Consider the following 57,442-nt stretch of genomic DNA (forward strand, 5'->3'; position numbering starts at 1 on the left):
CTCCCCCACCTGGGGCATCTACTCCGGCTACGAACTCTGCGAGAACACCCCGCTGCGGGACGGCAGCGAGGAATACCTCGACTCGGAGAAATACCAGATAAAACACCGCGACTGGGAGACCGGCGACACCATCGCCCCCCTCATCACCCGCCTCAACACCATCAGGCGGCAGCACCCCGCCCTCCAGCAGCTCAGGAACATCCGCTTCCACCCCACCGACAACGACGCGCTCATCGCGTACAGCAAGCGCACGGGCCCGGACACGGTTCTGGTGGTCGTCAACCTCGACCCTCACCACACCCAGGAGGCCACGGTCTCGTTGGACATGCCGCAACTCGGCCTGGAAGGGCACGAGTCCCTGTCCGTGCACGACGAACTGACGGGTGAGACCTACCGCTGGGGCAGGAACAACTATGTGCGCCTCGAGCCCGGCCGGGCACCCGCGCACGTGTTCCACGCCCAGCGGTGGACACCGCAGATCGGAGGGTCCAGAGCGTGACTGTCAACGAGCCTGTCCACGACACCTTCGAGGACACCCCCGCCAAGGACCGGGACCCCGACTGGTTCAAACGCGCGGTCTTCTACGAGGTACTGGTCCGCACCGCCGTGCTGCCCGAGTTCGGCGACCTCGCCGACTTCGTGGAATTCGTCGACGCCGCCCACCAGCGCGGCATGCGCGTCATCATCGACTTCGTCATGAACCACACCAGCGACCAGCACCCGTGGTTCCAGGAATCCCGCAAGAACCCGGACGGCCCCTACGGCGACTACTACATGTGGGCCGACGACGACAAGCAGTACCAGGACGCCCGGATCATCTTCGTCGACACCGAGGCCTCCAACTGGACCCACGACCCGGTGCGAGGGCAGTACTACTTCCACCGTTTCTTCTCCCACCAGCCGGACCTCAACTACGAGAACCCGGCCGTCCAGGAAGAAATCCTGGCCGCCCTCCGCTTCTGGCTGGACCTCGGCATCGACGGCTTCCGCCTCGACGCCGTGCCCTACCTGTACGCGCAGGAGGGCACCAACTGCGAGAACCTCCCCGCCTCCCACGAGTTCCTGAAGCGCGTCCGCCGCGAGATCGACGCGATGTATCCGGACACGGTGCTGCTGGCGGAGGCGAACCAGTGGCCGGAGGACGTCGTCGACTACTTCGGCGACTACTCCAGCGGCGGCGACGAATGCCACATGGCCTTCCACTTCCCGGTCATGCCGCGCATCTTCATGGCCGTGCGCCGCGAATCGCGCTATCCGGTCTCGGAAATCCTCGCCAAGACCCCGGCCATCCCGTCGAGTTGCCAGTGGGGCATCTTCCTGCGGAACCACGACGAGCTGACCCTCGAAATGGTCACCGACGAGGAACGCGACTACATGTGGGCGGAATACGCCACTCCCCGGCTCGCCGATCCTCTACTACGGCGACGAGATCGGCATGGGCGACAACATCTGGCTCGGCGACACGGCCGACCCCGGTCGCCTCTTCCTGCCGACCATCATGGACCCGGTCTACGGCCACCAGGTCACCAACGTCGAGGCTTCCATGGCGTCGCCCTCGTCGCTGCTGCACTGGACCCGCCGCATGATCGAGATCCGCAAGCAGAACCCCGCCTTCGGCCTTGGCACGTTCACCGAGCTGCAGTCCTCGAATCCGGCGGTGCTGGCCTTCCTGCGGGAGTACGAGGACGACCTGGTGCTGTGTGTGAACAACTTCGCCCGGTTCGCGCAGCCCACCGAGCTCGATCTGCGTGAGTTCGCCGGGAGGCACCCGGTCGAGCTGTTCGGCGGGGTGCGGTTCCCGGCCATCGGCGAGCTGCCGTATCTGCTGACGCTCGGCGGGCACGGCTTCTACTGGTTCCGGCTCTCCCGAGTCGCATCCCGCATCGGTCGACGACTTTGAGCGTGTGCCTCTGAGCGTGTGCCGACGAAAGGACGCGTCACCATGCCGAAGACCGCATCCGTCCGCCCCAGACGGACGCTCCTGGCCGATCCCCTGGCCTCGCTCGGCGAGCTGCTACGCCAGTGGCTGCCACGCCAGCGCTGGTTCGCGGGCAAGGACCGGCCGGTCACGGAGCTCAGCCTGCTGTCGATGACCGAGCTGTATCCGGGCTGTCTGCATCTGCTGGTCCACACCGGCCACGGCGGCGTGCCCGCGCCCGGCGGCGCCACCCCAGCCGGCGACTGCTACCAGCTGCTGCTCGGCGTACGGGAGCATCTGTCGCCGCGGCTCGGCCGGGCGCTCATCGGCCGTGCGGAGGAGGGCCCGCTCGCCGGTCTGACGGTCTACGACGCGCTGCACGACCCGCGGTCCGCCCAGCTGCTCCTGGAGCGGCTGCGGCATCCCGGCGCGGCCGGTCCGCTGCGCTTCGAGGGCGACCGGTCCCTGCCGGTGCCCGCCGGGCTTCCGCCGCGGCTGCTGGAAGCCGAGCAGTCCAACTCCTCGCTGGTGTACGGCGACGAGTTGATCCTGAAGGTCTTCCGCCGCATCCAGCCCGGCGTCAATCCCGATCTGGAGGTGCCGGTCGCGCTGGCGAGGCAGGGCTGCCACCGTGTCCCCGCGCCCGTGGCCTGGTTCCGGACCACGCATCCGCAGGAGGCGACGCTCGGCGTGCTGCAGCCGTACCTGCGCGACGCGTCCGACGGCTGGGCACTGGCTCTACGCGCCCTCGAGACCGGCGACGACTTCACGGCGCAGGCGCACGAGCTGGGACAGGCCACGGCGGAGGTGCACCTCGCGCTGGCCTCGGCCTTCCCCACCGGGGCGCCGGGCGAGAACGAGTTCACGGCGGCGGCGATGACCGAGCGGCTGGACTCCGCCGCGTGCTGCGTACCGGCGCTCAAGCCGTTCGTCCCGGGTCTGCGGGCCGCGTTCGGCGCGCTGGCCACCTGCGACGCCGGGCCGCCGGCCCAGCGCGTCCACGGCGATCTGCACCTCGGCCAGGTGCTGCGGGCCGGTCGCGAGTGGTTCGTCATCGACTTCGAGGGCGAGCCCTCCCGCCCGCTCGCCGAGCGGCGCACCGCCCAGTCCCCGGTGCGGGACATCGCGGGCATGCTGCGCTCCTTCGACTACGCCGCCCGCCAGCGCCGCCCCTGGCGTCCGGAGTGGGCCCGCCGCTGCCGGGAGGCCTTCTGCGCGGGCTACGCCGCCCGCGCCGGCTGGGACCCGCGCAAGAAACACGGACTGCTGCGCGCATACGAAACGGACCGGGCGGTTTACGAGGTCCTCTACGAGGCCAGGCACCGCCCCGACTGGCTCCCCGTACCGATGGCGGCGATCGAACGCCTCGCCGTGAGAGGAGACTGACGCCGTGGCCCTGCACGACACCTCGCTGCCCGAGCCCTCCGGACCGACCCACTGCGGTGCGGCTCCCCCACTGGTCCCTGCCCACCGTGAGCGCCTGCTGTCCGGGGCCCACCACGATCCGCACGCGCTGCTCGGTGCCCATCCGGTCCCGGGTGGGACCGTCTTCCGGGCGCTGCGCCCGTTCGCCCGCTCGGTGAGCGTCGTGGTCGACGGCGAGCGCAGACGGCTCGCGTCGGAGGGGGACGGCCTCTTCTCCGGCGTACTCCCCCTCGACGCGATTCCGGAGTACACGCTGCTGGTGTCGTACGCGGACGGGGAGCAGGAGGCGCACGACCCGTACCGCTTTCTGCCCGCCCTCGGCGAGACCGATCTCCATCTCATCGGCGAAGGCCGGCACGAGCAACTGTGGACGGCGCTCGGCGCCGAGCCGATGACCCACCAGGGCGTGACCGGAACCCGCTTCACGGTGTGGGCGCCGAACGCCCAGGGCGTCCGGGTCGCCGGGGACTTCACCTTCTGGGACGGACAGGCCTTCCCGATGCGCTCCCTCGGCTCGTCGGGCGTCTGGGAACTCTTCCTGCCGGGTGTCGGTGAGGGCGCACGGTACAAGTTCGAGATCACCTCCCGGTACGGCAGCCGCTTCCTCAAGGCCGACCCGATGGCGCGTGCCACGGAGGTGCCGCCCGCGACCGCCTCCGTGGTGACCTCCTCTCACCACGAGTGGGGCGACCAGGACTGGATGTCACGGCGCGGGGAGGTCCCGGTGCACGAGGCCCCGCTCTCGGTGTACGAGGTCCATCTGCCGTCCTGGCGACAGGGACTGACGTATCGTCAACTCGCTGATGTGCTCCCGGAGTACGTGAAGGACCTGGGCTTCACCCACATCGAGCTGATGCCGGTCGCCGAGCACCCCTTCGGCGGTTCGTGGGGCTACCAGGTCACCGGCTTCTACGCGCCGACCTCCCGGCTCGGTACTCCCGACGACTTCAAGTACCTCGTCGACGCCCTGCACCGGGCCGGGATCGGCGTGATCATGGACTGGGTCCCCGCGCACTTCCCCAAGGACGACTGGGCGCTGGCCCGGTTCGACGGGGACCCGCTGTACGAGCCGGGAGACTGGCGGCGGGCGGAGCATCCGGACTGGGGGACGTACGAGTTCGACTTCGGACGGGTCGAGGTGCGCAACTTCCTGGTCGCCAACGCCGTGTACTGGTGCGAGGAGTTCCACATCGACGGGCTGCGCGTGGACGCCGTCGCCTCCATGCTCTACCTCGACTACTCGCGGGACTCCGGCCAGTGGACGCCCAATGTGCACGGCGGCCGGGAGGACCTGGACGCGGTCGCCTTCCTGCAGGAGATGAACGCGACGGTCTACCGGCGGGCGCCCGGTGTGGTGACGATCGCCGAGGAGTCCACGGCCTGGGACGGGGTGACCCGGCCCACCGACAGCGGCGGACTGGGCTTCGGTCTGAAGTGGAACATGGGGTGGATGCACGACTCGCTCGGCTACATCGCCCACGAGCCCGTCCACCGCAAGTACCACCACAACGAGATGACCTTCTCGATGGTGTACGCGTACAGCGAGAACTACGTGCTCCCGATCTCGCACGACGAGGTCGTCCACGGCAAGCAGTCCCTCGTGTCGAAGATGCCGGGCGACTGGTGGCAGCAACGCGCCAACGCCCGTGCGTACCTGGGCTTCATGTGGGCGCACCCCGGCAAGCAGCTCCTCTTCATGGGCCAGGAGTTCGCGCAGGGCGCCGAGTGGTCGGAGGCACACGGCCCGGACTGGTGGCTTCTCGACCCGGCCTACGGCGCGGAGCCGGACCACCGGGGCGTGCGCGACCTGGTCCGCGAGCTCAACATCGTCTACCGCCGCACCCCGGCCCTGTGGCAGCGCGACACCGACCCCGCCGGCTTCCAGTGGGTGGTCGGCGACGCGGCCGAGGACAACGTCTTCGCGTTCTTCAGGTACGACACGGACGGCACCCCCCTCCTCGCGGTCTCCAACCTCTCCCCCGTCGTCCGCCACGACTACCGTCTCGCCGTCCCCGAGGGCGTCCCCGCCTGGCAGGAGACCCTGAACACCGACGCGGCACGCTATGGCGGCAGCGACGTGACCAACCCCGACCCGGTCAAGCCGGAGAACGGTGCGGTCCGGCTCACGCTGCCTCCCCTCGCGACGGTCTGGTTCACGTCAGTGTGAGGGGCCGCCCCCTGGGCAGTCGGGTCGTACGACATCGTCGTCGTGGCAGAAGGGCGGCATCACGTGCGCACCGTCGGAGTGGAGGAGGAACTCCTGCTGGTCGACCCGGAGACCGGTGAACCGCAGGCGCTGTCCGCCGCGGTACTGGCCCGGGCCGTACAGGACGACGCCGAGCAGGACGTCTTCGAGACGGAGCTGCACAACCAGATGCTCGAGTTCGCGACGCACCCGCAGTCGGGCATGGACCAGCTCCACGCCGAGATCGTGCGCTGCCGCAAGGAGGCCGCCCGGCACGCCGGGGAGATCGGCTGCACCGTCGCCGCACTGGCCACCTCACCGCTGCCCGTCAGCCCGTCCGTCAGCGTCGGGCGCCGCTACCGGTGGATGGCCGAGCAGTACGGCATCGCCACCCAGGAACAGCTCGTGATGGGCTGCCACGTCCATGTGTCCGTCGAGTCCGACGAAGAGGGCATCGCCGTCATCGACCGGATGCAGCCGTGGCTGTACGTGCTGTCCGCGCTGAGCGCCAACTCGCCCTTCTGGCAGGGCAAGGACACGTGCTACAGCAGCTACCGCAGCCGGGTGTGGCACCGGTGGCCGTCGGCCGGTCCGACCGAGCCCTTCGGTTCGGCCGAGCGCTATCACCGGCGGGTCGCGGCCATGGTGGCGACCGGCGTGATCCTCGACGAGGGGATGATCTACTTCGACGCGCGGCTGTCCCGGCAGTACCCGACGGTGGAGATCCGGGTCGCGGACGTCTGTCTGCACGCGGACACCGCCGTACTCGTGGCCACCCTCGCCCGCGGCCTGGTGGAGACCGCCGCGCGTGAGTGGCGGGCGGGCCGGGAGCCTGCGGAGCACAGCGTGAGCCTGCTCCGGCTGGCCGCCTGGCGGGCCGCGCGGTCCGGGCTGACCGACGAGCTGCTCCACCCGGCGACGCTGCGGCGCATGCCCGCGGAGACGGTGGTGCGGGCGCTGCTCGAGCACGTCGGGGACGCGCTCGCCGACAGCGGCGACCTCGACCGCGCCCAGGACGTCTGCGCCGGGCTCCTGCGGCACGGCAACGGCGCCCGGGTGCAACGCGAGTTGATGGAGCGCACCGGGAGCCTGCGGGACGTGGTCACCGAGTGCGTGCGCCACACCCAGGCGTGAAGCCGCCTCGACAGCACACGACCAGGTCGAGATCAACTAGAGCGGGGATACTTCTCCAATTCGGTTACCCTCCGCTCCCACCTCGACTACATTCGAGCACCGCAGATGACCGTGCTCGACGGCGGCGTCACACCCCGCACACGTCAGGACCAGCACATGCGCGACTTCGTCCTCGCTCCTCCGTCCGCCTCGCACTCGACCGGCGGTCTCGCCGACAGCGTCTTCGACATGGCCGCCCGGAACCCCACCCTCCCGATGATCGCGCGCCGTACCGAGACCTCCGGCTGGGAGGAGGTCACGGCCGTGGAGCTGCGGGACGAGGTCATGGACCTGGCAAAGGGGCTGATCGCGTCCGGGATCTCGCCGGGCCACCGCGTGGCGATCATGGCGCGCACCCGTTACGAGTGGACGGTCCTGAGCTACGCCCTGTGGGCGGTGGGCGCCGAGGTCGTGCCGATCTATCCGACGTCGTCGCGCGACCAGGTCGAGTGGATCCTGCGGGACGCCGGCTGTGTGGCCGTGGTGGTCGAGGACGAGCAGGCGGTGATGACGGTCGGCTCCGTGTGCGCGCATCTGCCGCGGCTGCGCCATGTCTGGCAGCTGGACGCGGGGTCGCTCCAGGAGCTGGTGGAGCGGGGCGAGTTCATCCCGCTGGCCACGGTCGAGTCGTTGCGCCGCATCGTGCTGCCGGACTCCACCGCGGTCGTCGCCTACACCTCCGGCACGTCGGGACACCCCATGGGCTGCGCGCTGAGTCACCGCGGCCTGGCCAGCCCCTGCGACACACTGCTCGCGGGCTGGGGCCACACGGCGGCGCCGCCGGGGCAGCAGCCCTCCGTCCTCGCCTTTCTGCCCTTCTCGCACGTGTACGGCCTGATGATCCAGGGTCTGTGCGTGCGCGGCGGCCTGCTGATGGCCCACGAGCCCGACCTGAGCGCGGAGGCGCTGGCGGAGTCCCTGCGCTCCTTCCGCCCCACGTACTTCTACGCCGTACCGTCGGTGTTCGAGAAGATCTACAAGAACTTCCTGCGGACCGCCCAGCAGACGGGCCGCGGCGCCCTCTTCGAGCGGGCCGCCGGCACGGCACGGGACTTCGCCGCGGCCTGCGAGCGGCAGCGGCTGGGCGAGGGCCCGGGGCCCGGCTTCGACCTGCGGCTCCAACACGCCCTGTACGAACGGACGGTGTACCGCAGGCTGCGAAGCGCACTGGGCGGCCGGGCGCGCCGCGCGACCTCGGGCGGCTCGACCCTGAACCGTGAACTCTCCCTGTTCTACGAGGGCATCGGCATCTATGTGCACGACGGATACGGGCTCACGGAGACCTGCGCCGGGATCACGATGCAGCCGCTGGGCCGGGAGAAGTCCGGGACCGTCGGTCAGGCCCTGCCGGGCACGGACGTCCGGGTGGCCGACGACGGGGAGATCCTGGTGCGCGGGCCGTCGGTGTTCCAGGGCTATGTCAACGACGAGGCCGCGACACGGGGCGCTCTGTACGGCGGCTGGCTGGCCACCGGGGACCTCGGGCGGCTGGACTCCGACGGCTATCTGACGATCACCGGCCGCAAGAAGGACATCATCGTCACGAGCAGCGGCAAGAGCGTGGCCCCGGCCGCCCTGGAGCAGCGGCTGAGGATGCATCCGCTCGTCCACCAGGCGGTGGTGGTGGGCGACAACCGGCCCTGCGTGGGGGCCCTGATCACCCTGGACCCGGAGTTCCTGGCGCACTGGCGCGGGCTGGCAACCCAGCACGACCCCTCGGGCCGGGACGCGCGCGAGGCCCGTGAGGAGAACGCGCTGCGGGAGGAGATCGCACGCGCCGTGGCCGCCGCCAACAGCACGGTGTCGCGCTCGGAGTCCATCCGGGTGTTCCGGGTGCTCGCGGAACCCTTCGACCTGGCCAACGGACTGCTGACGCCGTCGATGAAGCTGCGCCGGGACGAGATCGCCCGCCGGTACGCGTTCGAGATCGACGCGATGTACCAGGCACGCTCGGGTACCGCTCGGCGGAGTGCGCCGGACGAGCTGCTGAGCTGGGACGATTCGGACAACGTGTTCCGGTGAGCGGCCGCCCGGTACCGGGCCGCAAGGACGATTGGGCTCCGTGGGCTCGGGAACACGGCACAGTGGCGACGCGAGAGAACACACGACAGCACCGCTGACACCGAGCCGCGTTGGGACGAGACACTGACTTCCGAGGCAATACCGAGCCAGACCACACGTTTTGTGGGAGAGCCACAGAACGTGACGGGTGCACGGCTTGCCGCGGAGGATTTCCTGTGCGGACTCGCGCGGGACGCACCCCCCGCCAGCCCGGAACACTGGGACGACATCCTGCTGGTCGTCACGGAGCTAGCCGCCAACGCCGTCCAGTACGCCCCCGGCCCCTTCACGCTGCGCATGCGCCGGACCTTCGACGGCGTCCATGTGACGCTGCGCGACACCAGCACCACGCCGCCCGCGCCCCGTTCCTTCGATCCGCGGCACGGCGGCGGGGGCATCGGCTGGCACCTGGTCCACGCGTTGTGCGACCAGGTCAGCGTGGTGACGGACGACCGCGGCAAGGACGTCCACGCGTTCCTGCCCTGGTGACCGTCTCAGGCCGTGGTCACGAGCCGTAGGAAGTAGGCGCCGACGGCCGCCAGGTACTCCCGGTCCCTGGTCTCGCTGTCGGTCTGGAAGCGGGGCGCCGCCTTCACCTCTGCCCCGGTGCAGGCCAGTGTGAGCCGGTGGCCCCCCGGGTCGATGCCGGTGACGACACCCACCGGTACGAGCACGCTCCTGCCGAACACCCAGACACCCGTGTCGACGACCAGATGCCCCATTCCGAACGGGTCGGCCTGCCGGTCCACCCGCCCGAGCGTGCCGTCGCTCGCGACGACGGTGAACCCCGTCAGGTCCTGCCCCTCGACGTGCCCGCTGTCGGACGCGTACGACCAGATTCTGTCTATGGCCACGCTGTTCCTTCCTCCCGAGCCCCGCACGGGTCCCGAGCCGTCGGCCGGACGGTCCGTGCCGACCGGGCTCACAGCACCCAATACCCTCCTCACGCACGCACATTCGGCGCCCGGGCCCTCACAAACGGTGCCGTCCCGTCCGGTCCCCGCACGGCCTTCACCACTCCCCCCGGTGCGCTCGCGGGCCCGGGCGGACATGATGATGCTCGACGCGTTCGTCTGACTGCCGCGCCCCGCTCGCGGAACGGCACAGGGCACGGTGGGATCGATGAGGTGCGAAGCAGCGATCCACGGGCAGATGAATGGCGTTCGAGGCAGACCGCCTGGAGCCGCAGAAAGGGATGAAACACCGTGACACGACCCAGGATCCTGGTGGTTGGCGCAGGCTTCGCCGGCGTGGAGTGCGTTCGCCGCCTGGAGCGGAAACTCTCCCCGGACGAAGCAGACGTCACCCTGGTGACGCCGTTCGCCTACCAGCTCTATCTCCCCCTGCTGCCCCAGGTCGCCTCGGGTGTGCTGACGCCCCAGTCGATCGCCGTCTCCCTGCGCCGCAGCAAGAAGTACCGCACCCGGATCATCCCGGGCGGCGCCATCGGCGTGGACCTGAAGTCCAAGGTCTGCGTCATCCGCACCATCACCGACCAGATCGTCAACGAGCCGTACGACTACATCGTGCTGGCCCCCGGAAGCATCACCCGCACCTTCGACATCCCCGGCCTCACGGACCACGCGTTCGGCATGAAGACCCTTGCCGAGGCCGCCTACGTCCGCGACCACGTCATCTCGCAGCTCGACCTCGCCGACGCCAGCCAGGACGAGGCCGAACGCGCGTCCCGGCTGCAGTTCGTGGTCGTCGGCGGCGGCTACGCGGGCACCGAGACCGCGGCGTGTCTGCAGAAGCTCACCCACGCCGCCGTCAAGCGTTACCCCCGTATCGACCCGGGGCTCATCAAGTGGCATCTCATCGACATCGCGCCGAAGCTGATGCCGGAACTGGGCGACAAGCTGGGCAGCAGCGCGCAGCAGATCCTGACCCGGCGGGGCATCGACATCTCCCTGGGCGTCTCCATCGAGAAGGCGGGGCCCGAGGAGGTCACCTTCACCGATGGCCGGGTGATCCCGACCCGCACCCTTATCTGGACCGCCGGTGTGGTCGCGAGCCCCCTCATCGCCACGCTCGGCGCGGAGACGGTCCGGGGACGGCTCGCGGTCACCGCCGAGATGAACGTGCCGGGCCAGGACGGTGTCTTCGCGCTCGGCGACGCCGCCGCGGTGCCCGACGAGGCCAAGGGCCAGGAGGGCGCGGTCTGCCCGCCCACCGCGCAGCACGCCATGCGGCAGGGCCCGCTCGTCGCCGACAACGTCATCGCCACGCTGCGGGGCCGGCCGCTGAAGCCGTACGTCCACAAGGACCTCGGCCTGGTCGTCGACCTCGGCGGCAAGGACGCCGTCTCCAAGCCGCTCGGCATCGAACTGCGCGGTCTGCCCGCCCAGGCCGTCGCCCGTGGCTACCACTGGTCGGCGCTGCGGACCAACGTCGCCAAGACCCGGGTGATGACGAACTGGGTTCTCAACGCGCTCGCGGGCGACGATTTCGTCCGCACCGGTTTCCAGTCCCGCAAGGCCGCCAAGCTGAGGGACTTCGAGTACACCGACTCGTACCTGACGCCGGAACAGGTGCGGGCCCAAGTCGAGGGCGCGGACCGCGAGGAGTAGCGCGGCACACGTCGTGACATGCTGAGTCAAGGATCATGACGTGACACGGGAGTGAGTACGGCGGCGTGAAGGCAGCGGGACGGTCGGTGCGGGCACGGCTCAGGGACCGCGGCGCGGCGTCCGACCCGGGGCTGCTGCGGCTGACCGCCGGTCTGCGGACGGTGGGTGCCATAGCGCTCACGCTGGCCGTGCTCACTCTCCTGCGGGCCGACGTCACACATCTGGTGGCGGGGGCCATGGCGGCGATGGTCTCGACCTTCGCCATCCGCGAGAAACAGCGCGGCCCGCAGGCCGTCACGCTCGCGCTGGGCCTGCCCGTGGCGCTGGCCTCCGTGTCGCTCGGCGCGCTGCTGAGCTCCCGGGTGGTGGCCGGTGACCTCTTCTTCGTCGCCCTCATCTTCTGCGCCGTCTACGGCCGCCGGTTCGGCGACCGGGGCACCGCGCTGGGGCTGATCGGCTTCCAGATCTACTTCCTGTCCTTGTTCGTCAGCGCCACGGTGTCCGGCCTGCCCCGGCTGTACGGCGTCATCGTCGTCGCCTTCCTGTGCAGCGCAGCGGTGCGTTTCGTGCTCGTACCGGAGACTCCCGAGGGCATTCTCGAACGCCTCCGGGAGGCCTTCCGGGCCCGCCTCGCCCAGCTGGTGTCCGCGCAGCTGGAGCTGCTCGACGCCGGACCGGACGACGTGGACGAGGCGTTGGAGAACGTGCGCGAGGGCACGGCGCGGCTGCACGAGACGGCCCTGATGATCCAGGGCCGGCTAGAGGAGGGGACCTCCGACGAAGGCGTGGCGCGGCTCGTGCAGCGGCGTATCGCGGACGCCGAGATCGCCGCCGAGCGCCTCGGCCTGTTGCTGCTGACGGCCCGCAGCGCCGAACGGGCGGACACGCTGACCCTGCACCTGCCGGGTGCGCCAGCTCCGGCGGCGGGCCGGCTGCCCGGGCGGGACGAAGCGCTCGCCACGCTCCGCCGCGACCTGCAGGCACTGCGCGCACTCGTTCTGCGTCCCGTCGCCGGGAGCTCCGGAACCGCGCTGTCCCACGTCCGCAACCGGCTTCTGGGGTACCGGGACGAGGAGAACCTGCCGCCCGCCCCACCCGCCGTCCAGGACGCGTTCCGGGGCATCGGCGAGGCCGCCCGCGCGGTCCTGGGGCTGCGGATCGCCCTGGACGGGCCGCAGGACGACTCGGACGACTCCCCCGCGACGGCCCGTTCGCGCGAGGAGCTGGACGCCGAGGACGCGGTCCTCGACGCCGAGGAGGAGGGGGAGCCGACCGGCCTACAACGGCCCACCACGCGGGCCGCCGTGCAGGTCGCCGTAGGATCGTCGCTCGCCATGGTCGGCGGCGAGTTCCTCTCCAGTCAGCGCTGGTACTGGGCGGTGCTGACCTGCTGGATCGTGTTCATCAACACCGCCTCCACCGGCGAGATCCTGGTCAAGGGCTACCGCCGGCTGCTCGGAACCGTACTCGGTGTGGTCGCCGGAATCGTCCTGGCGGGGCTGGTGGGGCAGCACACCTGGACGGCGTTCGCGCTGGTCCTGGTGTTCGTCTTCGCGATGTTCTACACCGCACCGCTCTCCTACACGCTGATGTCCTTCTTCGTCACCGCGGCGCTGGGGCTGCTCTACACCCTGCTGCACACCTACAGCCTCTCGGTGCTCGTCCTGCGCGTGGAGGAGACGGCGCTCGGCGCCGCCTGCGGGGTCGTCGCGGCGGCGTTGGTGCTGCCGGTGCGCACGGACCGCCGTACGAACGAACTCCTCGTCACCGTGCTGGACCGGCTCGCCGACGTCACCGAGACCGCCGTGGACCAGCTCAGCGGCGGCACCCCGGCCGAACTGCTCGACAAGGCGCGCGACCTGGACCAGGCGCTGGCCGACCTGCGCGCCGCGACCCAGCCGCTCACCCACCCGATCACACCCCTGCGGGCCCGGCGCGACACCGCCCGCTACGTCGTCGCCCTTCTGGAGACGTGCGCGTACCACGCGCGTTCGCTGGCCGCGACGGCCGAACTCCTGCCCACCCACCCTTCGATCGCGGCGGACCCGCGGCTGCGCCGGGCCTGGCGGCGGACCGGGCACAACATCGCGGCGATCTCCGCACGCGTCGCCGACGAGCACGCGGAGGTCGCGATCGAGAGAGGGCCGAGCATCGCCTCGCTCCTCGAGTCCGACGTGCCCGGCACGCCGCGGTTCGGCCGGGTCACCGACCGGGTGCTGCGGCATCTGCAGCGGCTGGACGAGTCGGTGACCGGTCTGGCCCGGCCGCTGGGCGTTCCCGTCGCGGCGCCGAAGAACTGACCCCGTCCCCGCGGTCAGAGGTCCGTGGGCAGGCCGCTCGCCTCGGCGATGCCGCGCAACTCCTCGTTGAGCCGATGGCGTTCGCGGATGTAGGCGGCGATCTTGCCCAGGCGCTCCGGGTCGGCGGCGGTGTCCGCGTCGGTGACCACCCGGACCGGGCCGGTGTCGTCCACCTGGAGTTCGATCACCTTGTTGTCCAGCCTGCCCGTGACGGCCGTGGCGATGACCAGGGCGGCCTCGTCGCGGACTTCCTGGGGCAGTCCGTCGGAGTGGGAGTCGTCGAGCGCGAAGTCGAGTGCGTGCAGGTGCTGTTCGTCGATGGCCCGCAGGACCGGTTCGACCACACTGAGCAGGAGTTGGTAGTCCTCCGAGGCCATGCGGATGCGGAGGAGGTCGAGGTAGACGTCCACGGGCCGGCCGTCGGGCGGAAGCTCGGGTTCGTTCATCCGGTTCGGGTGCCCAGCCTGGCGCGCCTCAGACCCGGCGCCAGCGGGCCATCGCGAACGACAGCACCCCGAACAGCACGAGACCGACGGCGACGCAGGCCAGCAGCCACGGCCCGAGCGGGGTGTCGGCGAACGAGCGGAGGGTGTCGTCCACCCCCTTCGCCCGCTTGGGCTCATAGTCGACCGCGGCACGTACGGCAAAGGCTCCCGCGGCGGCGAACACCGCTCCGCGCGCCACCCCGCCGGCCACACCCGCCACATCCACCAGCCCTCGTACCCGCGGGCCCATCTCGCCGAGCTTGAGCTTGTCGCGGTACTTCCGGCGCACCGCCTGCACGCACATCCACACGCCGGCCACGACGATCCCGGCCCCGGCCGCGCCCACCAGCCACTGCCCGGCGGGCACCTCCAGGGCCCGGGCGGTGACGTCCTTGGACTGCTTGTCGCTGGAGCGGCCGCCGCCCGAACCGACGGCGAAGGACAGCACGGAGTAGGCGACGAACGCGTAGAAGACACAGCGGACCGCCGCCAGGAGCCGTTTCCTCGCCGTACGGCCGTCCTGTCCGACCGAGCCGAAGAGGACCTCGGACAGCCGCCACAGGGCCATGCAGACGAGCCCGATGCCCAGCGCCCACAGCAGGACGGCGCCGAACGGCTTGTCCGAGAGTTCGGCGAGGGCGCCGGTGCGGTCGGCCTGCCGTGTGCCGTCGCCGAACGCTATCTGCAGGGCCAGGACACCGACCAGCAGGTAGATCACGCCGCGCGCGGTGAAGCCCGCCCGCGCGGCACCTTCTGTCGCCGGGCCGCTCGCCGCGCGCCTGGCTTCGCGGCGGCCGGTCCGTGACAGGGAGCCCGTGTTCATGTCGACCTCCTGGAGTCCGACTGCCCTGCCCGCGGGTAGGCACACGCGGTCCGTGGGATGGAGCGGCTGTTCTCACTCCGCCAGAGGCGCGCGCCGGGGCGCGGCCGCGAGCATGCGGCGGGCGGCTTCCAGAGCCAGTCTCACGTCACGCGTGCCCGTCGACACGCACAGCGTGTAGGCGAGGTCCAGCGTCCGCGGGCTCGGTTCGGCCGCGGCCGCGACTTCCTGGGCCCGGATCGCCTCGTACTCCTCCACCAGTCGCCGCAGGAAGGCGGGGTGAGGGATCAGCATCGCCTCGTACCTCCTCGCTCAGGCCGCCGACGGTCCCCCGGCCCCGCGGCGGCGGGCCTGCTCGCCGAGCGCCTCGTTGCGCACCCGGGCGCAGCTGCGGCTGATGAGCCGCGAGACGTGCATCTGGGAGATGCCCAGCTGATCGGCGATACGGCTCTGTGTCATGTCCTCGAAGAAGCGCATGTAGAGGATGGCGCGCTCGCGTTCGGGCAGCCGGCGCAGGCCTTCCTTGGCGGACTCGCGGTCGACGACGACGTCGTACGAGGCGTCCGGAGCACCCAGGCTGTCCGCGAGGCTGTAGCCGTCCTCGCGGGCCGAGAGCTCGGCGTCCAGGGACAGGGTGCTGAAGCTTTCGAGAGCCTCCATGCCCGTGCCGACCTCGTCCTCGGTCAGCCCGGTGTGGGCGGCGATGTCGGCGGGCGACGGTTCGGCGGCACCGGGGCTCTGGGCCAGCTCCCGCCGCGCCACGCGTACCTTGTTGCGCAGTTCCTGTACCCGGCGGGGCACCCTGAGGGCCCACATCCGGTCCCGGAAGTGGCGCTTGACCTCGCCGGTGATGGTCGGCACCGCGTAGCTCTCGAAGGCGCCCCGGTCCGGTTCGAACCGGTCGATCGCCTTGACCAGCCCCAGTGCGGCCACCTGTCGCAGGTCCTCGATCGACTCCCCGCGGTCTCGGAAGCGGCCGGCGATGCGGTGGGCCATCGGCAGCCAGGCGGTGACGAGTTCGTCGCGGACGGCGTCGCGTTCGGGGCCGTCGTCCAGCGTGGCCAGACGGGTGAAGAGGGCTGCGGTGTCGGGGGCGTCGTCGTGCCGCCGCCTGTTCGCGGCGGACGGACGGTCGTGGGTGCCGGGACGGATTGTCGACATGTCGATGAGCATGCGGAATCGCTCCTGAACGGTCGTGTCAGGTATGAACCGCGGGAGGGTCGCCGTCAGGACCCGGAGAGCCCCGGAGCAGCCGTACCGCTCCCGCTGGCGCGCCTCCGGTCCGAAGCACGAAACTGCGACTGCCCTGCTGTCGTGGGCCCAAACTCCGCTGCCCGCACTCCGTTTCGCACACGAGAGGCGTTCAGGGCAGGGGCACCACGGCGGTGATGCGCTTTCCGCCCGAGGGCAGGTCCGTCACGCGGATGTCGCGTGCCAGCCGGCAGACGATGGGCCAGCCGTGGCCGCCGGGCCGCCACCTCCCGTGCGGGTCGACCCGTGTCCTGGCCACCGGCAGTGCGTTGCTGCGGTCGCTCACCGAGACCCGCACGTCCGGGCCCTCGACGTCGACGTGGAAGTCGGTGATGCCGCCGCCGTGCAGAATCGCGTTGGTGGCGAGTTCCGAGGCGACGAGCAGCGCGTCCGCGAGCGCCTCGGCGTCGCAGGGGGTGTGGGTGGCGCGGCAGCGTTCGGTCACGGCCTGCTCCACGGCCCTGCGCGCCTCGGCAGGCCTGCACGGACAGGGCGGACCGCGCCGGTCCGCGGCGGAGGGGTCGAGGGCGGATTCGGTCCTGTGCTCCTCGCACATTGCCTTGGCTTCCTGATCGGTGAAACGGATGGCTCCGTGATCGGTGGGAACAGAAGCCGGGCCCGGCCACGCCCGCGGCGGCCGTGTCGCGCACGGCGGCTGCCCCATCCCACCGCAGCGACGGTGCCGTACGCTGCGCGGATTCCGCGGGTCTCTCTCTTCGGCTGACCTCTCCGGGCGCTGCCAAACATTCCGTCGCGGGACGTTCCGGGCGGGCTGCCGGGCCATTCGATCGCGTTGTGGGGGTAGGCGGACCTTATGACCGATGTCGTGGACTCAGACGAACTGTTGCGGCGCATCCGGCGCGCCAGAACCTGTGCGGTGGAGGAGGAGCGGGTCTGGCGGGCACGGAGTGACGAACTGCGGCCGGCCGATCCCGACGGTGCCCGTGACGCTGCCGTACGGACCCTGGCCTACGAGGCCGTGCTGAGGGTGCTGGACGAGATCCTGACCCCCGGGAGCCGCGCCGCCCAAGGGTGACCGGAACGCGGGCGACGAGTGAAACGGGTCACGTGACCCGGATTTGGTTACGCAGAACCGCCATGAGTGGTTTACGGTTCATTCATACGTGGCGACGGGGTGGATCCACTCGTCCTCCGACGCCACCGCTTACTGCCCTGGCTGGCCTCCCCCGTCCAGCCAGGGCTTTTTCATGCCGCGAAGAGTCAGCCCGTCCGCCGAGGTGCCCCGGACGGCGGCAGCCGCTGAAATGGGCGTAGGCACAACACCGGAATCCATCGCCGGCGAGGAGCCCCGCGTCATGACCAAAGCGATAAAACTGCTGATCGCCCTTCCTCCACCCCAGCGTCAGCGTCTGATGACGCTGGCCCGGGAGGTCTCCTTCCCCGAGGACTCCCACATCTTCGAGGCGGGAGGGACGGCCGACCGCTTCTGGGTCATCCGCTCCGGCGCCGTCTCCCTCACCCAGCAGGTGACGTCCCACCAGAAGGTGACCGTCGCCAGTCTCGGCGCCGGCGACCTGCTCGGCTGGTCCTGGCTGTTCCCGCCGTACCAGTGGGACTTCGGCGCGGAGGCCTTCAGCCCCGTACGCGCCTACGAGTTCGACGCGGCGGCGGTGCTCGGACTGTGCGAGGAGGACCAGCAGCTGGGGATGATCCTGGTCCGCAGCGTCGCCGAGATCCTCGCCCACCGGCTGGAGAAGACCCGGGGCAAGCTCATGGAGCAGTACGGGACGCATCGGCGCGGCGTCCTGTAACGCGCGGGGCTTCAGACGCGGTAACGGCGCAGGGCCGGCACCGCGAAGGCCAGGCTCAGCATCACGGCGACGACCAGGAGCCCGCCGCCGACGACCGCGGTGCGCGCGCCGAAGGCCGAGCCCGCCGTGCCGTGCAGGACGTCGGCGAGGCGCGGGCCGCCCGCGACGACGACGGTGAAGACGCCCTGCATACGGCCGCGCATCTCGTCGGTCGCGGCGGACAGCAGGATCGCCCCGCGGAAGACCATCGAGACCATGTCGGCGACGCCTGCCACCGCCAGGAAGACCACAGCCAGCCACAGACTGCCGCTCAGTCCGAAGCCGGTGATGGCGACGCCCCAGGCGACGACCGCGCCGATGACCATCCAGCCGTGGCGGCGGGCCCGGGAGAACGTGCCGGAGAGCAGCCCGCCGAGCACCGCGCCGATGGGGATCGCCGCGAAGAGGAGACCGAGCGCCAGTCCCTCGCCGTAGGGGGCGTACGTCTCGGAGGCGAGTTGCGGGAACAGGGCGCGGGGCATGCCGAAGACCATCGCGATGATGTCGGCGAGGAAGGACAGCAGCAGCACCTTGTGCGCGGAGATGTAGCGGAAGCCGGCGACGATCTCCCGTACACCCGCCCGGCGCGCCGCCGCGGCCGCGAGCGGCGGCAGCGAGGGCAGTTTGTACACCGCCCACACCGTGACGCACAGCGCGAGGGCGTCGATGAGATACAGCTCGGGCAGGCCGATGACCGGGATGAGGACGCCGGCGAGCAGGGGGCCGACCACCTGACCGGTCTGCATGACGGTCGAGCCGAGGGCGTTGGCGGCGGGCAGCTGCTCCTCGGGGACCAGCCGGGCGATGGAGGCGTTGCGGGCCGGGGCGTTCAGACCCCAGAACGCCTGCTGCACCGCGAGCAGCACCATCAGGACCGCCACCGAGGCCAGTCCGGTGACGGCCTGGAGCCAGAACAGCACCGAGGTGACGGCTATGCCGCTGTTGGTGATCAGAAGGAGCTTGCGGCGGTCCATGCTGTCGGCGATCGCCCCGCCCCACAGCGCGAACACGATCAGCGGCAGCAGGCCCGCCATGCTCGCGGCGCCGACCCAGGCCGAGGAGCCGGTGATGTCGTAGACCTGCTTGGGCACGGCGACGGCGGTGAGCTGGCTGCCGACGGCCGTGACGATGGTCGAGGTCCACAGGCGGCGGTAGGCCGGGATGCGCAGCGGGCGGGTGTCCATCGCGAAGCGGCGCCATCCGCGCCGGGCCGGTTGCGCCGTCTCCTTCGCGGGCGGCTGCGAATCGGTGCCGGTGCTGCTCTCACTCGTGTCCACGGGCTTCCTGGGTGCTCGTTACATCTTTCGGGTCCGGGGTTCACTATCGCAGCACCGTCCAAGCATGCGGGATCCGCAATCTCAGCTTGTGGACTGCGCGTTGTGGACTTCACGCCCCGGCCACAAGCGCGACCCCGAGGACGACCATCGTCGCGGCCACCAGTCCGTCCAGCACCCGCCAGGCGGCCGGCCTGGCCAGGAAGCGACCCAGCAGCCGCGCACCGAAGCCGAGTGCGGCGAACCAGCACACACTGGCGAGTGCGGCCCCCAGCCCGAAGGTCCAGCGCAGCTCGCCCCGGTCGGCCGCGATGGAGCCGAGCAGGAACACGGTGTCGAGGTAGACGTGCGGGTTGAGCCAGGTCATCGCCAGACAGGTCAGCACCGCCCGCCGACGGGAGCCCGCCGCCTCACCCTCGGCCCGCAGGGCGGCCCCCGGCCGGAACACCCGACGGGCGGCGAGAGCGCCGTAGCAGAGCAGGAACGCGCCACCGATCCAGCCGACCGCGTTCAGCGCCCCGGGCCACGCGACCACGACGGCGCCGACACCGCCGACACCGAGGGCGATGAGCAGGGCGTCGGACAGGGCGCAGATGCCGACCACGGCGAGAACCGCGTCGCGGCGGATCCCCTGGCGCAGGACGAAGGCGTTCTGGGCGCCGATGGCGACGATGAGCGAGAGGCCGGTGCCGAATCCGGCGGCCGCGGCGGCGAGAGAAGCGGACATGGCATCGACGCTAGGGAATCGATCACTGCGCGTACAGCTAAAGATTCTTACGTACCATTAGCCGTCGTGATGACGACCGAGCTTCCCCTGGACCAGGTACGCACACTGCTCGCCGTGGTCGACGAGGGCACGTTCGACGCGGCGGCGGCCGCCCTGCATGTGACGCCCTCCGCGGTGAGCCAGCGGGTGAAGGCCCTGGAACAGCGCACCGGCCGGGTGCTGCTGGTGCGCACGAAACCCGTGCGGCCGACCGAGTCGGGCGAGGTGGTCGTGCGGTTCGCCCGGCAGCTGGCCCGGCTGGAACGGGACACACGTGCCGAGCTCGGCATGCGCGGCGAGACGGAGCCGACACGGGTCTCGATCGCGGTGAACTCGGACTCCCTGGCGACGTGGTTCCTGAGTGCCTTGACGCGTGTGCCGGAGCAACCACGGCTCTGTTTCGAGCTGCGCCACGAGGACGAGACCCGCACGGCGGAACTGCTGCGGGAGGGCCTGGTGATGGCCGCGGTCACCTCGTCGCCGGATCCCGTGGCCGGCTGTTCGGTCCGCGCCCTGGGCCGGTTGCGCTACCTCGCGGCGGCGAGCCCGGCCTTCGTCGAGAAGCATCTCGACGGGCCGCTGCGCGAGGCGCTCCCGGACGCTCCGGTGATGACCTTCGACCGGAGCGACGAGCTCCAGGACGCTTTTGTCCGCCGGTTGCGCAGGGGCCGGGGCGGGGCGAGTGCGGTACGGCACTCCGTGCCCACGTCGGAGGGCTTCGTCGAGGCCGTCGCGGCGGGCCTGGGCTGGGGACTGGTCCCCGAGGTACAGGCCGACCCGCTGCTCCGCGCCGGCCGCCTCGTCCCCTTGGCGCCGGATCGCTTTGTCGACGTACCGCTGTACTGGCAGCAGTGGAAGCTGGACTCACCGGCGCTGGCCGCCGTGGCCGAGGCGGTGGTGGCGGCTGCCGCCGAGGCGCTGCGCGCCCAGGGGACGTTTTGAGAGTCCCACACAGCACCCACGGGCGTTAACGGTCGCCCGCCCAAGCACGGCCCGGGACCGGCCAGCGCCGACCGCGCACCCCTCGTCGCTCACCGAAGCCGACCGTCACGAGTTCTGCGTTTGACGACAGCCCGGCACGGGGCTGCACTGGATTCATGGACGCTGCGGCGATTCCGTCCTAGGGAGAGCAGCGATGACAACCCTGGAGAGTTTCAACCTTCTGCAGCCGTACAAGATCGCCGAGGAGACGTTCGTCATCCCGTGGGCCCTCGAGGCCCCGCCGGTCGGCCACTTCCCGATGAACTCGATGGTGATCCGGGGAACCGAACCGGTCCTCGTGGACACCGGGGCGCCCGCAGTGCGCTCCCAGTGGCTGGAGGCAGCCTGGTCCATCGTGGATCCCCTGGACGTACGGTGGATCTTCCTCACCCACGACGACCGCGACCACGCCGGCAACCTCCTGGCGGTCCTCGCGGAATGCCCGAACGCGACCCTGCTGACGACATGGTTCTCCATCGGACGCATGGCCGACGAGTGGGAGACCCCCATCAACCGGTGCCGCTTCATGACCGACGGCGACACGATCGACGCGGGCGATCGCACCCTGGTCGCCAAGCGACCACCCCTGTACGACAACCCCACAACCCGCGCCCTCTTCGACCCGAAGGCCAACGTCCTGTGGGCCGTAGACACCTTCGCCACGAACGTGCCGACCCCTATGCCCGAAATGGCGGCGCTGTCGCCAGACGAATTCCGCGACGGCCAGTTCTTCGGCGGAAGCCTGGTCTCCCCCTGGGTCACCCTGGTGGACGCCCAAAAGTTCGGGACGGTCGTCACCGACTTCCAACACCTGAACGCCGAGGTCATCGCCGGCTGCCACTGCCCGGTCCTCCGCGGAGCCCAGATCCCCGAGGCCTACGACCTCCTCCGCCAGCTCCCCGGAATCCCCCCGTGGGAGGAGTTCACCCAGACCGACCTGGACCAGTGGATGGCGGTTGCCGAGAGCTCGGTTCCGCCGGAGCAGCCGCGGCCGTCGGGGACGTGAGCGGCGCTGCCGCGCGGCGTTGGGATCTGCTGCACTCCGGCGCCTACGACCAGAAATCTGCCGCTCGGCCAGGCCGTGCTCAGAACCGGGGTCCGTGTCTCGCCTTGTACCGTGATGATCTCGGTGCGGGGCGAGGGGAGACAAAGGCGATGGGGGCTGCGTACTACCGCGCCGACAGTGAGAACGGCGACCGGATCGACGACCCGTCCGAGGACGCGCTGTTCATGCTGATCGACGACCTCAACGGTTCAGACAACACCTTCGTCGTCATCCAGCCCGGCGAAGACGACCCGGCCTGGTTCACCTCCGTCGCGGTCCTGGACGAAGGCGGCTACGAGGTGGTCCGCCGCGACACCACCCGCCGCGAACACGACATCGCCACCGAGACCAGCATCGCCCAGATCGCCCGCGACCTCACGATCTGGATGGCCGCCCGCGACTTCCCCGGAGGGCCCACCCAGCACAACAGCAACTTCTAAGACACGCCCTGGACCTCCGGTGGCGGCAGCCGGGTCTCGGCGCTGTCCAGCAGCATGTCCAGGGCCGTCGGGTAGGCGCTGGTGACCATGCGGGTGGCGAGCAGGGGTGCGGCCTCGGCGATGCGGGGGTGAGTTTCCCGGGGCAACCGCGCGTAGGTCGAGCGCCACATGTCCTCGTCGGCGTGCTGCGAGGCGCTCGGCAGGGCCAGCGAGGCGGCGTCGAGCGCGGCGAAGGCCAGGGTCTGGTCGATGAAGGCGTGGTAGATCCGCACGGTGTCCGGCAGCGGGAACCCGGCCGTGCGCAGGACGTCCAGGACCGCTTCGTCGGCGGCCAGTTCGTTCGCGCGGCCGGTGACCCTGCTCGTGGTCAGCAGTGCGGCCTGCGGGTGGGCGACGTAGGCGCCATGGATGCGCAGCCCGACGGCGCGCAGGTCCGGCCGCCACTCCCCCGTGGGCCGCCAGCCCTCCAGCGCCTGGCCGATGAGCGCGTCACCGATGGCGAGTGTCAGGTCGTCCATGCCCCGGAAGTACCGGTAGAGCGTGCTCGGGTCGGCGTCCAGGGCGAGGCCCAGGCGACGGGCGGTGAGGCCCGCACTGCCGTGTTCGCGCAGCATGCGCAGCGCCGTCTCGACGATCAACTGCTCGGACAGCACGGTGCCGCTCTTGGTGGGCCTGCGGCGGCGCCACTTCTCCTCGGGCACGACCTGTTTGGGCACCCCGGCCTCCTTATGCCAACGGCATTGACCTTATGCGGGCCCGCGGCGTTGTATCGACCGCGGGGCCCCACGTCTTCGACCGTCAGCAGAGGGAGACCTGTCATGCGTGTACTGCTCGTGGGAGCCGGTGGTGTGGGCACCGCCATCACCCGGATCGCCGCCCGGCGGCCGTTCTTCGAGGCGATGGTCGTGGCCGACTACGACCCGGCGCGGGCCGAGGCGGCGGTCGCGGCTCTCGGCGACGACGGGGTCCGTTTCCGTGCCGAGCACGTGGACGCGGGCGACGAGGCGGCCGTGGTGGCACTCCTGCAAGAGCACAGCTGCGACATCCTCCTCAACGCCACCGACCCACGGTTCGTGATGCCCCTGTTCCGGGCGGCGCGAACGGCAGGCGCCGACTACCTCGACATGGCGATGTCGCTGTCCCGGCCGCACCCCGAGCGGCCGCACGAGGAGTGCGGGGTCAAGCTCGGCGACGAGCAGTTCGCGCAGGCGGACGACTGGGAGAAGACGGGTGCGCTCGCGCTCGTCGGCATGGGCGTGGAGCCGGGGCTGTCGGACGTGTTCGCCCGGTACGCGGCCGACGAACTCTTCGACGACATCGAGGAGATCGGCATCCGCGACGGTGCGAACCTGACCGTCGACGGCTACGACTTCGCGCCGTCCTTCAGCATCTGGACCACCATCGAGGAGTGCCTCAATCCGCCGGTGGTCTACGAGGCCGACCGCGGCTGGTTCACGACCGAACCGTTCAGCGAGCCCGAGGTGTTCGACTTCCCGGAGGGCATCGGCCCCGTCGAGTGCGTGAACGTGGAGCACGAGGAGGTACTGCTCGTCCCACGCTGGGTCGACGCACGGCGGGTCACCTTCAAGTACGGCCTGGGCCGCGAGTTCATCGAGACGCTCAGGACGCTGCACCTGCTGGGCCTGGACCGCACCGACCCGGTGACCGTGCCCAGTTCCGCCGGCCCGGTCGCGGTCTCGCCCCGGGACCTGGTCGCCGCCTGTCTGCCCGACCCGGCGACGCTGGGCGAGCGGATGCGCGGCAAGACCTGCGCGGGCACCTGGGTGCGGGGGGTGAAGGACGGGATGCCGCGCGAGGTGTACCTGTACCACGTGGTCGACAACCAGTGGTCGATGGCGGAGTACGGCAGCCAGGCGGTGGTGTGGCAGACCGCCGTCAACCCGGTCATCGCCCTCGAACTCCTCGCCACCGGTGCCTGGTCGGGCTCGGGCGTCCTCGGCCCGGAGGCCTTCCCGGCCCGGCCCTTCCTCGACCTGCTGACGGCGTACGGCTCCCCCTGGGGCATCCGGGAGCAGTGACCCCGTCCCGGACACGTCCCACAGGACCCGGTTGTTTCACCACGCATCGACAGGTGACCCGGAAGCGAGTAAATCATCCACGAGGGCACATACGACGTCGATCGCAGGTGACTTTGATGGACAACTGGCGAGCCCGTGCCGCGTGCCGCCACGAGGACCCCGACCTCTTCTTCCCGATCGGTACCACCGGCCCGTCGCTGGTGCAGACGGAGCAGGCCAAGTCGGTCTGCCGGCGCTGTCCCGTCCGGGAGCAGTGTCTGCAGTGGGCGCTGGACACCGGGCAGGGCATCGGTGTCTGGGGTGGCACCAGCGAGACCGAACGCCGTGCGCTCAAGCGGCGCGCGGGCGCCCGGAGGAGCTCCGGCTGAACCGGCGGCCGATCGCTCCTCGCGGACCGGCGGGCGTCTAATGATCTGCGTGCTGCCCGTGCGAGGTCTCGGGCTGCCGTATCCACGCGGCCAGTAGCCGAAGCGCCTCTTCGGAGCTGGAGCCTGCCTCGGCGGTGTAGACACTCAGCCGCTGGTCCGGGTCGGCGGGCAGGGTGAGGGACTCGTAATTGAGGGTGAGCGGGCCGACGATCGGGTGGTGGAAGTGTTTGCTGCCATGCGTGTGCCGATGCACGTTCTGGTCGGCCCACCAGCGGCGGAAGTCCTCATCCGCGATCGAGAGTTCGCCTACGAGTTCGGCCAGCAGTGGATCGTGGGGATGGCGTCCGGCGTCGCGCCGGAGCGAGGCGACAATGTCCTGGGCGTGGGTGTCCCAGTGGGTATACAGCGAGCGGGCGGTCTCGTCGCAGAACATGAACCGCACCAGGTTCCGCTCGCGGTGCGGCAGCGCGTCGAAGTCGGTGAGCAGCGCACGTGCCATCTGATTGGACGCGAGTATGTCCAGTCGCCGCCCCAGCACAAGGGCGGGGGTGTGCTCAAGGATCCGGAGCAGGTCGCGCAGCCCCGGGCGGACCGGCTGCGGACGCGTCGCCGTGCGGCGGGGCCTGTCTGCGGTGGGCTTGGCGAGCTGGAACAGATGGGTGCGTTCGACGGGATCGAGGCGTAGCGCGCGGGAGATGGCGTCCAGCACGGACTCGGAGACGTTCAGTCGGCGTCCGCGTTCCAGGCGTACGTAGTAGTCGACGCTCACGCCCGCCAGTTGCGCGATCTCTTCGCGGCGCAGTCCTGGCACTCGCCGAGAGCCGCCGTCGTCGGACAGGCCCGCCTGGCGCGGGGTGATCCGTGCCCGCCGAGAGCGGAGGAACTCACCGAGAGCTGCGTTGCGGTCCATGCCGTTCACGATAGGGCCCAAGTTCGCCCCGGCGGCCCGCGAAAGGGGGCCTGGCAGTCCCCCGGTCCGGCTGTCCCCGGGGCGAAGCGGCCCCCCCGGAAGTCGATCAGCAGCCGATTCCGGTGCTGAAGTGGAACGTGTCGAGACCGACCGGGGCCCAACCGCCCCGGTCGGCCTCTGTTCGCATCGCACGAAGGGAACTCCTGTGTCGGACACCAAGACATTCCTGATCACCGGCGTCAGCACCGGCCTGGGCCGCGCACTCGCGCGCGGCGTTGGCCGCGGGCCACCGGGTGGTGGGCACGGTGCGCACGCCCGCCGACGCACGGGCCTTTGAGGCGCTCGCCGGCGACGCGCACGCCCGCATCCTGGACGTGACCGACCATGACGCGGTGGACACGGTCGTGGACGAGACCGAGCGCGACCTGGGTCCGGTCGACGTACTCGTCGCCAACGCCGGGTACGGCCATGACGGCCTCTTCGAGGAGTCGTCGATGGATGACCTTCGCCGTCAGTTCGAGGTGAACCGTCTACGGAACCGTGGTGGTGATCAAGGCCGTGCTGCCGCACATGCGGGAGCGCCGTTCGGGCCACATCATCGCCGTCACCTCGATGGGCGGGCTGATCACCATGCCGGGCCTCAGCTTCTACCACGGCAGCAAGTTCGCGGTGGAGGGCATCCTCGAAACGCTCGGCAAGGAGGTCGCCGATTTCGGCATCCATGTCACCGCGGTCGAGCCGGGCAGTTTCCGGACCGACTGGTCCGGCCGCTCGATGATCCGCGCACCCCGTGTGATCGCCGACTACGACGAGCTGTTCGAGCCGCTGCGCGCCCGGCGCATCCACGGCAGCGGGCACCAGCCGGGCGACCCGGACAAGGCCGCGGCCGCGGTGCTGCGCATCGTGGCGGCCGACCGGCCGCCGACACGCCTGCTGCTCGGCACCGACGCGCTTCAGCTCGTCCAGGCCGGACGCGACGCCTTCGAGCGCGACCTGCTGGCATGGGCCGAGCTGTCGGCCTCCACCGACTTCGACGACGTCAGCCGGTCCGCCTGACGTCACTCGCTGTCGGGCCGGCCCCCAGCGCGGGGCCTCGACGGCGGCCGTCATCACCCAGCTGGCCCGCTCTTGGTCCCTCCCAGCCGGACCTGCTCGTAGCCGTTCACGCCACCCAGCGCCTCCTGGTAACCGAGTGGAGGTCAAAACTCGAGCTAGGGCTTGTTCGGCTTCCCCGGCGTGTACAGCCAGATCTGGAACAGGTCGTCCAGGTTCTTCCCGGACACCCGCTCCGCCAGCCGGACGAACTGCGCGGTCGTGCCGTTGCCGTTACGGTGCTCAGCCGCCCAGGCCCGCAGGATCCGGAAGAACGCCCGGTCCCCCACGGCCTTCCGCAGGACGTGCAGGGTCATCGCACCGCGGGCGTAGACGGGGGTGCCGAAGATGTTGGCGCCGCTGCCGGGGTCGCCGGGCGGGAACTCCCAGAGGCCGTCGCTCGCCGGACGCGCATACAGCGCGTCGAAGGCCTGCTGGGCGCTGTCGCCGCCGTGCTGCTCGTCGTAGAGCCACTCCGCGTAGGTCGCGAAGCCCTCGTTGAGCCAGATGTCCTTCCAGGAGGTGAGGGAGACGGAGTCACCGAACCACTGGTGCGCGCTCTCGTGGACGAGGGTGCTCAGGCTCGGTGCCGAGTCGTACACGGGGCGGGTCTGGGTCTCCAGCGCGTAGCCGACGTTCGGGGCGCGGTCCACGATGGACCCGGCGGCGCGGTAGGGGTAGGGCCCGAAGAGCTTGCTCTCCCACTCCAGGACGGACGGCAGCTTCTTCAGTACGGGCGCCGCGTCGGCGGCCTCGCGCGGGTCGACGGCGTTGTAGACCTTGATGCCGTCGCGGGTGGTGAACTGCTCCACCTGGAACTTGCCGACGGTCGCCGTGGCCAGGTAGGCGGCCATGGGTTCGCTCTGGCGCCAGCGGAACGTGGTCTTCCCGTGCGCGGTCCGCTCGCCGAGCAGGACTCCGTTGGCGACCGCCGTGTGCCCCTTGGGGACGGTGATCGTGAAGTCGTACGACGACTTGTCCGTGGGGTGGTTGTTCGCCGGGAACCAGGTCATCGCGCCCTGCGGCTCCCCGGCGACGAAGGCCCCGTCGTCGGTGGGGATCCATCCGTCGAGCGAGCCGTCCGGGTCGGTGACCGGACCCGGGGTGCCCTTGTAGGTGACGGTGACGTCGAACCGCTGGCCCTTGCGCAGGACATGGCGCGGGGTGACGACGAGCTCCTGTCCGTCGCGGCTGAAGTCGGCCTTGGCGTGGTCGACCGTGAGGCCGGTGACCGTCAGGCCGTTGAAGTCGAGGTCGAAGCGGGAGAGCCGCTGGGTGGCACGGGCGGAGATGACCGCCTTGCCGACGAGGTGACCGGTGCCGGGGTCGTAACGGAGCGTCAGGCCGTAGTGGCCGACGTGGTATCCGCCGTTGCCGGCGAGCGGGAAGTAGGGGTCGCCGACGCCGGACGAGCCGGCCGACGGAGGTGCGGCGGCGCCCAGAAGCGCCACGAGGGCTACGGGGACGGTTGCGACAACGAAGGTGCGTCTGACGGCCTCTGGCACGTGCGCTCCTACAGGTGGGGGTGGGCAACGGCTTCACAGTAGAGGCCGCCCTCCCCGCATCTCGACCTCGATCAGGTCAAGTCGCGCCGCGTCCCGCGAAGCCCTCCGCAGTACGCTCCCGACACACCCACCTGCGCAGGAAGGCCCCACCGTGAGCGTTCGCGTGCGTCGCGTCTACGAAGCCCCCGAGCCGGAGGACGGCCTTCGCGTCCTGGTCGACCGGCTGTGGCCGCGCGGCCTGTCGAAGGACGCGGCGCGGGTGGACGAGTGGCCGAAGGGCCTCACTCCGTCCACCGAGCTGCGGCGCTGGTACCACACGGGCGAGGGGTCGTACGAGGAGTTCAGCCGCCGCTACGAGGCGGAGCTCGCCACTCCGGAGGCGACCGAACTACTCGGCCACGTACGCGAGTTGACCGGCAAGGGCGCGGTGACGCTGCTGACCGCCTCGAAGACCCCCGAGCAGAGTCACGCCTCCGTGCTGGCCCGTCTCCTCCAACCGTGAGGAGACGGGCCGTTCGGCTTGCTCAGGCGGTCTGCTTCGCCGCCGCCCGCCCGGCCGCGCGCCCCGAGAAGAGGCAGCCGCCGAGGAAGGTGCCTTCGAGCGCGTTGTAGCCGTGGACGCCGCCGCCTCCGAAGCCGGCGACCTCGCCCGCCGCGTACAGACCGTCGAGGGGCTTGCCGTCGGTTCCCAGGGCACGGGAGTCGAGGTCGGTCTGGATGCCGCCGAGGGTCTTGCGGGTCAGGGTGTGCAGCTTGACGCCGATCAGAGGGCCCGCGGCCGGGTCGAGGATGCGGTGCGGGGAGGCGACACGGCCGAGGCGGTCGCCGATGTAGCGGCGGGCGTTGCGGATGCCCTGTACCTGGGAGTCCTTGCTGTAGGGATTGGCGATCTGCAGGTCGCGGGCCTCGATCTGACGCCGGATCCCGGCGGCGTCGAGAAGCGCCTTGTCGGTCAACTCGTTCATCTTGTAGACGAGTTGCTCCAGGTCGGGGGCGGTCACGAAGTCCGCACCCTTGCGCAGGAACGCGTCGACCGGCCCCGGCGCTCCCTTGCCCAGCACGCGCTCCTTCAGGAAACCGGCGCGGTCCTTGGCGGTGATGTCGGGGTTCTGCTCGGAGCCCGACAGCGCGAACTCCTTCTCGATGATCTTCTGGGTGAGGATGAACCAGGAGTGGTCGTACTCCGCGATGTCCTCGGTGGTGCGCAGGTACTTCAGGGTGCTGAGGGTGTCGTAGCCGGGCAGGCACGGGTCGGGCAGGCGGCGGCCGAGGGCGTCGAACCACAGGGAGGACGGGCCGGGCAGGATGCGGATGCCGTGGCCCGGCCAGATCGGGTCCCAGTTCTGCAGGCCCTCGGTGTAGTGCCACATGCGGTCGCGGTTGACCAGCCGTACGCCCGCGCCCGCGCTGATGTCGAGCATCCGGCCGTCGACGTAGGCCGGTACGCCGGTGACCATCTCGGCGGGCGCGGTGCCGAGCCGCTCGGGCCAGTAGCGGCGGACGATGTCATGGTTGGCGCCGATGCCGCCGGTGGTGACGATCACCGCCCGTGCGGTCAGCTCGAAGTCGCCGACGCGGTCGCGGTTGGACTTCACACCCCGGGCCGAGTTGTCCTCGGCCAGGACGGTGCCGCGCACCCCGTGGGCCGTGCCGTCCTCGACGACGAGCTCGTCGACCTGGTGCCGGTGGTAGAAGGTGAGCAGCCCGTCGCGCGCGGCCTGCTTGGCGTAGTCGACGAACGGCTCCACGACTCCGGTGCCGGTACCCCAGGCGACGTGGAAGCGGGGCACGGAGTTGCCGTGTCCGTCGGCCCTCAGGTCGCCGCGCTCGGCCCAGCCGACGGTCGGCAGGAACTTGATGCCGTGCCCCTCCAGCCAGGACCGCTTCTCCCCCGCCGCGAACTCGACGTAGGCGCGCGCCCAGCGCACCGCCCAGGAGTCCTCGTCGTCGACCCGGTCGAACTGCGCGCTGCCCTGCCAGTCGTTCCAGGCGAGGTCGAAGGAGTCCTTGATGCCCAGGCGCCGCTGCTCCGGGGAGTCGACGAGGAAGAGCCCGCCGAAGGACCAGAACGCCTGGCCGCCGAGGTTGGCGGCGTTCTCCTGGTCGACCAGGGCGACCCTGCGGCCCCGGCTGGTCAACTCGTGCGCCGCGACCAGACCCGCGAGCCCCGCTCCGACGACAATGACGTCGGCATCCATGGCGACCGTCCCTTCCTCATACGGTTGTGTCGCTGCCGTCGGTGAGCAGCGCGGTGAGCAATTGCTTGAGCCAGACCCGGGCACGCTCGACGTCCCCGTCCAGCAACAGTTGAGTGGTGACTCCGTCGTACGCGGCCACGACGGCGTGTGCGGCACCGTAGACGTCGCCGAGCACGGCGCGCAGTGGGGTGTGCCCCCGCGCCAACCGGTCCGCGATGGCCTGCCGCAGCCGCGCCCGGTGCTCCAACAGGGTCCGCGCGACCTCCGGTTCGCGGGCGGCGTGCACCAGGAAGTCCGTCTTCACCAGGAGCCAGTCCCGGTCGAGGAGCAGCACTTCCGTGACCCGGTCGACGGCGGCGGGTACGTCGAGCCCCGGTCCGTCGAGGGCCAGCGCGTCCGCCACCTGCTCGGCGATCAGGTCGGCGCGCTGCCGGTACAGGGCGAAGAACAGCTCGTCCAGGCTGTCGAAGTTCGAGTAGAACGCGCCCCGGCTGTAGCCGGCGGCCTCGCAGACCTCCTCGATCGAGACCCGCCCGAAGCCCTTGGCGGCGAAGACCGAGAAGGCTGCGTCCAGGAGATTGGCCCGCGTGCGGACACGACGCCTGGTCACGCGCCCGGTCGTCTGCTCCACCGCCATGTCCGGCCCTCCGTTCGATACGCGAATGTATCCGATACAGCGGTGTATCGAAAGAGTCGGCCGGTCGGGAGATTTTCCGGCCGACCGACGGATTAAATGGGAACAGATGTTCGAATAAGGAGTACGCTGGATCCATGACCACGCACCTCCAGGGCTCCCTCTTCGACCAGACCGACCAGCTACGGCTCGGCTCCCTCACCGGGGTGCGCCGCACCGAGCTCGGCCTCGGCGCCTGGATCGACGTACTGCCCGGGTGGCTCGCCGGCTCCGACGCCCTGTTCGAACAGCTGGCCTCCGAGGTGCCGTGGCGTGCGGAGCGACGCAAGATGTACGACCACGTCGTCGACGTACCGCGGCTGCTCGCCTTCTACGGCGCGGGCGACGCGCTGCCGCACCCCGTGCTGGAGGAGGCACGCGAGGCGCTCACGGCGTACTACGCCGACGAGTTGGGCGAACCGTTCACCACGGCCGGGCTGTGCCACTACCGCGACGGCCGGGACAGCGTCGCCTGGCACGGCGACCGCATCGGGCGCGGTGCCCGTGAGGACACGATGGTCGCGATCCTCTCCGTGGGCTCGCCCAGGGACCTGCTGCTGCGCCCGATGCGCGGCGGCGACACGGTCCGCAGACCACTGGGCCACGGCGACCTGATCGTGATGGGCGGCTCCTGCCAGCGGACCTGGGAACACGCCATCCCGAAGACCACGCGTGCCGCGGGGCCGCGCATCAGCATCCAGTTCCGCCCGCACGGCGTGCAGTGAGGCAGAGAGGCGGCTGCTTCGGCTGCGCGCAGGGGGCTGCCTCCGGCGGACGGTGCCGGAGGCAGCCTCGCCCCCAGGTGTGACCGGTACCCGCCGCTCCGGATCGCGTGATCATCTGCTTTGCTGTGAGCGTCGGGGGCAGGACCTCAGCGGGCGGGACGATCATGCAGGCGAACGTGCGGCAAGTCGCGGACGGCACCTACCTGGTGCACGGCAGCAACACCAACTGGGTGATCCTCACCGAGGGGGATGCCGTCACGCTGGTGGACACGGGCTACCCCGGGGACCGGGAGCAGGTCCTCGCCTCCCTTACGGAGGTGGGGAGTTCACCGGAAGCGGTCACGGCCGTCCTCGTCACGCACGCCCACAACGACCACTTGGGCTCCGCCGAGTACCTTCGCAGCACCTACGGCACGCCCGTGTACCTGCACGAGGCCGAACTGCCGCACGCGCGCCGGGAGTTCCTGCACCAGGTGTCCGTCGGGACGGTCCTGAAGAACGGCTGGCGGCCCGGTGTGCTGCCGTGGGCGGTGCACGCGATCCGCTCGGGCGGCACGGCCCATGTCCCGGTCGCCGCCCCCGAGGCGTTCCCGGCAACGGGCCCGCTCGACCTGCCCGGCAGCCCGGTCCCCGTGTACACGCCGGGCCACACCGACGGGCACAGCGCCTTCCACCTCCCCGAGCGCGGAGTGGTGATCTCGGGCGACGCCCTGGTCAGCGGTCACCCCACCTCACGGATCAAGGGCCCACAGCTGCTGCCGGACATGTTCCACCACGAGCGCGCCCGGGCTGTGGCCTCGCTCGACGCGTTCGAGGGGCTGGAGGGCGACCTGCTGCTGCCGGGGCACGGGCCCGTGCATCGCGGTCCGGTCCGTGAAGCGGCACTTCAGGCCAAGGAGCGCGCACTCTAAGGTGAGGTGACGATCACCGGAGAGGCAAGGACACCCCGCCCATGGCACTGCAGATCAGCGCGACCAACCCGGAGCACCCCGCGCTCCTGCTCGAACTGCCGTGGCACCTGCCTCTGGAGGAGTGGCCGGAGGAGATCCTCGTCCCGCTGCCGCGCGGCATATCGCGCCACGTCGTGCGCTACGCCCGCGCCGGCGACGAGGTGATCGCCGTCAAGGAACTCGCCGAGCGTCCGGCGCTGCGCGAGTACGAGCTGCTGCGCGACCTGGACCGGATCGGCATCCCCGCGGTGGACCCGCTGGCCGTGGTCACCGGACGCACCGACGCCGACGAGGCTCCGTTGGAGTCCGTGCTGGTCACCCGGCATCTGGGCGGCTCGATGCCGTACCGGTCGATGTTCGAGACCACCATGCGGCCCGCCACCATGCACCGGCTCATGGACGCGCTGGCCGTACTGCTGGTGCGTCTACACCTCGCCGGGTTCGCCTGGGGCGACTGCTCGCTGTCCAACACACTCTTCAGACGCGACGCGGGCGCCTACGCCGCGTACCTGGTCGACGCGGAGACCGGCGACCTGCATCCGCAGCTGAGCACCGGACAGCGCGACTACGACCTCGACCTGGCCCGGGTGAACATCAGCGGCGAGCTGCTCGACCTGGAGGCGTCCGGCGCGCTGCACCCCTCCGTGGACCCGATCGAGTTCGGCATGGAGATCTGCGCGCGCTACCGGGGACTGTGGGAGGAGCTGACCCGCACCTCCGTGTACCCGGCGGGCAAGTACCACTACATCGAGCGCCGGATCCGCCGCCTCAACGACCTCGGTTTCGACGTGGCCGAGATGCAGATCGAGCACGCGCCGAACGGCGACACGGTCACGTTCGTGCCGAAGGTCGTGGACGCGGGCCACCACCAGCGCCAGCTGCTGCGGCTGACCGGCCTGGACACCGAGGAGAACCAGGCCCGGCGGCTCCTGAACGACCTGGAGAGCTGGATGGCCACCCAGGACGACTACGCCCCGGGCGACCCGCTCGGCGCCCGCCCCGAGGTACTCGCCCACCGCTGGGTGCGGGACGTCTTCCGGCCCACGGTGCGGGCGGTGCCCCTCGAGATGCGCGGCTCGGTGGACCCGGCCGAGATCTACCACGAGCTGCTGGAACACCGCTGGTACATGTCCGAGCGCGCGCAGCACGACATCGGGCTCGACACCGCGGTCGATGACTACATCAAGAACATCCTTCCCACGGCGCGGGAGACGCTCCAGCCGACCGCCTCGGAGTGAGTCAGGCGTGGGGGACCACGGCCACCGGGCAGTCCGCGTGGTGCAGGACGCCGTGGGCCACCGAGCCGATCCGGGCGCCCACGGCGGTACGGCGCGCCCGGCGGCCGACGACCATCAGCTGGGCCCGGCCGGCCACCGACAGCAGCACCTGCCCTGCGCTGCCCATCTCGACGTGCTCGACGACCGGGACGCCAGGGAAGCGTTCCCGCCACGGCTGCAGGGCCGCGGACAGGGCTTTCTTCTCGTACGGCTCCAGGCCCCCGGCCTCGTCGAGGAGCTTCATCGAGCCCGGACTGTAGGCGAACACCGGGGGCAGGGTCCAGGCCCGTACGGCACGCACCGTGGCCCCGCGCGCGGCCGCCGTCTCGAACGCGAACCGCAGCGTGTCGGCACTGTCCTCCGGATCGCCCTCCTGGCCCACGACGATCTCCAGGCCGGCGGCCTCCGCGGTGGCCCGGTCCCCGGCGCGCACCAGGACGACGGGCCGGACCGCCTCGGCGATCACCTGCTGGCCCACCGAGCCGAGCAGGAAGCCGACGACCGGCCCGTGGCCGCGCGAGCCGAGGACCAGCAGCTCGGCCTCCGCCGCCGCGGCGACCAACGACTCGACGGTGTCGCCCTCCAGGACGTCACCGGACACGTCGAGTCCGGGGTGACGTGCCGTCACGGTACGGACGGCCTCGGCCAGCGTGTCCCGCACCCATCCGCCCTGCGTGTCCGGGTCTCCGGCATCGATCGCCTCGTACGGCTCGAACCGCCAGGCGTGCACCACCCTGAGTGCCGGCCCCCGCCGGACCGCCTCCCGCGCCGCCCAGTCCAGTGCGGCGCGGCTCTCCTCGGTTCCGTCGATCCCTGCGGTGATCGGGCGGGTCATGCGGCGGCCTCCCTGTTCGCGGTCACGTCCGTCATGGCCAGTCTTCACTACGCTGCCCCCATGGCTTTGGAATGGGAGCAAGTCAACGTGGACGCGACCGACCCCGCGGCTCTCGGGCGCTGGTGGGCCGAGGCGCTGGGCTGGGTGGTGGTGGGCGACGCGCCGGACGAGTTCGAGATCCGGCCCGAGAAGGACCGGCTGCCGGGGCTGATCTTCGCTCCGGTCCCGGAGGCGAAGGTCGTCAAGAACCGACTTCACCTCGACTTCCGCCCGGACGACCAGGAGGCGGAGGTCGCCCGTCTCCTCGCCCTCGGCGCGCGTCACGCCGACGTCGGCCAGAGCGGTGATGAGCCGTGGGTGGTGCTCGCGGACCCCGAGGGCAACGAGTTCTGCGTGCTCGGCCCGCGCCGCGGCTGAGGCCCCGGCGGGGGCTCCGGTTATACCTGCGCGAAGCGGGACGATCGAACATACGATGGGCGGGAACCGGGCCGGTGACGACGGGGACGCCGTGCCCTGATCGCGACCTCTCGGGGTGGGAGACGTATGGCACAGGCCGCCGACACAGCGCGGACCGTCATCTTGACCGTGGACGACGACCCGGGAGTGTCCCGCGCCGTCGCCCGCGACCTGCGGCGGCGCTACGGGGCGTCGTACCGGATCGTGCGCGCGGAGTCCGGCGAGTCCGCGCTGGAGGCGCTGCGTGAGCTGAAGCTCCGCGGTGACCTCGTGGCCGTGATCCTGGCCGACTACCGCATGCCGCAGATGAACGGCATCGAGTTCCTCGAACAGGCCCTGGACGTGTACCCGGGCGCGCGACGGGTGCTGCTGACCGCGTACGCGGACACCAACGCGGCGATCGACGCGATCAACGTCGTCGACCTCGACCACTACCTCCTCAAGCCGTGGGACCCGCCGGAGGAGAAGCTGTATCCGGTCCTGGACGACCTCCTGGAGGCGTGGCGGTGCAGCGAGTACCGGCCGGTGCCCGCCACCAAGGTGATCGGGCACCGGTGGTCGGCACGCTCCTCGGACGTGCGGGAGTTCCTGGCCCGCAACCAGGTGCCGTACCGGTGGTACTCCACCGACGAGCCCGAGGGGCAGCGTCTGCTGGCCGCCGCGGGGCAGGACGGACAGCGGCTGCCGGTGGTGATCACCCCGGACGGCACTCCCCTGGTCGAGCCGGAGGCGCCCGATCTCGCCTCCCGGGTGGGGCTGGCCACGACGCCCACCGCGGACTTCTACGACCTCGTCGTCATCGGCGGCGGCCCGGCCGGGCTCGGGGCCGCGGTGTACGGGGCTTCGGAGGGGCTGCGGACCGTTCTCGTGGAGCGGTCGGCGACCGGCGGCCAGGCGGGGCAGAGCTCGCGCATCGAGAACTACCTGGGCTTCCCCGACGGTGTGTCGGGTGGGCAGCTCACCGACCGGGCCCGACGGCAGGCGGCGAAGTTCGGCGCCGAGATCCTCACCGCGCGCGAGGTGTCGGGTCTGGAGATCAACGGCGCGGCACGCACCGTGCGTTTCTCGGACGGGTCGGCGGTCGCCGCGCACTCCGTGATCCTGGCGACGGGCGTGTCGTACCGGCAGCTGGAGGCGCCGGGTTGCACCGATCTCACCGGGTGCGGGGTGTTCTACGGCTCGGCACTGACCGAGGCGGCCTCCTGCCAGGGGCAGGACATCTACATCGTCGGCGGCGCCAACTCCGCCGGGCAGGCGGCGATGTACCTGGCCAGGGGCGCCAAGTCGGTGACGCTGCTGGTGCGCGGTGCCGACCTGTCCGCGTCGATGTCGCACTACCTGATCCAGCAGATCAACGAGGCGCCCAACATCTCGGTACGCGCGCGTACCGTCGTGGAGGCGGCGCACGGCTCGGACCACCTGGAGCAGCTGACCCTGCGCGACACGGAGACCGGGGAGACCGAACTCGTCGACGCGCAGTGGATGTTCGTGTTCATCGGCGCGGCCCCGCTGACCGGCTGGCTGGACGGCACGGTGCTGCGCGACGAGCACGGTTTCATCCTGGCAGGCCCCGACCTGACCCCCGACGGACGACCACCGGCGGACTGGGACCTGGACCGGCCGCCGTACCACCTGGAGACCAACATTCCCGGCGTGTTCGTCGCGGGCGACGCGCGCGCCGAGTCCGCGAAGCGGGTCGCGTCCGCCGTCGGAGAGGGAGCCATGGCCGTGATGCTCGTCCACCGGTATCTGGAGCAGTCGTGAGCGGGCAGTTGATGCCGTGCAGCCCGCAGGAGATCGGGGCGCTGTTCCTGTTCGAGAAGCTCTCCCCCGAGCAGTTGGGACAGCTGTGCGCCGCGGGCCGGGTGGAGAGGTTCGAGCCCGGGCCCGTCTACACCGAGGGCGAACCCGCCACCTGCTTCTACGTGATGATCGAGGGCACGGTCGTGCTGTCCCGCCGGGTCGGCGGCGACGACGTGGAGGTCAGCCGGACCTCGCAGCGCGGGGTGTACTCGGGGTCCATGCAGGCCTACCTGGGTGACCGGGTGCGGCAGGCGTACAACAACTCGATGCGCGTCACGGAGCCGACGCGATTCTTCGTGCTGCCCGCGGACGCGTTCGCGCGCTTCATGCAGGAGTGGTTCCCGATGGCGGTCCATCTCCTGGAGGGGCTGTTCTTCGGTTCGAAGAACACGCAGCGGGCCATCGGGCAGCGCGAACGGCTGCTGGCGCTCGGCTCGTTGTCCGCCGGACTGACGCACGAGCTCAACAACCCCGCGGCGGCGGCCGTACGGGCGACCGCGACCCTGCGGGAACGCGTGGGCAAGATGCGGCACAAGCTCGCCATCATCGCCCAGGGCTCCTACTCCCCCGAGGTCATGGCGAACCTCATCGACATCCAGGAGCGCACCGCCGAACGCGTCGCCAAGGCCCCCTCGTTGAGCCCACTGGAGGCCTCCGACCGGGAGGACGCCGTCACCGACTGGCTCGACGACCATGACATTCAGGAGGGCTGGCGGATCGCACCCACCTTCGTACAGGCCGGTCTCGACGCGGACTGGCTGGACCAGGTCGCGGCCGCCGTGGACGAGGAGATCCTGCCGAACGCGATCGGGTGGCTCAACTACACCGTCGAGACCGAGCTGTTGATGGACGAGATCAACGACTCGACCAACCGCATCTCGCACCTCGTCGACGCGGCCAAGCAGTACTCACAGCTCGATCGCGCGCCGTACCAGGTGGCGGACGTGCACGAACTCCTCGACAGCACGCTGCTGATGCTCTCCGGCAAGATCGGGCAGCAGATCAAGGTCGTCAAGGAGTACGACCGTACGCTCCCGAGGATTCCGGCGTACCCGGCGGAGCTCAACCAGGTGTGGACCAACCTGATCGACAACGCGGTGCAGGCGATGGAGAGCGAGGGGACGCTCACCGTGCGGACGGCGCTCGATCACGACCGGCTGCTGGTGGAGTTCCGTGACACGGGGCCCGGGGTGCCGAAGGAGATCCGCAGCCGGATCTTCGATCCCTTCTTCACCACCAAGCCGGTGGGCGAGGGTACGGGGCTCGGTCTGGACATCTCGTGGCGCATCGTCGTCAACAAGCACCACGGGAGCCTCCAGGTCGAGTCCTCGCCGGGCGACACGCGGTTCCAGGTCCTTCTGCCGCTCACCGCCGTTGAGAACGACAGTCCCGAGGAGGGCGAATGACTCGCATCGACGGAGTCGACCCCGGTGTGCCGCCGAGCGGCCGCGGTTGCGTGGAGTGCGACGCCGATGGCGGGTGGTGGTTCCATCTGCGGCGGTGTGCGCAGTGCGGGCACGTGGGGTGTTGCGACTCCTCGCCCGCGAAGCATGCGACTGGTCATTTCCGGGCCACTGGTCATCCCCTGGTGCAGAGCTATGAGCCGGGTGAGGAGTGGTACTGGAACTTCGCGACGAGTGAGATGTTCGAGGCGGGGCCTGAGCTTGCGGCGCCGGTCAGTCATCCTGCGGATCAGCCTGCGCCGGGCCCTGCCGGGCGGGTGCCGGAGGATTGGGCTCGGGTGTTGCGCGCCTAGAGGGTGGGGGTGTTCCGGCTGCGGGTAGTCCGCGGCTGGTCGCGCCCACGCGGCGGAGCCGCAGATCGATACAGCCCCGCGCCCCTGAGGATCGACTCGGGCGCTGTCAGTGGTGAGTGACAGGATTGGTTTCGTGCCGCAGACCTCTTTCACCACGCCGCTTATTGGTCGGGACGACGAACTCGATCGCCTCTCCCGTGTGCTGGGGCGTGCCCGGGCGGGTGAGGCACGTGCCGTGCTCGTCGCCGGGGACGCCGGAGTCGGCAAGACACGGATGCTGGACGAGGTGGCTGGACAGGCCGCGCGGGATGGGATGACGGTGCTCACCGGGCATTGTGTCGATCTCGGTGACGTCGGTCTGCCGTACATGCCGTTCACCGAGGTGCTGGGGGTGCTCGCGGGCGACGAGCGGTTCGCTGCCGTCCTCGGTGCGCATCCGGTGGTGGAGCGGCTGCTCGGGGCCGGGACGGACTCCGTGCGGGACTCGGGTGGGCGGCTCAGGCTGTTCGAGGGCATGGCGGGGCTGCTGGCCGACCTCGCGGACATCGCTCCGCTGCTGCTCGTCCTGGAGGACCTGCACTGGGCCGACCAGTCGTCCCGGGACCTGCTGCGGTTCCTGCTCAGCCGCGGCATCCTCCAGCGCGCGGCCGGTGGTGCGCCCACGCACCGGCTGGCGGTTCTCGCGTCGTACCGCGCGGACGATCTGCATCGCCGCCATCCGCTGCGCCCGCTGCTGGCGGAGCTGGTGCGGCTGCCTTCCGTGGAGCGGCTGGAGCTGCGGCCCATGGCCGACGCCGAAGTGACGCGTCTGGTGCGGGCCTTGCAGGACCGTCCCCTACCGGACACCACGGTCCGGCGGATCGTCGAGCGCGCCGAGGGCAACGCCTTCTACGCCGAGGAACTCCTCGCGGCCACGGACACCGAGGCCGGCGGCGTGCCCAGCGGCCTCGCGGACGTCCTCCTGATCCGCTTCGAGCAGCTGTCCGACACCGCCCAGCAGGTGCTGCGCACCGCCGCCGTGGCCGGGCGCCGCATCGAGCACGACCTGCTGCGGGACGCCGTACGGCTGCCCGACGAGGAGCTGGAGTCGGCGCTGCGTGAGGCGATGGGACGCCAACTGCTGGTCTCCGGCGACGGCGACACCTACTCCTTCCGCCACGCGCTCGCCCGCGAGGCGGTCTACGCCGACCTGCTCCCGGGCGAACGCTCCCGGCTGCACGGCGCGTTCGCCCGGCTGCTCGCCGGGCGGGGCCACCGGGCCGAGAGCGCGGCGGAGCGAGCCCATCACTACCGGGCGAGCCATGACCTGGCCGAGGCGCTCGCCGCCTCGGTGGAGGCCGCGGACCACGCCCAGCGGATCGGTGCGCCCGCCGAGGAGCTACGGCACCTGGAAGCGGCCCTCGATCTGTGGTCGGCGGTGGAGCAGTCCGCACGCCCCTCGAGCGAGGGCGTCGACCGGGTGACGCTCACCCTGCGGGCCTCGGCGGCGGCCGCGCACACCGGGGAGGCACACCGCGCGGTCTCCCTCACCCGGGCCGCGCTCGCGGGCGTCGGCCAGGACGCGGACTCCGAACTCGCCGCCCGGGTCCGGTACACGCTCGCCGGGAACCTGATGAGCGTCGACAATCTGACGGCCGCGTTCGCCTACAGCAGCGAGGCGCTCGCCATGATCCCGGCCGAGCCCCCGACCCGCACCTGGGTGTGGGCGGCGGCCACCCATGTCCTGGCGGCCCGGCATGTCGGGGAGAACGAGACCGCGCTGCGCGTCGCCCGCCAAGCCCTGCGCACCGCCGAACAGCTGAAGGTCGCGGACGCCCAGGCGGATCTGCTGATCTCACTGGCCATCCTCGAAGGGGGCGGCCGCCGCTCCCCGGAGGGACGGGAACGGCTGCGGCAGGCCCGGGAACTGGCGCGCCGTGCGGGCAACGCGCCGGTGGAGATGCGCGCGCTGTTCAATCTCGCCATCGGCTGTTTCGAGTCCGGTGACCTGGACGAGTGCCTGCCCCTGCTGACGGAGGGGCTGGACCGCGCCCGCCGCGCCGGGCTGGCGTCCTCGCCGTATCCGATGGAGATGCGCTATCTCCGGCTGCTGGTCCTCTACACGCTGGGCCGCTGGGACGAGTGCGTCCGCGCGGCGACCACCGACGCCGAGGTGCTGACCGCGGCCGGCGGCTACACCATCGCGCCCGCGCTGTACGTGGCACTCGCGCGGGGTGACTTCAAGGCCGCCGAACGCGCCCGCGCGCTGCTGGACGGGCCGTTCGACTGGATGGCCACGCTCGTCGCGGGCATCGTCCTGACCGATGCCGCTGCGTTGCAGGGGGACCCAGAGGGGGCCGTGGAGCGGGCGCGGTTCACGGTCGAGGCCCTCACCGACGACAAGGGCACGCCGCCCTATGTCACGGTCCGGCTGGCCACCCTCGCCCTGTCGGCGGTCGCCGACCGCGCCACCGAACTGCGCCTCACCGGTGACGAGTCCGGGGCAGCCAGGTGGGCGAAAACCGCGGGCGAACTCGTGGAACTCGCGCGGTCCACCGCCGTGCACGGCGAGGAAGGCAGACCTCAGGGCCCGGAGGGGCAGGCGTGGCTGGCCCGTGCCGAGGCGGAGTGGACGCGGGCCGTGTCCGGGCCGGACGCGGCGGCCTGGGCGAAGGCGGTCGCCGCGTTCGGCTTCGGCGACCTGTACGAACCGGCCCGTTGCCGACTGCGGTTGGCCGAGGCCCTCCTCGCGGCCGACCGGCGCGAGGAAGCTGCCGTCGAGGCCCGCGCGGCGCGCGAGACGGCCGCCCGGCTCGGCGCCAAGCTTCTGCTGGAACAGGTGGACGTCCTGATGCGTCGTGGCCGTCTGTCGGACACTCCGGCTGTCAAGGACCGTGCCTCGACGCTCACGGCCCGCGAGCAGGACGTGCTACGGCTCCTCGCGCTCGGCCGCAGCAACCGCCAGATCGGTGAGGAGCTGTTCATCAGCGGCAAGACGGCGAGCGTCCATGTGTCCAACATCCTCGCGAAACTGGGCGCCGCGAGCCGTACCGAGGCGGTGGCCGTCGCCTACCGCGAAGGCCTCATCACCCCGGAGTGACACCTCATCGGCGGCTCGTGCAGTCGAGGCTCCCCAGGTCGACGGCGTCCGCCATCGCCTGCATCCCCTTGTCGTTCGGGTGGATGTGGTCGCCGCCGTCGAAGGAGGGAAGCATCCGCTCGTGGTCGTAGGGACTGCGGAGGATCCTGTCAAAGTCGGTGACCGCGTCGAACTCCCCACTGTTCCGGATGAATTGGTTGACCTCCTGGCGGACGGCCTCGGCGGCCGGGTCCCATTCGGGCCAGCCCTTGAAGGGCGCGACGGTGGCACCGACCACGCACTTCCCGGCCTCGTGCACCCGGTCGACGATTTCCCGATAGCCGTCGATCAACTCCTGGGCGGTGACTCCGGTGTGGGCCTTGATGTCGTTGACGCCCTCGAAGAGAAACACGGTGCGCACGCCCGGCTGGGAGAGGACGTCCCGGTCCAGTCGGTTCAGGGCGCTCAGTCCGGCGCCGTCAGCCAGCACCTTGTTGCCGGCGATGCCCTCGTTGGCCACGCCCTTGACCGCGTTGTCCGTGCGCTGCAGCCGTCGGGCCAGGTAGTCGGGCCAACGGCGGTTCAGATCGGTCGTGGACTGCCAGCCGTCGGTGATGGAGTCGCCGAGGGCGACCACGGCGCCGGTGTGCGCGGCGGCTCGCACCGAGACCGCGTCGAGGTAGAACCACGACCCGATCGTGTCGGTCCAGTGGGCGCCGCTCTCCTCGGCGGTGCGGTCGCCCTCGGTGGCGTACGAGGTCTGCATGGCCATCCAGTGGCCGGTGATCGGGCCCGCCGCGTCCGGGGTGTGGATGCTGACGACGAGATCGCTCTGGGCGGGCAGCTTCCCGGGCAACGGGTCGCTGTACACGGTGGCGCCGGCCGGGACGGTGGCGGAACGGGAGCCGTCGAAGGTGAGCTGCCGGTTGGTGCCGCGGACCAGTTCGGCACCCTCCTGCTGGATGCCGGCGTAGACGCTGTCGAAGGTCACCGGACGGTCCCCGAAGGCGTTGGAGAGCCGGATGCGCAGGTCCCGTCCGGCGACGCTGGTGTGCACGACCATGCGGTAACCGCGGTCGGCGGCCGCGTCGCCGATGCGGTCGGCGCTCGTGCCCCAGGTGATGACGCCGTCGGGCGGGCTGTCGGCGGCCGGCGCGGGCGTGGCCTGGAGGACTGCGGCCGTGAGCGTGACAACGAGCAGGCGGCATGCCCGGGTGATGCGGCGTGTCACCGGTCGAAGTCCCTCAGGGTGACGGTGGCACCGGGTTTCAGCGTCACCGTGCGGGAGCTCCCTGCGTACGCGACCGTCGTCGTGCGGCCGCCGACGCTGCGGATCCGTGCCTCGGTCGGTTTCCCATCCCTCCAGCGTAGATCGACGACGAATCCGCCGCGTGCGCCCGCTCCGACGAGGGATCCGGAGGCGGCCCAGGCGTCCGGGAGGGCGGGGAGGAGCTCCAGGTGGCCCGGTCGCGAGTACAGGAGCATCTCGATCATCGCGGCGGGGGTGCCGAAGTTCGCGTCGATCTGGAAGATGCCGCGGCCCTGCTCGACCTCGTAGATGTCGAAGAGGTTGAAGGCGGTGCCGTTGCTGCCGTGGGTCGACGGGCGGAGGTTGTTGACGATCAGCTGGTAGGCGTTGTCCGCGTTCTTGAGCCGTGCCCAGCACAGGCTGCGCCAGGCGTTCGCCCAGCCGAAGCTGTCCATGCCGCGTGCGGTGAGCAGGGCGGTGGCGCCGTCCACGATGTCGGCCGGAGTGGAGCCGTCCGGGCGGATGCGGTCGCCGGGGAAGAGACCGACGAGCGGCGACAGGTGGCGGTGGGTGGTCTCGCCGAGGTTGTCGGGGGACATCCATTCCTCCAGCCAGCCCGTCGTGGGGCTGACCTGCGGCAGATACAGGCGCTTGCGCAGGCCGGCGACGATGCTGGCGTAGGCGGTGTCCTTCTTCAACTCGGCTGAAGCAGCGCAGTAGTTCCCGAAGAGCGCCCGGACCAGCTCCTGGGCGTAGGTGATGCCCTTGGCGTCGAGCGGACCGTGCTCGGGCGACCAGTCGCTGTCCGCGACGAGGACTTCCTTCGAGGTGCCCGGGAGGGTCATGGTGAGCAGCCGGGCCTCCCAGAACTCGCAGGCGCCCTTCAGGAGCGGGTAGATCTTCTCCAGATGGGAGCGGCGGGCGGTGAACTCGTAGTGTTCCCAGAGCGAGTTGCACAGCCAGGCGTTGCCCGCCGGGTGCCACCACCAGCCCATCCCGCCATGGATGTTGGTGGAGATGGCGACGGTCCAGCCGGCGATCTTCCCGGTGGAGTTGCGGTAGCGGTTGCGGGGGTCGTTGAACAGGGTCCGGGTCAGCTCGGTCCACGCCGGGAGTTGGTCCACGCAGTAGTCCGTGAACGCGTCGAAGCATCCGGACAGGCCCGTCCGGTCGGCCATCCAGTAGTTCATCTGGAGGTTGATGTCGGTGTGGTAGTCGCCCATCCAGTCCGGGTCGTTGCCGTCCAGCCACAGCCCCTGGAGGTTGAGCGGCAGGCTGCCGCGCGATCCCGCGATCATCAGATACCTGCCGAACTGCAGGTACTGGGCTTCGAGTTCGGGGTCCGGCGCCCCGTCCCGGGCGCGAGCCCGCAGCCGCTCCCAGGTGTCGAGGGAGCGTTGCCCTTCGGAGGACGTGCCGAGTGTGACGTCCAGCTGTCCGAACAGGGCGCGGTGGTCGGTGACATGGGTGCGCAGCAGGGTGTCCGCCGAGTGGCGGGCGGCGGTCCTGACCTTGGTGCGGGCCAGCCGTTCGGGGTCGAGGGACGGGTCGCGGTAGTGGGCGGCGGCATCGGGCGCGTAGTTGGTGCCGCCGCTCAACACCACGGTGAGCTCCTCGCATGCGGAGAAGGAGACGTCCGGGCCTCGGACGGTGACGGAGCCTCCGGTGCCGTACGCCGTGACGGCGGCCCCGTACCGCAGCCCGTTCGGGAAGGCCGCCCCGAACGAGACCGAGCTCCCCTCGCCGTGCGTTCCCTCCAGTGTGACGGTGCCGGTGTAGCGGCCGCCGCCGCTCTGGCTGAAGTGCAGGACGATCACGTCGTCGGGATGGCTGGCGAAGATCTGCCGACGGTACGTCACGCCGGAGCGGACGTACGACGTGGTGATCACGCCCTGGGCCAGGTCGAGGGTGCGGCGGTACCCGGAGACGGCGGACAGGTCGTGGTCGGGGATCTCGACGGCGAGCCGGGCGAGCAACGTGAAGGAGCCGAAGTCGTCGCGGCCGTAGGGAAATTGGCCGTCGGTGTCGAGCGTGTCGTTGAGGCCGCCGGTCCACATCGTGGCATCGGTGACGAGGAGGAGTTCGCGGCCGGGGTCGTTGCTCGCGAGGGCGCCGAGGCGGCCGTTTCCGATGGGCAGGCCCTGTTCGATCATCGAGCCTTCGTCGGCGGGAGCCTGCCACCACAGGTGATCGTGTGAACTGCTGTCGTGCGACGCCGAGTTGTCGGGACGCTGTGGTGCGGCCGACGCGGTGAAGGCGGGGAGGGCGGTCAAGGCTCCGGTCGCCGTGGCGAGCGCGAGCAGGCTGCGTCTGGACAGTTCCGTGTTCATAGCGGCTCCTGGAGGATCGTTCAGGACGACTTGGGCACGTCGATCCGGTCGATGTCCGGTGCGTAGCCGGTGCCGCTGTCGAAGGTGATCGTGTTGGTGCCGGCCTTGAGACTCACGGGCACGCTCACCGTCTCGACGATCCCCCAGTCCCCCGTCGACGGGAACTTGTGGCGCGTGGCGCCGCCCCCGTTGGCGGAGATGGCGGCAGAGCGGGAGTCGCCGCTGATGTAGGCGACCTTGACCTGGTAGGTGCCGGCCTTGTCGACGACGACGTCGTTGAAGGTCAGCTTGCCGCCGAGGTAGAGGTTGCCGACCTTGTGGTCGCCCGAGCAGGCGGAACAGTCGGCGACGGACGCGTTGCCGACGAGGGTGTTGCCGGAGGACTCGGCCTCGTAAGCGGTGAAGGTCACTTCAGTGCCCCTCGGAGCGACCGTGAACAGGCGCGAACCGTGCGCCGGCAAAGCCTGGGTGATCCGGTTCTTGTACGTGCCGAGGTTCTCGTGGTTCCAGAGGTCCCGGACGGCAGCCTTGCCGGTGAAGCCGAGGGTCGTCCAGTCGCCGGTGACGGCGGCGGGGGCGTCGGCGAGGTTGAACAGGGCGACGGTGTAGGTGCCGTCGGGGTTCTTCGCGGCCCACACCTGCTGCGGGTCGGACGGGGTGACCGGGCGTGCGGGCGGGGTGCCGTCCTGGTTGAGGGCGATGACCTCGCGGTTGGTGAGCAGGGACAGGCCGTAGGAGTCGAGGCGGGTGAGGTCGTCGCCGGTGTAGAGGGGCGACTTGGCGATGGCCCACAGGGTCGCGTAGCTCTGCCGTTCCGCCTTGGTCAGGCCGTCCATCTGCCCGTTGCCGACGTCGAGGGAGTCGAGGTCGTTCCAGCCTCCGGGGCCGGCGTGGCGGGTCCAGGCGGGGGCGTCGTCCCAGCGGTCGTCGACGGAGTTCTCCCAGCTGACGAGGGTGTTGCAGTAGCACTCGACGTCGGTGTCGATGCGCCAGCCCTGGGAGTACTTCTTCCAGTCGGCGGCGTGGCCGATGTCGAGGGACCAGGAGAGTTCGAGGTGGATGGGGCGTCCGGTGGCGGCGATCGCCTCGTTCCATGCGGCTACGTCGGCAACGTTGTCGTACTGGTCACCGCTCTTCCCTGAGCCGGGGCCGACCCCGTCGAGCTTGAGGAAGTCGTAGCCCCAGTCGGCGATCAACTGGGCCTGGGAGTCGATGTACTTCGCGGTGCAGGGGCGGGAGAAGTCCAGCTTGTAGGAGCTGTCCCAGCCGTTGGTGGTGCGCAGGTCGTCGTAGACGATGTCGGCGGTGGTGCAGCCGTCGGCATTCCAGATCGGGGTGCGGCCGCCGCCGTACGCCTCCTTCTCCAGGCCGGCCGGGAGGTAGATGCCTGCCTTGAGTCCCTTGGCGTGGATGCGGTCGGCGACCGCCTTCATCCCGCTGGGGAAGCGGACGGGGTCGGCCTTCTGGCGGCCGTACTCGTCGAACGCGGGCTTCCAGGTGGTGTCCCGCCACCAGCCGGCGTCGATGTTGACGTACTCGTAGCCGTACTTCTTGAGCTTGGCGGCCATCGCGTCGGTCTGCTTGAGGACGTTGGCCTCGGTGAGGTAGCTGTAGTCGCCGTCCGGGTTGAGGCCGGGGTACTTGGACGACTGCATGCTCCAGCTGGACCAGCCCATGTAGGGCTTGGTCGCCAAAGAGGCCTCTGTGCCGCTGTCGGCGTGGGCGACCGGGGCGGCGGCTGCCGTGAGGGCGAGCACCACCAGGGCTCTCAGAGCGCGTGCGGGCATGGCGGAGTACGAGGATGACCGCATGGGTCGTACCTCCTGAAGGTGGCGGGTGCGGGTGGGTTGGCTATACGTCGGCTCGGATGAAGGACTGGATCGCGGTGGCCGCGGCCCCACGCGCCCACTCCTCGAAGGGCAGGGGGCGGGTCAGGACGTCGCACTGTGCGGCGGAACCGAAGGCGGCCGCGACGAACGCTTCGCGGATCTGCTCGGCGAACAGGTCGTAGGCGGCCAGGCCCTCGCCGGAGATGATCACGCGCTCGGGGCCGAGCAGGTTGGCGACGGTCGCGATACCGCGGCCGATCGCCTCGCCCGCCCGTGCGTAGACCTCCCGCGCCCCGGCGACTCCTCGGTGGGCCAGCGCCACGGCCTCGGCCGCGTCGGCGAGTTCGACTCCGGTGGCCTCGCGGATCTGCCGGACGATCGCGGCCTCCCCCGCGATCGCCTCCACGCAGCCGCGGTTGCCGCAGTGGCAGAGCCGGCCGGCCGGGTCGACGGTCACATGGCCGATCTCGCCGGCCACGCCGTGCGCGCCGGCGACCACTCGGCCGTGGACGACGAGACCGCAGCCGATGCCCGCGCCGACGGTCACCACGGCGAAGTCGGAGAGGCCCGCGCCGGCGCCGAACCACTGCTCGGCGACGGTCAGGGCGCGCACGTCGTTGTCGACGGTGACGGGCAACCCCGTGGTCATGGCGGCGAGTTCGGCGAGCGGTACGTCGCGCCACTCCAGGAACGGCGAGTAGCGGACGGTCCCTTCGCCCCGGTCCACGTCGCCGGAGACGGCGATGCCGAGGCCCAGGACCGGGACCGGGTCTTGGTCTTGGGTTCGGGCTTGGGCACCGTCCGCCTCGGCCAGCAGTTCCTTCACCAGGTCCGCGATCGACGCCAGCACCACCTTGGGGGCGCGGTCGGGCAGTGGCACGTGCCGGGCGACGCGGATCCGGCAGCACAAGTCGGTGAGGACTCCGATGATCTCGTCGCCGGTCACCTTGACCCCGATGAACAGCGCCCGTCCCCCGTCGACCCGTACGAGGTTCGCGGGTCGCCCGAGCGCGGGACGCGCCGCCTCGTCCGCGTCCTCCACCAGGTATCCGGCCTCGATCAGGGGCCGGACCGCCTTGGTGACAGCGGCCGGGGACAGTCCCGCGCGCCGGGCCACCTCCAGTCGGGCGAGGGGGCCTTGGGACAGCACGGTGGTGAACACCTGGGAAGCGGCTGGTGTGTTGACGGGGAACGTCTCGGCGCGAGGGGTCGGGCGCATGGCCGGGAACCTAGAGGGGTTCTTTTCCGTCGTCAATAAAAGAAGCGGAATTGGGTCCGGGCGCCTCCGCCCGCACGGGCGCCCGGATCACCGGCGTCGTCGTGCGGTCAGTCGCGAGCCGCCGGCGTGTTGGCGGCCGTCACGTTGACCGCGGCCCAGGCCCGGTCCACCGCCTTGAGTTCCGTACTGCCCGCCCCGTAGAGGTCCTTCGCCGCCTTGCGCGTCGCGACGCGCGCGCCGTGGAAGTCGGTGCTGGAGACCATGTAGCGGGTCAGCGCCCGGTAGAAGATCGCGGTGGCCTTGGCTCGTCCGATGCCCGCTGCAGGCAGACCGTCGTAGGTCGGCGAGTCGTAGGTGAAGCCGCCCATCGTCTTCTTGCCGCTGCCCTCGGCGAGGAGGTAGTACGCGTGCGAGGAGACACCGGAGCCGGCGTGCACCTCGGCGTCGTACACCGCCGGTGACCAGTAGTCGATGGCGCCTTCGAGTTTGTCGAGGGAGGGCTTGTCGAGGCGGCGCAGGAACTTCTGGTCCAGGCCGAGCTTCTCACCCACCAGGTAGTTGGGCGGGTTCTTCACGTTGTTGGTGCTGAACTCGACGTTGGTACCGAAGATGTCGGCGAGGGACTCGTTCAGGGAGCCGGGCTCGCCGTACTGGTTGCCGTCCGCGTCCACGCGGGTCGGTTCCAGCCGGGCGGTGGCGTCCACGACCCCGTGGGTGAGCTCGTGGCCGGTGACGTCGAGGACGACGAGCGGCTTCTTGATCATGTCCCCGTCGCCGTCGCCGTACAGCATGCAATTGCAGTACGAGTCCCAGAACGCGTTGGCCACCTTGTTGCCGAAGTGGACCATGGCGCGGGCGCCCTTGCCGTTGTTCGCGATGCCCTTGCGGCCGAAGGTCTTCTTGTAGAAGTCGAGGGTCTTGGTGATGCCGTACTGAGCGTCGACCGCGGCGCTGGCCCGGCTGGAGACGGCGCCGTTGCCCCACTTGTTGGTCGTGCTGGTGAACTTCTTGCCCCGCGCGAACTGCTCCAGTTCCTGGCCCTTCGCGTCGCGAGTCTCCGTGCCCCAGCGCTTGGGGTCCTTGAGGAGGTAACTGGTGCGGGCCGTCCGGGTGGTGGTGAGGGGGACCTTGCCGACGAAGAGGGACTTGCCGGTGCCGGAGGCGGTCGCCGGGTAGCCGGTGGCGCCGGCCGCGGGTGTCGCGGTGAGGCCGGCCGTCTGCGGGTCGGTGTCGGGGTCGAGCGTCTCGCCGCGCTCGCGCAGGGTGTCCACCAGCTTCGGCGACAGGAACTCGTCACTGTCCGGCGTGTTTCTGCGGACCTTGCCGGTGAGGGCGTCGACGACGACCGTGCGGGAGCCGCCGGCCTCGGCGGTGCCGCTGTCGCTGACCCGCACCTGGTAGGCGAGGGTCGCGGCGCCGTCACGGGCGTCCACGACCAGTTCGGCACTGCCCGCGTCACCCTTCGCTACGGCGGCGGCCTTCTCCTCGGCCTGGCGGGCCGTCAGCTCGGCCGACTTCACGGCGGGCGCGACCTTGCGGTCGGCGGCGCGGGTGACGCCGGCGTACGCCAGCCGCTCGGTGAGGTGGACGACGAGGTCACCGCCGAGGACCGGCATGCCGTCGTGGGTCCGGTCGAACCGGACGTGCCGCCCGCCCCCGGGGTCGATCATCACGTCCAGGGCGCGCAGTTCGTCGCCCGAAACGACACCTGTCGCGGACGCGTGGGAAAGGGCGGCGGCTCGGGCCGCCTCGAGGACGGATGCGGCGGAGGTGCCGGCGGTGGCCGTGACCTGGCCCGCCCCCGTGAACGGCTCCGCGACGGCCGTTCCGGCCAGGCCGGTGGCGGCCGTCGTCACCGCGATGGCGACCGCCAGGCTGCGTATATGAGGTTTGCGCACTGTTGAGGGTTCCTTCGCGCACAGACGGCCGGCATCGCCAACCGCCCTGGGACATGGCGCGCTTGGGCGCCAGGGGGGCTGGTCGGGCCCCGGAACGAAACCCTTACGGATGAGTCATGTACATGTAAAGCCCGAATCATCACTTTTCGTGCTCTTCAGGGCGATACTTTGCGGATCCGCATCGCTCAGCGATCAGCAAGTGACCAACTGTGCGTCGACTGTGGAGATGTGACGGGATGCAGGTCGGTTGCCTGGCATGCATGTGATCGATCTCGCATCAATGAGCGCGAGGCATCACCGGGCAGAAACAGGAGAAGAGCCGGATGACATCAGCAAGAGTGCGCACGGGGACGGTTGTCGGGGCGGTTCTGCTGTCCCTCCTGTCGGCCCCCGCCCACGCCGCGCCCCGGGAAGCACCGGGAGCCGAGGCCGGCGCCCTGCCCGAGGCCGACCTCGCAGGTCTGCGCGGCGTGCTGCGCGCGGCGCTGCGGCAGGGCGCGCCGGGTGCGATGGCGCGCGTCGACGACCGCGGGACGGTCCTCAAGACGGCCGTGGGTGTGGCCAACCGGAAGAGCGGGCGGGCCATCGGCAACGCCGACCGGTTCCGCATCGGCAGCGTCACCAAGACCTTCACCGCCGTGGTGCTGCTCCAACTGGTCGACGAGAAGAAGCTGAAGCTCGACGCGTCGGTCAACCGCTACCTGCCGGGCCTGCTGCCCGACAACCGGATCACGGTGCGGCACGTGCTGAGCCATCGCAGCGGCCTGTACGACTACACGAACGACATGTTCGCGAGCACGGTCCCGGGGTTCGAGGCGGTCCGCAAGAAGGTCTTTACCCCCAGGCAGCTGGTGAACCGGTCCCTGCGGCGACCGCGGACCAATACGCCGGGCGCCGTCTACTCGTACTCCAACACCAACTTCGTGGTCGCCGGGATGCTCGTCGAGAAGCTCACCGGTCACTCCGTACGGACCGAGTACCAGAACCGGATCATCAAGCCACTGACGCTGCGCGACACCTTCTACGTGCACCCCGGCACGAAGATCCCTGGCCGGCACGCCCACGGCTATCTCACCCCGGACCGGGCGGGCGCCGCGCTGGTCGACGCGACCAATCAGACCGTGTCGTGGGCGCAGAGCGCGGGCGCGCTCATCTCCAGCACCCGCGACCTCAACACCTTCCTGTCCGCCCTGCTCCGCGGCGAGCTGACCTCCGCCGCGCAACTGAAGCAGATGCGGCGATGGGTACCGGCGGGCGGCGTCCAGTCGTACGGCCTCGGGCTGCGCCGCCGCGACCTGTCGTGCGGCGTCTCGGTGTACGGCCACACGGGCGCCGTCCAGGGCTTCTACACGTACGCGTTCGCCTCGAAGGACGGAAAGCGCAGCCTCGCCGCGCTCGCCAACACCTCCAACAACGGCACGGTCCTCAACACGATGCTGCGCACCCTGGACTCCGCGTTCTGCGGCAAGTCGACGAAGGCACTGCGCGGCGCCGCGACCGTCGAGCGGCACGAGGACATGGCTCCGGGGATCACCCTGGACTGACGCGGCCCTGAGGAACCCTCGCGCCCTGGTGCACGTTGTCCGGATGATCCCGTCGGGGTCCCGAACGACAACACCAGGGCGGCACGATGAGCGAGTTGGTCCCCGGGGGCAATCTGCCCCTCCCGGGCGGCGCCGTGGCCGTCCGGGTGCCCGGCCCCTTCGACGTGTCCGCCCTCATCACGGACGACGGCGGCAAGGTCCGGGGCGACACCGACTTCGTCTTCTACAACCAGCCGTCCGCTCCCGGCGCCCGGCTGCACGGCGACACACTGACCGTCGATCCGCCGGGACTGCGCTCAGGGGCCACCCGGGTCACGGTGGTCGTCAGCCCCGCCGACCCCACGACTCCCCTGGGCCGACTGCCCGCCCCCACCCTGCACGTCAGCGGTGCGGGCGGCCGGCCGCTCGCCCGGTTCGCCCCGCCACGCCCGCGGCACGAGACCGTCCTGCTGCTCGCGGAGATCTACCGGCGCGGCGACGTCTGGAAGCTGCGCGCGCTGGGGCAGGGGTACGCGGACGGGCTCGCGGGACTCGCCCGGGACTTCGGAGTGGACGTCATGGACGACACACCGGTCGCCCCGGCACCCCCGGCACCCCCGGCACCCCCGGCACCCCCGGCACCCCCGGCACCAGCTGCTAGCTTCCCCACGCACCCGGCACCACCCGCCCCCTCCTCCGATTCCCCCGACCCGGACGGGTTCATCGGTCTCGTCAACTCCGCCCGGGCGACGGGCGGTTCACCCCCGGTCACCCTCGACACCCGCCTGGCTGCAGCAGCACGCGCCCACGCCTCCGCGATGGCCGCCGCCGGACGCCTCGGTACCGAGAGCCCGGACGGCGTCTCCGTCTACCAGCGCGTCACCGCCACCGGCTACGCGTACCTCACCGTCGGCGAGCACCTGGTCTCCGGCCCGCGCACCCCCGCGGAGTTCCTCGCGTACTGCCTGCGCACCGAACAGCCCCGGCGCACGCTGCACGACCGGGCCTTCACCCACGCGGGCCTGGGACATGTCACCGACGGCCGCTCCGGCGACACCTACTGGACGGCCCTGTGGGCCAGGCCGCTCGGGCCCACCGACCTGACGCGGACCGCGGCCGAGGTCGTCGACCTGACCAACAGAGAGCGAGCCAGGGCCGGGCTGCGCCCCCTCGCCGTAGACCCCCTGCTCGCCACCGCCGCGCAGGCGTACAGCGCGGACATGGCAGCCCGGGCCTTCTACTCCCACACCTCACCCGAGGGCACGCAGCCCTGGGACCGGGCCGCCGCCGCGGGCTCCACCCGGCGCTCGATCGGCGAGAACATCGCCTGCGGCCAGCGCTCCCCCGCCGAAGTCGTGGAAGGCTGGATGAACAGCCCCGGCCACCGCGCCAACATCCTCAAGCCCGACTTCACCCACATAGGGATCGGCTTCGCGGGCGGCGGTCCGGCGGGCACGTACTGGACGCAACTCTTCGGTGCCTGAGGTCTCCTGAGATCTACTGAGGTTTCCTGAGGTCTTGTAAGGACCCCTCAGGACTCCTGAGACATCCTGGTATGTCCGCGATCTTGGCGGAACGAACCCCTCCGGGACACCATGCCCCCATGAAGGGTGACCTCTTTTCCAGCGAGCACATGGTGCAGCCGGCCACCGAGCCGGGCATGACGGTCGAGAACTCCAAGTGCATCCGGTACGCGGTGCACGGCGAGATGCTCGCCCGCCAGGGGGCGATGGTCGCCTACCGCGGCAATCTCCAGTTCGAGCGCAAGGGCCAGGGGGTCGGCGGCATGCTCAAGCGCGCCGTCACCGGCGAGGGGCTGCCGCTCATGGCGGTGCGCGGGCAGGGCGAGGCGTGGTTCGCGCACGAGGCGCAGAACTGTTTCATCGTCGACGTCGAGCAGGGCGACGAGTTCACGGTCAACGGCCGCAACGTCCTGTGTTTCGACGCCTCGTTGGCGTACCGGATCTCGACCGTGAAGGGCGCGGGCATCGCCGGCGGCGGCCTGTTCAACAGCGTCTTCACCGGCCGCGGCAGGCTGGGCCTGGTCTGCGAGGGCAATCCGCTGGTCATTCCGGTCTCGCCGCAGTACCCGGTGTTCGTCGACACCGACGCGGTCGTCGGCTGGACCGCGGGCCTCCAGACCTCGCTGCACCGGTCGCAGTCCATCGGGTCGATGCTGCGCGGTGGTTCGGGTGAGGCGGTGCAGCTGACCCTGCAGGGCTCGGGGTACGTCGTCGTACGACCGAGTGAGGTGACGCCGCAGAAGGCGCAGCAGCACTGAGCTTCCACGAAACCATCTGCACATCACGAGCAACCGGATCGACTCCTTCCACGTCTTGACCGGCAGCAGGTGATGCCCTGACCCCCTGGGTCAGGGCTGATTTTCGACGCACTATGCACGTCATGTATACACAGAGCGTATACATGGCGTGCATACGGACCGGAAGGCATCCATGTACGGCAAGGCATTCGCCCCGGAGTATCAGGGCGCCCTCACCACCCTGTCCGTGAACTCCTCGCTCGACGATGTACTGGCCGCCGGCACCGAGCAGTTGAGGGCGGCCCAGCGGGCCGGGCAGCACAGGGAGGCGGCGCGCTCAGGACTCGCGGTCGCGGAGGCGCAGCGCCGGCTGGGCCGGGTCACCGACGCGGACCGGGCGTGGAAGGCGAGTTACCGCGCCGCCCGGGAGGCCGGGGACACCGCGGCCATGGCCTGGGCCCTGTGGAGCGGAGGCACGCTGGCCCGGCAGCGCGGGGCGTTCGCCCTGGCCCGGCGGCTGCTGGAGCTCGCGGCCGACCTGGGCGAACGCGGCGGGGACGTCGTGGTCCGCGGCTACTCACTGGCCGGCCTGGCCGAGACCGGCCGTATCCAGGGCGACTACGAAGCCGTCGGCCGCCTGCACGAGCAATTGCTGGCCGAGGCCCGTCGGCGTGGCGAGGCACGGCACACGGTGTGGGCGCTGTCGGGCATCGCGCAGATGCACCGCAACACCGGGTCGTACGACACCGCGTACGCCATGTTCGAGGAGGCGGCCCACATAGCCGCGCGCGCCGACGACCGGCGCGGTCACGCCTGGGCGCTGCGCGGGCTGGCCGACATCGTCTCCGTGCGCGACGGCGACGCCGAGCGGGCGCTCGGGCTGCTGTCCGAGGCGGAGACGACATGCCGCGCGATGAACCTGTCCAGCGCGCTGGCGTACAACCACAAGATGCGCGGCAACGTCCTGTACCGCGCGGGGCGTTACACCGAGGCCCGCGCGCTCTACGAGCAGGCGCTCGCGGAGTTCCGCGCCATGAGCGAGCCGCGCGGGGAGGCACTGGCGCGGCTCGGGCTGGCCAAGTCCGTGGCCCGACTGGGTCGCGACCACGCCGAGACCGCGGCCGAACTGGCCGATCTCGCCCGCGTGTTGGACCGGATCGGTCTGCGCCACGCACGGGAGATGGTGAAGCGAGCACAGGAGGAGTTCGGCGTGGAGGTCGTACGGTGACGACCCTCACCTCCGCGATCGCCGCGCCCCAGGTCCTCGACCGTTGCCGCGGGTTGGTGCAACCCGCGCTGCGGGAAGCCGTCGGCCGTCTGCACCCGTGGGTCGGTGAGATGGCCGCGTACTCCTTCGGCTGGTGCGAGGTCGGCGGTGCCCCGGCCGACGCGTCCGGCGGCAAGGGCGTGCGGCAGGCGCTCGCCGTCCTGGGTGCCGAGGCGGCCGGCGCGCCCGGGCGGGCCGGAGTCTCCGCGGCGGTCGCGGTGGAGCTGGTGCACGCCTTCTCGCTGCTGCACGACGACATCATGGACGGCGACTCCGCCCGGCGCCGTCGCCCCACGGTGTGGAAGGCGTACGGCACCGGCCCGGCGGTCCTCGCGGGTGACGCCCTGTTCGCCCTGGCCGTCGAGACGCTCACCGCCGCACCCGCAGGCCCCGAAGCCGTACGCCTGCTGTCCACGGCGCTGGCCGACCTGGTGCGCGGGCAGGCGGACGACCTGCTCTTCGCCGCGCGTCCCTGGACGGGTCCCGAGCGGGTGCGGCCGGCCGAGTACCGGACGATGGCCGAGCACAAGACCGGCGCGCTGCTGGGCTGTGCGGCCGCGCTGGGCGCCTCTCTCGGTGGCGCACCCCCGGCCACGGTCGCCGCCCTCGGCCTGGCCGGGCGGCATCTGGGGGTCGCGTTCCAGGTCGTCGACGACGTCCTGGGGATCTGGGGCGATCCCCTCGTCACCGGGAAGCCCGTGCACGGCGATCTGCGCGAGCGGAAGAAGACACTCCCGGTGCTGCTCGCGCTCGACTCCCCCACGCCCACGGCCGCGCGCCTTGCCCGGCTTCTGGAAGCGGACGCGGAGCCCGAGGTGCTGGCCGCGCTGATGGGCGAGGCGGGTGGCCGGACGGCGGCCCTGGCCGAGGCGCGCAGGAACATCGCGGCCGTGGAGGCGGCGCTCGCCGGCGTGCCGCTGGAGGCGGGGGCGGCGGACGGGCTGCGGTCCCTGCTGCACTATCTCGTACGGCGTGATCTCTGAACCGAGTTGACCGCCGCCGCCCGCCGGGACAGGGTTCGAAACGGCACGGATCCTCACCCCGCGCCGGAAGGAAGACCGTCTTGATCGGCATCACGGACATCGAGCACGCGGCCGAGCAGATCGCCGGACACGTCGTACGCACCCCGACGTTGCCGAGCCCCGGCCTGTCCGCGCTGCTCGGCGCCCCGGTCACCACGAAGCTCGAACTGCTCCAGCGCACCGGCTCGTTCAAGGCCCGCGGGGCGACGGCCAAGCTGCTCTCGCTGAGCGAGGCCGAGCGGGCGGCCGGGGTCGTGGCGGTCAGCGGCGGCAACCACGGGATCGCTCTCGCGGTCATGGCCGCCGCCCTCGATGTGAAGGCCACGGTGGTCATGCCGCGGTCGGCGCCCGCCCGGTCCGTGGAGATCGTGGAGTCCGCCGGTGCGTCGCTGCGGCTGACCGAGGACATGGACGGCGCGTTCTCGCTCGTGACCCGGCTGCGGGACGAGGGGCTGACGCTGGTCCACCCCTTCGACGACCCCGTGGTGATCGCCGGACAGGGCACCGTCGGACTGGAGTTCGCCGAGGACGCCGACGACATCACCGACGTCCTCGTCAGCATCGGGGGCGGCGGGCTGATCGCCGGGGTCGCGACGGCGCTGCGGGCCCATCGCCCGGGCGTGCGGATCTGGGGCGTGGAGACCGAGGGCGCCCAGGCCATGTCCGAGGCACTGGCCGCGGACGGACCGGTGCCG

At 70.9% G+C, this 57,442-nt stretch carries 48 protein-coding genes and 3 pseudogenes (1 of these 51 cut by a window edge); 32 read left to right on the plus strand and 19 right to left on the minus strand.

Features of this window, described 5'->3' with window-relative positions; all coding sequences use genetic code 11:
- The 7 genes and pseudogenes from IG08_RS0137345 to IG08_RS0137375 form a co-directional block, all read left to right on the plus strand.
- Window positions 1–499, plus strand: a pseudogene (locus tag IG08_RS0137345) (alpha-1,4-glucan--maltose-1-phosphate maltosyltransferase); the annotation flags it as partial.
- Window positions 496–1,900 (plus strand): annotated as a pseudogene (locus IG08_RS54760) (alpha-amylase family glycosyl hydrolase). The pseudogenes IG08_RS0137345 and IG08_RS54760, both read left to right, overlap by 4 nt.
- A gap of 42 nt (window positions 1,901–1,942) precedes the next feature.
- Window positions 1,943–3,304, plus strand: a complete 1,362-nt coding sequence (locus IG08_RS0137355; RefSeq protein ID WP_030613489.1) for a maltokinase N-terminal cap-like domain-containing protein — start codon at window positions 1,943–1,945, stop codon at window positions 3,302–3,304.
- 4 nt (window positions 3,305–3,308) lie between these two features.
- The gene (gene glgB / locus IG08_RS0137360) at window positions 3,309–5,510 is read left to right on the plus strand and encodes a 1,4-alpha-glucan branching enzyme (RefSeq protein ID WP_030613490.1); all 2,202 of its coding nucleotides are present in this window, start codon (window positions 3,309–3,311) and stop codon (window positions 5,508–5,510) included.
- Between the two features lie 63 nt (window positions 5,511–5,573).
- Window positions 5,574–6,662 carry a glutamate--cysteine ligase 2 gene (locus IG08_RS0137365; protein ID WP_030613492.1) on the plus strand — a complete coding sequence of 363 codons (1,089 nt, stop codon included), beginning with the start codon at window positions 5,574–5,576 and terminating at the stop codon, window positions 6,660–6,662.
- A 156-nt stretch (window positions 6,663–6,818) separates the two neighbouring features.
- On the plus strand, window positions 6,819–8,723 hold the full coding sequence (locus IG08_RS0137370) for an AMP-dependent synthetase/ligase (protein WP_030613494.1): 1,905 nt from the start codon (window positions 6,819–6,821) through the stop codon (window positions 8,721–8,723).
- Window positions 8,724–8,846: 123 nt separating this feature from the next.
- A complete protein-coding gene (locus IG08_RS0137375) occupies window positions 8,847–9,251 on the plus strand; it encodes an ATP-binding protein (RefSeq protein ID WP_030613496.1) in 405 nt (134 codons plus the stop codon).
- A 5-nt stretch (window positions 9,252–9,256) separates the two neighbouring features.
- Here the strand turns inward: IG08_RS0137375 and IG08_RS0137380 are convergent, their stop codons facing one another.
- On the minus strand, window positions 9,257–9,616 hold the full coding sequence (locus IG08_RS0137380; RefSeq protein WP_030613497.1) for a hypothetical protein: 360 nt from the start codon (window positions 9,614–9,616) through the stop codon (window positions 9,257–9,259).
- A 351-nt stretch (window positions 9,617–9,967) separates the two neighbouring features.
- On the opposite strand from IG08_RS0137380, the gene IG08_RS0137385 reads away from it, so the two are divergent.
- Both IG08_RS0137385 and IG08_RS0137390 read left to right on the plus strand, forming a co-directional pair.
- The gene (locus IG08_RS0137385) at window positions 9,968–11,332 is read left to right on the plus strand and encodes an NAD(P)/FAD-dependent oxidoreductase (RefSeq protein ID WP_043456214.1); all 1,365 of its coding nucleotides are present in this window, start codon (window positions 9,968–9,970) and stop codon (window positions 11,330–11,332) included.
- Window positions 11,333–11,397: 65 nt separating this feature from the next.
- The gene (locus IG08_RS0137390) at window positions 11,398–13,632 is read left to right on the plus strand and encodes an FUSC family protein (protein ID WP_030613502.1); all 2,235 of its coding nucleotides are present in this window, start codon (window positions 11,398–11,400) and stop codon (window positions 13,630–13,632) included.
- Window positions 13,633–13,646: 14 nt separating this feature from the next.
- Here the strand turns inward: IG08_RS0137390 and IG08_RS0137395 are convergent, their stop codons facing one another.
- From IG08_RS0137395 to IG08_RS0137415, 5 genes are all read right to left on the minus strand, one after another.
- Window positions 13,647–14,078 (minus strand): hypothetical protein, encoded by a 432-nt coding sequence (locus tag IG08_RS0137395; protein ID WP_030613506.1) that lies wholly within the window; start codon window positions 14,076–14,078, stop codon window positions 13,647–13,649.
- 28 nt (window positions 14,079–14,106) lie between these two features.
- Window positions 14,107–14,940 carry a DUF1206 domain-containing protein gene (locus tag IG08_RS0137400; RefSeq protein WP_030613510.1) on the minus strand — a complete coding sequence of 278 codons (834 nt, stop codon included), beginning with the start codon at window positions 14,938–14,940 and terminating at the stop codon, window positions 14,107–14,109.
- 72 nt (window positions 14,941–15,012) lie between these two features.
- Window positions 15,013–15,231, minus strand: a complete 219-nt coding sequence (locus tag IG08_RS0137405) for a DUF5133 domain-containing protein (protein WP_030613513.1) — start codon at window positions 15,229–15,231, stop codon at window positions 15,013–15,015.
- 18 nt (window positions 15,232–15,249) lie between these two features.
- Entirely contained in the window at window positions 15,250–16,110 is an 861-nt protein-coding gene (locus tag IG08_RS0137410; protein ID WP_030613517.1) for a SigB/SigF/SigG family RNA polymerase sigma factor, read from the minus strand.
- Window positions 16,111–16,300: 190 nt separating this feature from the next.
- Window positions 16,301–16,744, minus strand: a complete 444-nt coding sequence (locus IG08_RS0137415; RefSeq protein WP_030613520.1) for an ATP-binding protein — start codon at window positions 16,742–16,744, stop codon at window positions 16,301–16,303.
- Between the two features lie 258 nt (window positions 16,745–17,002).
- Between IG08_RS0137415 and IG08_RS0137420 the strand changes: the two genes are divergently transcribed.
- Complete coding sequence (locus IG08_RS0137420; RefSeq protein ID WP_030613523.1) at window positions 17,003–17,224, plus strand: hypothetical protein; 222 nt, start codon at window positions 17,003–17,005, stop codon at window positions 17,222–17,224.
- A 280-nt stretch (window positions 17,225–17,504) separates the two neighbouring features.
- Window positions 17,505–17,960 (plus strand): cyclic nucleotide-binding domain-containing protein, encoded by a 456-nt coding sequence (locus IG08_RS0137425; RefSeq protein ID WP_030613526.1) that lies wholly within the window; start codon window positions 17,505–17,507, stop codon window positions 17,958–17,960.
- A gap of 11 nt (window positions 17,961–17,971) precedes the next feature.
- Here the strand turns inward: IG08_RS0137425 and IG08_RS0137430 are convergent, their stop codons facing one another.
- Both IG08_RS0137430 and IG08_RS0137435 read right to left on the minus strand, forming a co-directional pair.
- The gene (locus IG08_RS0137430; protein ID WP_030613529.1) at window positions 17,972–19,276 is read right to left on the minus strand and encodes an MFS transporter; all 1,305 of its coding nucleotides are present in this window, start codon (window positions 19,274–19,276) and stop codon (window positions 17,972–17,974) included.
- 109 nt (window positions 19,277–19,385) lie between these two features.
- Window positions 19,386–20,000 (minus strand): LysE/ArgO family amino acid transporter, encoded by a 615-nt coding sequence (locus IG08_RS0137435; RefSeq protein ID WP_030613531.1) that lies wholly within the window; start codon window positions 19,998–20,000, stop codon window positions 19,386–19,388.
- A gap of 69 nt (window positions 20,001–20,069) precedes the next feature.
- On the opposite strand from IG08_RS0137435, the gene IG08_RS0137440 reads away from it, so the two are divergent.
- The 3 genes from IG08_RS0137440 to IG08_RS0137450 all read left to right on the plus strand — a co-directional run bounded on the left by IG08_RS0137440 (window position 20,070) and on the right by IG08_RS0137450 (window position 22,505).
- Window positions 20,070–20,981: a LysR family transcriptional regulator ArgP gene (locus tag IG08_RS0137440; protein WP_030613536.1), complete on the plus strand. Its 912-nt coding sequence runs from the start codon at window positions 20,070–20,072 to the stop codon at window positions 20,979–20,981.
- A 193-nt stretch (window positions 20,982–21,174) separates the two neighbouring features.
- On the plus strand, window positions 21,175–22,026 hold the full coding sequence (locus IG08_RS0137445) for an MBL fold metallo-hydrolase (RefSeq protein ID WP_030613539.1): 852 nt from the start codon (window positions 21,175–21,177) through the stop codon (window positions 22,024–22,026).
- A gap of 149 nt (window positions 22,027–22,175) precedes the next feature.
- Window positions 22,176–22,505: a hypothetical protein gene (locus IG08_RS0137450; protein ID WP_030613541.1), complete on the plus strand. Its 330-nt coding sequence runs from the start codon at window positions 22,176–22,178 to the stop codon at window positions 22,503–22,505.
- Here the strand turns inward: IG08_RS0137450 and IG08_RS0137455 are convergent.
- Complete coding sequence (locus IG08_RS0137455; RefSeq protein WP_030613543.1) at window positions 22,502–23,221, minus strand: TetR/AcrR family transcriptional regulator; 720 nt, start codon at window positions 23,219–23,221, stop codon at window positions 22,502–22,504. The two genes, IG08_RS0137450 and IG08_RS0137455, sit on opposite strands and share 4 nt — an antisense overlap.
- A gap of 102 nt (window positions 23,222–23,323) precedes the next feature.
- Here IG08_RS0137455 and IG08_RS0137460 point away from each other — a divergent pair, with 102 nt between their 5' ends.
- Window positions 23,324–24,544: a saccharopine dehydrogenase family protein gene (locus IG08_RS0137460; RefSeq protein WP_030613546.1), complete on the plus strand. Its 1,221-nt coding sequence runs from the start codon at window positions 23,324–23,326 to the stop codon at window positions 24,542–24,544.
- Between the two features lie 116 nt (window positions 24,545–24,660).
- On the plus strand, window positions 24,661–24,912 hold the full coding sequence (locus IG08_RS0137465) for a WhiB family transcriptional regulator (RefSeq protein WP_030613549.1): 252 nt from the start codon (window positions 24,661–24,663) through the stop codon (window positions 24,910–24,912).
- Window positions 24,913–24,949: 37 nt separating this feature from the next.
- On the opposite strand, the gene IG08_RS0137470 is transcribed toward IG08_RS0137465, so the two are convergent.
- Window positions 24,950–25,822 carry a helix-turn-helix transcriptional regulator gene (locus IG08_RS0137470; RefSeq protein ID WP_030613552.1) on the minus strand — a complete coding sequence of 291 codons (873 nt, stop codon included), beginning with the start codon at window positions 25,820–25,822 and terminating at the stop codon, window positions 24,950–24,952.
- 205 nt (window positions 25,823–26,027) lie between these two features.
- Between IG08_RS0137470 and IG08_RS54765 the strand changes: the two are divergent.
- A pseudogene (locus IG08_RS54765) lies at window positions 26,028–26,878 on the plus strand (oxidoreductase).
- 155 nt (window positions 26,879–27,033) lie between these two features.
- Here the strand turns inward: IG08_RS54765 and IG08_RS0137480 are convergent.
- On the minus strand, window positions 27,034–28,419 hold the full coding sequence (locus tag IG08_RS0137480; RefSeq protein ID WP_030613554.1) for a M1 family metallopeptidase: 1,386 nt from the start codon (window positions 28,417–28,419) through the stop codon (window positions 27,034–27,036).
- Window positions 28,420–28,570: 151 nt separating this feature from the next.
- On the opposite strand from IG08_RS0137480, the gene IG08_RS0137485 reads away from it, so the two are divergent.
- On the plus strand, window positions 28,571–28,921 hold the full coding sequence (locus IG08_RS0137485; RefSeq protein ID WP_030613557.1) for a DUF488 domain-containing protein: 351 nt from the start codon (window positions 28,571–28,573) through the stop codon (window positions 28,919–28,921).
- 22 nt (window positions 28,922–28,943) lie between these two features.
- Here IG08_RS0137485 and IG08_RS0137490 read toward each other — a convergent pair whose 3' ends face one another.
- Complete coding sequence (locus IG08_RS0137490) at window positions 28,944–30,617, minus strand: FAD-binding dehydrogenase (RefSeq protein WP_030613559.1); 1,674 nt, start codon at window positions 30,615–30,617, stop codon at window positions 28,944–28,946.
- Between the two features lie 16 nt (window positions 30,618–30,633).
- Window positions 30,634–31,254, minus strand: a complete 621-nt coding sequence (locus IG08_RS0137495) for a TetR/AcrR family transcriptional regulator (protein ID WP_030613561.1) — start codon at window positions 31,252–31,254, stop codon at window positions 30,634–30,636.
- A 134-nt stretch (window positions 31,255–31,388) separates the two neighbouring features.
- Between IG08_RS0137495 and IG08_RS0137500 the strand changes: the two genes are divergently transcribed.
- From IG08_RS0137500 to IG08_RS0137510, 3 genes are all read left to right on the plus strand, one after another.
- Window positions 31,389–32,015 carry an alpha-ketoglutarate-dependent dioxygenase AlkB gene (locus IG08_RS0137500; RefSeq protein WP_030613563.1) on the plus strand — a complete coding sequence of 209 codons (627 nt, stop codon included), beginning with the start codon at window positions 31,389–31,391 and terminating at the stop codon, window positions 32,013–32,015.
- Between the two features lie 164 nt (window positions 32,016–32,179).
- The gene (locus IG08_RS0137505; protein WP_030613565.1) at window positions 32,180–32,926 is read left to right on the plus strand and encodes an MBL fold metallo-hydrolase; all 747 of its coding nucleotides are present in this window, start codon (window positions 32,180–32,182) and stop codon (window positions 32,924–32,926) included.
- Window positions 32,927–32,967: 41 nt separating this feature from the next.
- Complete coding sequence (locus IG08_RS0137510; RefSeq protein ID WP_030613567.1) at window positions 32,968–34,203, plus strand: DUF4032 domain-containing protein; 1,236 nt, start codon at window positions 32,968–32,970, stop codon at window positions 34,201–34,203.
- 1 nt (window position 34,204) lies between these two features.
- On the opposite strand, the gene IG08_RS0137515 is transcribed toward IG08_RS0137510, so the two are convergent.
- Window positions 34,205–35,077, minus strand: a complete 873-nt coding sequence (locus tag IG08_RS0137515) for a universal stress protein (protein WP_030613569.1) — start codon at window positions 35,075–35,077, stop codon at window positions 34,205–34,207.
- 60 nt (window positions 35,078–35,137) lie between these two features.
- On the opposite strand from IG08_RS0137515, the gene IG08_RS0137520 reads away from it, so the two are divergent.
- From IG08_RS0137520 to IG08_RS0137535, 5 genes are all read left to right on the plus strand, one after another.
- The gene (locus IG08_RS0137520) at window positions 35,138–35,494 is read left to right on the plus strand and encodes a VOC family protein (RefSeq protein WP_030613572.1); all 357 of its coding nucleotides are present in this window, start codon (window positions 35,138–35,140) and stop codon (window positions 35,492–35,494) included.
- 126 nt (window positions 35,495–35,620) lie between these two features.
- The gene (locus IG08_RS0137525; protein WP_030613574.1) at window positions 35,621–37,297 is read left to right on the plus strand and encodes an NAD(P)/FAD-dependent oxidoreductase; all 1,677 of its coding nucleotides are present in this window, start codon (window positions 35,621–35,623) and stop codon (window positions 37,295–37,297) included.
- The gene (locus tag IG08_RS0137530) at window positions 37,294–38,742 is read left to right on the plus strand and encodes an ATP-binding protein (protein ID WP_030613576.1); all 1,449 of its coding nucleotides are present in this window, start codon (window positions 37,294–37,296) and stop codon (window positions 38,740–38,742) included. The genes IG08_RS0137525 and IG08_RS0137530 overlap by 4 nt, the downstream gene beginning before the upstream one ends.
- On the plus strand, window positions 38,739–39,092 hold the full coding sequence (locus IG08_RS57715) for a UBP-type zinc finger domain-containing protein (protein WP_078655887.1): 354 nt from the start codon (window positions 38,739–38,741) through the stop codon (window positions 39,090–39,092). Before IG08_RS0137530 ends, IG08_RS57715 begins: the two co-directional genes overlap by 4 nt.
- A gap of 133 nt (window positions 39,093–39,225) precedes the next feature.
- The gene (locus tag IG08_RS0137535) at window positions 39,226–42,171 is read left to right on the plus strand and encodes a helix-turn-helix transcriptional regulator (RefSeq protein WP_030613578.1); all 2,946 of its coding nucleotides are present in this window, start codon (window positions 39,226–39,228) and stop codon (window positions 42,169–42,171) included.
- Window positions 42,172–42,175: 4 nt separating this feature from the next.
- Here the strand turns inward: IG08_RS0137535 and IG08_RS0137540 are convergent, their stop codons facing one another.
- The 5 genes from IG08_RS0137540 to IG08_RS0137560 form a co-directional block, all read right to left on the minus strand.
- Window positions 42,176–43,381, minus strand: coding sequence for an SGNH/GDSL hydrolase family protein (locus IG08_RS0137540; RefSeq protein WP_030613580.1), 1,206 nt, complete (start codon window positions 43,379–43,381; stop codon window positions 42,176–42,178).
- Window positions 43,378–45,729 carry a glycosyl hydrolase family 95 catalytic domain-containing protein gene (locus IG08_RS0137545; RefSeq protein ID WP_030613583.1) on the minus strand — a complete coding sequence of 784 codons (2,352 nt, stop codon included), beginning with the start codon at window positions 45,727–45,729 and terminating at the stop codon, window positions 43,378–43,380. The genes IG08_RS0137540 and IG08_RS0137545 overlap by 4 nt, the downstream gene beginning before the upstream one ends.
- 20 nt (window positions 45,730–45,749) lie before the next feature.
- Window positions 45,750–47,540 carry an alpha-galactosidase D gene (locus IG08_RS0137550; RefSeq protein ID WP_030613585.1) on the minus strand — a complete coding sequence of 597 codons (1,791 nt, stop codon included), beginning with the start codon at window positions 47,538–47,540 and terminating at the stop codon, window positions 45,750–45,752.
- Between the two features lie 40 nt (window positions 47,541–47,580).
- Window positions 47,581–48,777: an ROK family transcriptional regulator gene (locus IG08_RS0137555; protein WP_030613588.1), complete on the minus strand. Its 1,197-nt coding sequence runs from the start codon at window positions 48,775–48,777 to the stop codon at window positions 47,581–47,583.
- Between the two features lie 107 nt (window positions 48,778–48,884).
- Window positions 48,885–50,675 carry a M4 family metallopeptidase gene (locus tag IG08_RS0137560; protein ID WP_030613590.1) on the minus strand — a complete coding sequence of 597 codons (1,791 nt, stop codon included), beginning with the start codon at window positions 50,673–50,675 and terminating at the stop codon, window positions 48,885–48,887.
- 323 nt (window positions 50,676–50,998) lie between these two features.
- Between IG08_RS0137560 and IG08_RS0137565 the strand changes: the two genes are divergently transcribed.
- From IG08_RS0137565 to IG08_RS0137590, 6 genes are all read left to right on the plus strand, one after another.
- Window positions 50,999–52,219: a serine hydrolase domain-containing protein gene (locus IG08_RS0137565; RefSeq protein ID WP_030613592.1), complete on the plus strand. Its 1,221-nt coding sequence runs from the start codon at window positions 50,999–51,001 to the stop codon at window positions 52,217–52,219.
- A gap of 86 nt (window positions 52,220–52,305) precedes the next feature.
- Window positions 52,306–53,682 carry a CAP domain-containing protein gene (locus tag IG08_RS0137570; protein WP_030613594.1) on the plus strand — a complete coding sequence of 459 codons (1,377 nt, stop codon included), beginning with the start codon at window positions 52,306–52,308 and terminating at the stop codon, window positions 53,680–53,682.
- A gap of 119 nt (window positions 53,683–53,801) precedes the next feature.
- Entirely contained in the window at window positions 53,802–54,479 is a 678-nt protein-coding gene (locus IG08_RS0137575) for an AIM24 family protein (RefSeq protein ID WP_030613597.1), read from the plus strand.
- 172 nt (window positions 54,480–54,651) lie between these two features.
- Window positions 54,652–55,686, plus strand: coding sequence for a tetratricopeptide repeat protein (locus tag IG08_RS0137580; protein WP_030613600.1), 1,035 nt, complete (start codon window positions 54,652–54,654; stop codon window positions 55,684–55,686).
- Entirely contained in the window at window positions 55,683–56,708 is a 1,026-nt protein-coding gene (locus tag IG08_RS0137585) for a polyprenyl synthetase family protein (protein WP_030613603.1), read from the plus strand. Before IG08_RS0137580 ends, IG08_RS0137585 begins: the two co-directional genes overlap by 4 nt.
- A gap of 80 nt (window positions 56,709–56,788) precedes the next feature.
- On the plus strand, window positions 56,789–57,442 hold the 5' portion of the coding sequence (locus IG08_RS0137590; protein WP_030613606.1) for a threonine/serine dehydratase family protein. 306 nt of this gene lie beyond the right edge of the window; 654 of the gene's 960 nt are visible here — the first part of the coding sequence; the start codon lies at window positions 56,789–56,791; its stop codon lies off the right edge, out of view.

The organism is Streptomyces fulvoviolaceus (assembly GCF_000718165.1).
Classification (GTDB): domain Bacteria; phylum Actinomycetota; class Actinomycetes; order Streptomycetales; family Streptomycetaceae; genus Streptomyces; species Streptomyces fulvoviolaceus.

Excerpts from the sequence above, each read along its gene's own strand:
- IG08_RS0137355 (WP_030613489.1), top strand. The coding sequence starts at position 1,943 with ATGCCGAAGACCGCATCCGTCCGCCCCAGACGGACGCTCCTGGCCGAT.
- IG08_RS0137370 (WP_030613494.1), top strand. The coding sequence starts at position 6,819 with ATGCGCGACTTCGTCCTCGCTCCTCCGTCCGCCTCGCACTCGACCGGC.
- IG08_RS0137395 (WP_030613506.1), bottom strand. The coding sequence starts at position 14,078 with ATGAACGAACCCGAGCTTCCGCCCGACGGCCGGCCCGTGGACGTCTAC.
- IG08_RS0137400 (WP_030613510.1), bottom strand. The coding sequence starts at position 14,940 with ATGAACACGGGCTCCCTGTCACGGACCGGCCGCCGCGAAGCCAGGCGC.
- IG08_RS0137405 (WP_030613513.1), bottom strand. The coding sequence starts at position 15,231 with ATGCTGATCCCTCACCCCGCCTTCCTGCGGCGACTGGTGGAGGAGTAC.
- IG08_RS0137410 (WP_030613517.1), bottom strand. The coding sequence starts at position 16,110 with ATGCTCATCGACATGTCGACAATCCGTCCCGGCACCCACGACCGTCCG.
- IG08_RS0137415 (WP_030613520.1), bottom strand. The coding sequence starts at position 16,744 with ATGTGCGAGGAGCACAGGACCGAATCCGCCCTCGACCCCTCCGCCGCG.
- IG08_RS0137420 (WP_030613523.1), top strand. The coding sequence starts at position 17,003 with ATGACCGATGTCGTGGACTCAGACGAACTGTTGCGGCGCATCCGGCGC.
- IG08_RS0137425 (WP_030613526.1), top strand. The coding sequence starts at position 17,505 with ATGACCAAAGCGATAAAACTGCTGATCGCCCTTCCTCCACCCCAGCGT.
- IG08_RS0137435 (WP_030613531.1), bottom strand. The coding sequence starts at position 20,000 with ATGTCCGCTTCTCTCGCCGCCGCGGCCGCCGGATTCGGCACCGGCCTC.
- IG08_RS0137440 (WP_030613536.1), top strand. The coding sequence starts at position 20,070 with ATGACGACCGAGCTTCCCCTGGACCAGGTACGCACACTGCTCGCCGTG.
- IG08_RS0137445 (WP_030613539.1), top strand. The coding sequence starts at position 21,175 with ATGACAACCCTGGAGAGTTTCAACCTTCTGCAGCCGTACAAGATCGCC.
- IG08_RS0137450 (WP_030613541.1), top strand. The coding sequence starts at position 22,176 with ATGGGGGCTGCGTACTACCGCGCCGACAGTGAGAACGGCGACCGGATC.
- IG08_RS0137460 (WP_030613546.1), top strand. The coding sequence starts at position 23,324 with ATGCGTGTACTGCTCGTGGGAGCCGGTGGTGTGGGCACCGCCATCACC.
- IG08_RS0137465 (WP_030613549.1), top strand. The coding sequence starts at position 24,661 with ATGGACAACTGGCGAGCCCGTGCCGCGTGCCGCCACGAGGACCCCGAC.
- IG08_RS0137470 (WP_030613552.1), bottom strand. The coding sequence starts at position 25,822 with ATGGACCGCAACGCAGCTCTCGGTGAGTTCCTCCGCTCTCGGCGGGCA.
- IG08_RS0137490 (WP_030613559.1), bottom strand. The coding sequence starts at position 30,617 with ATGGATGCCGACGTCATTGTCGTCGGAGCGGGGCTCGCGGGTCTGGTC.
- IG08_RS0137495 (WP_030613561.1), bottom strand. The coding sequence starts at position 31,254 with ATGGCGGTGGAGCAGACGACCGGGCGCGTGACCAGGCGTCGTGTCCGC.
- IG08_RS0137500 (WP_030613563.1), top strand. The coding sequence starts at position 31,389 with ATGACCACGCACCTCCAGGGCTCCCTCTTCGACCAGACCGACCAGCTA.
- IG08_RS0137505 (WP_030613565.1), top strand. The coding sequence starts at position 32,180 with ATGCAGGCGAACGTGCGGCAAGTCGCGGACGGCACCTACCTGGTGCAC.
- IG08_RS0137510 (WP_030613567.1), top strand. The coding sequence starts at position 32,968 with ATGGCACTGCAGATCAGCGCGACCAACCCGGAGCACCCCGCGCTCCTG.
- IG08_RS0137515 (WP_030613569.1), bottom strand. The coding sequence starts at position 35,077 with ATGACCCGCCCGATCACCGCAGGGATCGACGGAACCGAGGAGAGCCGC.
- IG08_RS0137520 (WP_030613572.1), top strand. The coding sequence starts at position 35,138 with ATGGCTTTGGAATGGGAGCAAGTCAACGTGGACGCGACCGACCCCGCG.
- IG08_RS0137525 (WP_030613574.1), top strand. The coding sequence starts at position 35,621 with ATGGCACAGGCCGCCGACACAGCGCGGACCGTCATCTTGACCGTGGAC.
- IG08_RS57715 (WP_078655887.1), top strand. The coding sequence starts at position 38,739 with ATGACTCGCATCGACGGAGTCGACCCCGGTGTGCCGCCGAGCGGCCGC.
- IG08_RS0137545 (WP_030613583.1), bottom strand. The coding sequence starts at position 45,729 with ATGAACACGGAACTGTCCAGACGCAGCCTGCTCGCGCTCGCCACGGCG.
- IG08_RS0137550 (WP_030613585.1), bottom strand. The coding sequence starts at position 47,540 with ATGCGGTCATCCTCGTACTCCGCCATGCCCGCACGCGCTCTGAGAGCC.
- IG08_RS0137555 (WP_030613588.1), bottom strand. The coding sequence starts at position 48,777 with ATGCGCCCGACCCCTCGCGCCGAGACGTTCCCCGTCAACACACCAGCC.
- IG08_RS0137565 (WP_030613592.1), top strand. The coding sequence starts at position 50,999 with ATGACATCAGCAAGAGTGCGCACGGGGACGGTTGTCGGGGCGGTTCTG.
- IG08_RS0137570 (WP_030613594.1), top strand. The coding sequence starts at position 52,306 with ATGAGCGAGTTGGTCCCCGGGGGCAATCTGCCCCTCCCGGGCGGCGCC.
- IG08_RS0137575 (WP_030613597.1), top strand. The coding sequence starts at position 53,802 with ATGAAGGGTGACCTCTTTTCCAGCGAGCACATGGTGCAGCCGGCCACC.
- IG08_RS0137580 (WP_030613600.1), top strand. The coding sequence starts at position 54,652 with ATGTACGGCAAGGCATTCGCCCCGGAGTATCAGGGCGCCCTCACCACC.